Source organism: Gloeobacter kilaueensis JS1 (genome assembly GCF_000484535.1).
Lineage (GTDB): Bacteria > Cyanobacteriota > Cyanobacteriia > Gloeobacterales > Gloeobacteraceae > Gloeobacter > Gloeobacter kilaueensis.
The window spans coordinates 849903-905380 of the sequence record NC_022600.1; the positions used below are offsets into that span (position 1 = coordinate 849903).

Annotated in this window: 52 protein-coding genes, 1 tRNA gene and 1 other RNA gene (2 of these 54 cut by a window edge); 29 read left to right on the top strand and 25 right to left on the bottom strand. The window is 61.4% G+C overall.

Annotation, left to right across the window (positions count from 1 at the left end):
* The 3 genes in view from GKIL_RS03940 to GKIL_RS03950 are tightly spaced (at most 42 nt apart) and all read right to left on the bottom strand, a layout consistent with a single transcriptional unit that may run on beyond the window.
* A protein-coding gene (locus GKIL_RS03940) for a thioredoxin domain-containing protein (RefSeq protein WP_023172111.1) crosses the window boundary here: on the bottom strand, positions 1-858 show its beginning. 1095 nt of this gene lie to the left of the window's left edge; 858 of the gene's 1953 nt are visible here — the first part of the coding sequence; the start codon lies at positions 856-858; its stop codon lies off the left edge, out of view.
* 9 nt (positions 859-867) lie between these two features.
* Positions 868-1761: an ACP S-malonyltransferase gene (gene fabD, locus GKIL_RS03945; protein WP_023172112.1), complete on the bottom strand. Its 894-nt coding sequence runs from the start codon at positions 1759-1761 to the stop codon at positions 868-870.
* Positions 1762-1803: 42 nt separating this feature from the next.
* Positions 1804-3153, bottom strand: a complete 1350-nt coding sequence (locus GKIL_RS03950) for an esterase-like activity of phytase family protein (RefSeq protein ID WP_023172113.1) — start codon at positions 3151-3153, stop codon at positions 1804-1806.
* Between the two features lie 138 nt (positions 3154-3291).
* Here GKIL_RS03950 and GKIL_RS03955 point away from each other — a divergent pair.
* A tRNA-Thr gene (locus GKIL_RS03955) sits at positions 3292-3363 on the top strand.
* 31 nt (positions 3364-3394) lie between these two features.
* On the opposite strand, the gene GKIL_RS03960 is transcribed toward GKIL_RS03955, so the two are convergent.
* On the bottom strand, positions 3395-5938 hold the full coding sequence (locus tag GKIL_RS03960; RefSeq protein WP_023172114.1) for a PDZ domain-containing protein: 2544 nt from the start codon (positions 5936-5938) through the stop codon (positions 3395-3397).
* A 168-nt stretch (positions 5939-6106) separates the two neighbouring features.
* Here GKIL_RS03960 and GKIL_RS03965 point away from each other — a divergent pair, with 168 nt between their 5' ends.
* Genes GKIL_RS03965 through rseP form a run of 3 tightly spaced genes read left to right on the top strand, consistent with a single transcriptional unit; the run spans position 6107 to position 9421 of the window.
* Complete coding sequence (locus GKIL_RS03965; RefSeq protein WP_023172116.1) at positions 6107-7975, top strand: tetratricopeptide repeat-containing sulfotransferase family protein; 1869 nt, start codon at positions 6107-6109, stop codon at positions 7973-7975.
* An 18-nt stretch (positions 7976-7993) separates the two neighbouring features.
* Positions 7994-8290, top strand: coding sequence for a 4a-hydroxytetrahydrobiopterin dehydratase (locus tag GKIL_RS03970; protein WP_023172117.1), 297 nt, complete (start codon positions 7994-7996; stop codon positions 8288-8290).
* Between the two features lie 51 nt (positions 8291-8341).
* On the top strand, positions 8342-9421 hold the full coding sequence (gene rseP, locus GKIL_RS03975; RefSeq protein WP_023172118.1) for an RIP metalloprotease RseP: 1080 nt from the start codon (positions 8342-8344) through the stop codon (positions 9419-9421).
* Here the strand turns inward: rseP and GKIL_RS03980 are convergent.
* The 3 genes from GKIL_RS03980 to GKIL_RS03990 form a co-directional block, all read right to left on the bottom strand.
* Positions 9418-10272: a metallophosphoesterase family protein gene (locus GKIL_RS03980; protein WP_023172119.1), complete on the bottom strand. Its 855-nt coding sequence runs from the start codon at positions 10270-10272 to the stop codon at positions 9418-9420. The genes rseP and GKIL_RS03980 overlap by 4 nt on opposite strands.
* 67 nt (positions 10273-10339) lie before the next feature.
* Positions 10340-11353 (bottom strand): amidohydrolase family protein, encoded by a 1014-nt coding sequence (locus GKIL_RS03985; protein WP_023172120.1) that lies wholly within the window; start codon positions 11351-11353, stop codon positions 10340-10342.
* A gap of 97 nt (positions 11354-11450) precedes the next feature.
* Positions 11451-11735, bottom strand: coding sequence for a TMEM165/GDT1 family protein (locus GKIL_RS03990; RefSeq protein ID WP_023172121.1), 285 nt, complete (start codon positions 11733-11735; stop codon positions 11451-11453).
* 185 nt (positions 11736-11920) lie between these two features.
* Between GKIL_RS03990 and GKIL_RS03995 the strand changes: the two genes are divergently transcribed.
* From GKIL_RS03995 to GKIL_RS04005, 3 genes are all read left to right on the top strand, one after another.
* Positions 11921-13210 (top strand): S41 family peptidase, encoded by a 1290-nt coding sequence (locus GKIL_RS03995; RefSeq protein WP_041244325.1) that lies wholly within the window; start codon positions 11921-11923, stop codon positions 13208-13210.
* Between the two features lie 38 nt (positions 13211-13248).
* Positions 13249-13575: a DUF4342 domain-containing protein gene (locus tag GKIL_RS04000; protein ID WP_023172123.1), complete on the top strand. Its 327-nt coding sequence runs from the start codon at positions 13249-13251 to the stop codon at positions 13573-13575.
* A 96-nt stretch (positions 13576-13671) separates the two neighbouring features.
* Positions 13672-15123, top strand: a complete 1452-nt coding sequence (locus GKIL_RS04005; protein WP_023172124.1) for a cyanophycinase — start codon at positions 13672-13674, stop codon at positions 15121-15123.
* 623 nt (positions 15124-15746) lie between these two features.
* On the opposite strand, the gene GKIL_RS04010 is transcribed toward GKIL_RS04005, so the two are convergent.
* Both GKIL_RS04010 and GKIL_RS04015 read right to left on the bottom strand, forming a co-directional pair.
* Complete coding sequence (locus tag GKIL_RS04010; RefSeq protein ID WP_023172125.1) at positions 15747-16487, bottom strand: hypothetical protein; 741 nt, start codon at positions 16485-16487, stop codon at positions 15747-15749.
* Positions 16488-16515: 28 nt separating this feature from the next.
* Positions 16516-17277 (bottom strand): EcsC family protein, encoded by a 762-nt coding sequence (locus GKIL_RS04015; RefSeq protein WP_023172126.1) that lies wholly within the window; start codon positions 17275-17277, stop codon positions 16516-16518.
* Positions 17278-17430: 153 nt separating this feature from the next.
* On the opposite strand from GKIL_RS04015, the gene GKIL_RS04020 reads away from it, so the two are divergent.
* From GKIL_RS04020 to GKIL_RS04040, 5 genes are all read left to right on the top strand, one after another.
* Positions 17431-18150 carry an SDR family oxidoreductase gene (locus GKIL_RS04020; RefSeq protein ID WP_023172127.1) on the top strand — a complete coding sequence of 240 codons (720 nt, stop codon included), beginning with the start codon at positions 17431-17433 and terminating at the stop codon, positions 18148-18150.
* Positions 18151-18176: 26 nt separating this feature from the next.
* Positions 18177-18734 (top strand): DUF6391 domain-containing protein, encoded by a 558-nt coding sequence (locus GKIL_RS04025; RefSeq protein WP_023172128.1) that lies wholly within the window; start codon positions 18177-18179, stop codon positions 18732-18734.
* Positions 18735-18847: 113 nt separating this feature from the next.
* Complete coding sequence (locus GKIL_RS04030; protein ID WP_023172129.1) at positions 18848-20086, top strand: DUF445 domain-containing protein; 1239 nt, start codon at positions 18848-18850, stop codon at positions 20084-20086.
* A gap of 229 nt (positions 20087-20315) precedes the next feature.
* Entirely contained in the window at positions 20316-20924 is a 609-nt protein-coding gene (locus GKIL_RS04035; RefSeq protein WP_041243709.1) for a hypothetical protein, read from the top strand.
* 100 nt (positions 20925-21024) lie between these two features.
* Positions 21025-21807: a DUF1350 family protein gene (locus GKIL_RS04040; RefSeq protein WP_023172131.1), complete on the top strand. Its 783-nt coding sequence runs from the start codon at positions 21025-21027 to the stop codon at positions 21805-21807.
* Here GKIL_RS04040 and GKIL_RS04045 read toward each other — a convergent pair.
* The 6 genes from GKIL_RS04045 to GKIL_RS04070 all read right to left on the bottom strand — a co-directional run bounded on the left by GKIL_RS04045 (position 21804) and on the right by GKIL_RS04070 (position 27850).
* Positions 21804-22253: a peroxiredoxin gene (locus GKIL_RS04045; protein ID WP_023172132.1), complete on the bottom strand. Its 450-nt coding sequence runs from the start codon at positions 22251-22253 to the stop codon at positions 21804-21806. The genes GKIL_RS04040 and GKIL_RS04045 overlap by 4 nt on opposite strands.
* Entirely contained in the window at positions 22216-23265 is a 1050-nt protein-coding gene (locus GKIL_RS04050; protein WP_023172133.1) for a hypothetical protein, read from the bottom strand. Before GKIL_RS04050 ends, GKIL_RS04045 begins: the two co-directional genes overlap by 38 nt.
* Before the next feature lie 41 nt (positions 23266-23306).
* Positions 23307-24770 (bottom strand): carotenoid oxygenase family protein, encoded by a 1464-nt coding sequence (locus tag GKIL_RS04055; protein ID WP_023172134.1) that lies wholly within the window; start codon positions 24768-24770, stop codon positions 23307-23309.
* 48 nt (positions 24771-24818) lie between these two features.
* The gene (locus GKIL_RS04060; RefSeq protein WP_023172135.1) at positions 24819-25682 is read right to left on the bottom strand and encodes a thermonuclease family protein; all 864 of its coding nucleotides are present in this window, start codon (positions 25680-25682) and stop codon (positions 24819-24821) included.
* 109 nt (positions 25683-25791) lie between these two features.
* Complete coding sequence (locus GKIL_RS04065; RefSeq protein ID WP_023172136.1) at positions 25792-27033, bottom strand: MFS transporter; 1242 nt, start codon at positions 27031-27033, stop codon at positions 25792-25794.
* The gene (locus GKIL_RS04070; protein ID WP_187293881.1) at positions 27005-27850 is read right to left on the bottom strand and encodes a tetratricopeptide repeat protein; all 846 of its coding nucleotides are present in this window, start codon (positions 27848-27850) and stop codon (positions 27005-27007) included. Before GKIL_RS04070 ends, GKIL_RS04065 begins: the two co-directional genes overlap by 29 nt.
* A gap of 141 nt (positions 27851-27991) precedes the next feature.
* Between GKIL_RS04070 and GKIL_RS24515 the strand changes: the two genes are divergently transcribed.
* The 4 genes from GKIL_RS24515 to GKIL_RS04085 are packed head-to-tail and all read left to right on the top strand — an operon-like array spanning position 27992 to position 30294.
* On the top strand, positions 27992-28168 hold the full coding sequence (locus tag GKIL_RS24515) for a hypothetical protein (RefSeq protein ID WP_023172138.1): 177 nt from the start codon (positions 27992-27994) through the stop codon (positions 28166-28168).
* A gap of 6 nt (positions 28169-28174) precedes the next feature.
* Positions 28175-29383, top strand: a complete 1209-nt coding sequence (gene coaBC, locus GKIL_RS04075) for a bifunctional phosphopantothenoylcysteine decarboxylase/phosphopantothenate--cysteine ligase CoaBC (protein ID WP_023172140.1) — start codon at positions 28175-28177, stop codon at positions 29381-29383.
* The gene (locus GKIL_RS04080) at positions 29380-29646 is read left to right on the top strand and encodes a hypothetical protein (RefSeq protein WP_023172141.1); all 267 of its coding nucleotides are present in this window, start codon (positions 29380-29382) and stop codon (positions 29644-29646) included. Before coaBC ends, GKIL_RS04080 begins: the two co-directional genes overlap by 4 nt.
* Positions 29647-29691: 45 nt before the next feature.
* Entirely contained in the window at positions 29692-30294 is a 603-nt protein-coding gene (locus GKIL_RS04085) for a hypothetical protein (RefSeq protein WP_023172143.1), read from the top strand.
* Positions 30295-30421: 127 nt separating this feature from the next.
* Here GKIL_RS04085 and GKIL_RS04090 read toward each other — a convergent pair whose 3' ends face one another.
* Entirely contained in the window at positions 30422-31219 is a 798-nt protein-coding gene (locus tag GKIL_RS04090) for a hypothetical protein (protein ID WP_144080310.1), read from the bottom strand.
* A gap of 338 nt (positions 31220-31557) precedes the next feature.
* On the opposite strand from GKIL_RS04090, the gene GKIL_RS22270 reads away from it, so the two are divergent.
* Positions 31558-33369, top strand: a complete 1812-nt coding sequence (locus GKIL_RS22270) for a serine/threonine-protein kinase (protein ID WP_023172145.1) — start codon at positions 31558-31560, stop codon at positions 33367-33369.
* Positions 33370-33384: 15 nt separating this feature from the next.
* Here the strand turns inward: GKIL_RS22270 and GKIL_RS24090 are convergent, their stop codons facing one another.
* On the bottom strand, positions 33385-34377 hold the full coding sequence (locus GKIL_RS24090; RefSeq protein ID WP_023172146.1) for a tetratricopeptide repeat protein: 993 nt from the start codon (positions 34375-34377) through the stop codon (positions 33385-33387).
* Between the two features lie 170 nt (positions 34378-34547).
* Between GKIL_RS24090 and GKIL_RS04105 the strand changes: the two genes are divergently transcribed.
* Together GKIL_RS04105 and GKIL_RS04110 are read left to right on the top strand one after the other, a co-directional pair.
* Positions 34548-36281, top strand: a complete 1734-nt coding sequence (locus GKIL_RS04105) for a S8 family serine peptidase (protein ID WP_023172148.1) — start codon at positions 34548-34550, stop codon at positions 36279-36281.
* 77 nt (positions 36282-36358) lie between these two features.
* Positions 36359-36577 (top strand): hypothetical protein, encoded by a 219-nt coding sequence (locus GKIL_RS04110; protein WP_023172149.1) that lies wholly within the window; start codon positions 36359-36361, stop codon positions 36575-36577.
* Positions 36578-36595: 18 nt separating this feature from the next.
* Here GKIL_RS04110 and GKIL_RS04115 read toward each other — a convergent pair whose 3' ends face one another.
* The 7 genes from GKIL_RS04115 to GKIL_RS23290 all read right to left on the bottom strand — a co-directional run bounded on the left by GKIL_RS04115 (position 36596) and on the right by GKIL_RS23290 (position 45945).
* Positions 36596-37963, bottom strand: coding sequence for a pyridoxal phosphate-dependent decarboxylase family protein (locus GKIL_RS04115; protein ID WP_023172150.1), 1368 nt, complete (start codon positions 37961-37963; stop codon positions 36596-36598).
* Positions 37964-38016: 53 nt separating this feature from the next.
* Complete coding sequence (locus tag GKIL_RS04120; RefSeq protein ID WP_023172151.1) at positions 38017-38367, bottom strand: phage holin family protein; 351 nt, start codon at positions 38365-38367, stop codon at positions 38017-38019.
* Positions 38368-38515: 148 nt separating this feature from the next.
* On the bottom strand, positions 38516-39442 hold the full coding sequence (locus GKIL_RS22275; RefSeq protein WP_023172152.1) for a YsnF/AvaK domain-containing protein: 927 nt from the start codon (positions 39440-39442) through the stop codon (positions 38516-38518).
* A 357-nt stretch (positions 39443-39799) separates the two neighbouring features.
* Entirely contained in the window at positions 39800-42148 is a 2349-nt protein-coding gene (locus GKIL_RS04130; RefSeq protein WP_023172153.1) for a tetratricopeptide repeat protein, read from the bottom strand.
* 58 nt (positions 42149-42206) lie between these two features.
* Positions 42207-44477, bottom strand: coding sequence for a cation:proton antiporter domain-containing protein (locus GKIL_RS04135; RefSeq protein WP_245595899.1), 2271 nt, complete (start codon positions 44475-44477; stop codon positions 42207-42209).
* Positions 44478-44569: 92 nt separating this feature from the next.
* The gene (locus GKIL_RS04140; RefSeq protein WP_187293882.1) at positions 44570-45634 is read right to left on the bottom strand and encodes a serine hydrolase; all 1065 of its coding nucleotides are present in this window, start codon (positions 45632-45634) and stop codon (positions 44570-44572) included.
* Positions 45635-45774: 140 nt separating this feature from the next.
* On the bottom strand, positions 45775-45945 hold the full coding sequence (locus tag GKIL_RS23290; protein ID WP_023172156.1) for a DUF2949 domain-containing protein: 171 nt from the start codon (positions 45943-45945) through the stop codon (positions 45775-45777).
* 294 nt (positions 45946-46239) lie between these two features.
* On the opposite strand from GKIL_RS23290, the gene GKIL_RS04145 reads away from it, so the two are divergent.
* The 6 genes from GKIL_RS04145 (at position 46240) to GKIL_RS04170 (ending at position 52320) form a co-directional block, all read left to right on the top strand.
* Positions 46240-46824, top strand: a complete 585-nt coding sequence (locus GKIL_RS04145) for a hypothetical protein (protein WP_023172157.1) — start codon at positions 46240-46242, stop codon at positions 46822-46824.
* Positions 46825-46871: 47 nt separating this feature from the next.
* Positions 46872-47309 (top strand): DUF4079 domain-containing protein, encoded by a 438-nt coding sequence (locus tag GKIL_RS04150; protein ID WP_023172158.1) that lies wholly within the window; start codon positions 46872-46874, stop codon positions 47307-47309.
* Between the two features lie 96 nt (positions 47310-47405).
* On the top strand, positions 47406-49892 hold the full coding sequence (locus GKIL_RS04155; protein ID WP_144080312.1) for a hypothetical protein: 2487 nt from the start codon (positions 47406-47408) through the stop codon (positions 49890-49892).
* The gene (locus tag GKIL_RS04160; RefSeq protein ID WP_023172160.1) at positions 49876-50736 is read left to right on the top strand and encodes a type IV pilus modification PilV family protein; all 861 of its coding nucleotides are present in this window, start codon (positions 49876-49878) and stop codon (positions 50734-50736) included. The genes GKIL_RS04155 and GKIL_RS04160 overlap by 17 nt, the downstream gene beginning before the upstream one ends.
* A complete protein-coding gene (locus GKIL_RS24520; RefSeq protein ID WP_023172161.1) occupies positions 50733-51362 on the top strand; it encodes a pilus assembly FimT family protein in 630 nt (209 codons plus the stop codon). The genes GKIL_RS04160 and GKIL_RS24520 overlap by 4 nt, the downstream gene beginning before the upstream one ends.
* A complete protein-coding gene (locus GKIL_RS04170) occupies positions 51346-52320 on the top strand; it encodes a PilW family protein (protein ID WP_023172162.1) in 975 nt (324 codons plus the stop codon). The genes GKIL_RS24520 and GKIL_RS04170 overlap by 17 nt, the downstream gene beginning before the upstream one ends.
* A gap of 2 nt (positions 52321-52322) precedes the next feature.
* On the opposite strand, the gene GKIL_RS04175 is transcribed toward GKIL_RS04170, so the two are convergent.
* Complete coding sequence (locus GKIL_RS04175) at positions 52323-52856, bottom strand: YflT domain-containing protein (RefSeq protein ID WP_023172163.1); 534 nt, start codon at positions 52854-52856, stop codon at positions 52323-52325.
* A 129-nt stretch (positions 52857-52985) separates the two neighbouring features.
* Between GKIL_RS04175 and ssrA the strand changes: the two genes are divergently transcribed.
* The 4 genes from ssrA to GKIL_RS04190 form a co-directional block, all read left to right on the top strand.
* Positions 52986-53353, top strand: a transfer-messenger RNA (tmRNA) gene (gene ssrA, locus GKIL_RS23295).
* A 143-nt stretch (positions 53354-53496) separates the two neighbouring features.
* Complete coding sequence (locus GKIL_RS04180; RefSeq protein ID WP_023172164.1) at positions 53497-54600, top strand: site-specific integrase; 1104 nt, start codon at positions 53497-53499, stop codon at positions 54598-54600.
* 209 nt (positions 54601-54809) lie between these two features.
* Complete coding sequence (locus tag GKIL_RS04185) at positions 54810-55193, top strand: hypothetical protein (protein WP_023172165.1); 384 nt, start codon at positions 54810-54812, stop codon at positions 55191-55193.
* Positions 55190-55478, top strand: partial view of a helix-turn-helix domain-containing protein gene (locus GKIL_RS04190; RefSeq protein WP_023172166.1) — the 5' portion only. Its footprint extends 26 nt past the window's final position; only the first 289 of its 315 coding nucleotides appear in the window; it begins with the start codon at positions 55190-55192; its stop codon lies off the right edge, out of view. The genes GKIL_RS04185 and GKIL_RS04190 overlap by 4 nt, the downstream gene beginning before the upstream one ends.

Here is a 55478-nt window from a genome sequence, read left to right on the forward strand (position 1 = left end):
GAGCCCGCTTGCCCAGAGATCGCTTAAAAATTCGACGATCTGAGCGTTGTCGTAGAGCATCTTCTCAAAGTGCGGCACCGTCCAGGTGCCATCGACCGTGTAGCGGTGAAAGCCGCCGCCGACATGATCGAAGATGCCGCCAGTGGCCAGATCTTCGCCCCGCTCGCAGGCATATTCGGCGAGCGCCACCTCACCAAAGCGTCCGAGCCGCAGGGCAAAACCGGCATAGGGCACCATCGGAAAACTGGGGCCCATGCCGTCGCGCTTCAAGATGCTGCCAATCTGGGGTGCGGCCTCCCGCAGCAGCCCGCCGGGCAACTCCGCCTGCGGCACCAGGCGGTTACTGGCCTGCAGGGCTTCGAGGACGCGCTCCTTGTGCTCGGATAGCCGCTTGCGATCGCTGCGGTAGTAGTTTGCGATCGCCTCAAGGACGCGCAAAAAGCCGGGCCGACCGTAGCGATCCTGCAGTGGAAAGTACGTCCCGCCGTAAAAAGGGACCAGATCGCCCGGACTGAGGAAGATGTTGAGCGGCCAGCCCCCCTGCTGGTTCATCAGTTGCAGCGCCTGCATGTAGATGGCGTCGAGGTCGGGCCGCTCCTCGCGATCTACTTTGATGGCGACAAAGTGGGCATTCATGTAGCGGGCAATCTCCGGATCGGAGAACGCCTCGTTTTCCATCACCGTACACCAGTGACAGCTCGAATAGCCGATCGACACAAACAGGGGCCTGTCCTCGCGCTCGGCCTTTGCCAGAGCCTCCGGCCCCCACGGTAGCCAGTCGATCGGGTTGTAGGCGTGCTTGCGCAGGTAGAGAGACTTTTCCTGCAGCAGGCGATTGGGTGTGCCGGCGGTGCTCATGCCTTCAGGCTACACCGGCAGTGCCACCGCCGGTTCGATGTTGCGCACCCGCAGAGTAGGTGCCGTCCGCCGGGCCAATCCAGTGAGCACCGTCCCCGGCCCGATTTCGACCAACTCCTCGATTCCCCGCTCCGCCATCTGCAAGATCGTCTCCCGCCACCGCACCGGATGGTCGATCTGCAATTTCAGACTGCGCCGGACGGCGGCAGCGTCGGTAAGCGCCCCATTCGGATCGACGTTGGGCAGAATCGGGATCGTCGGCGGCTGCAACACCACCTTGTCGAGCACCGCCGCAAACTCAGCCGCTGCCGGAGCCATCAGGGGCGAGTGAAAGGCACCACTCACCGCTAAGGGGATCACCCGCGCCCGCAGGGCACGCACCGCCGCGCTCACCTCGGCGACTTCAAGAGGATTGCCTGAAATCACCATCTGCACAGGATTGTTGTCGTTGGCGATCACCACGCTCTTTTTCTCGCTGCACAATAGCTGCAGTTTTTCGCGCTCAAGACCGATGATCGCGCTCATCGCTCCGGCACTCTGGGCGTCCATCAACCGCGCCCGCTCCGCCACCAGCTTCAGACCCGTCTCAAAATCAAAGACCCCCGCCGCCCAGAGCGCTGAGTACTCGCCCAGGGAGTGACCGGCGACCAGCAGTGGTTCAGCTTCTGTGCCCGACAATCGTAACTGCCGGGTCAGGGCGACGCAGACAGTAAAAAGGGCCGGTTGCGTGTAGAGGGTGCGGTCCAGACGTTCTCTGGGACCGGAGCACACCTGCTCCACTGACCAGCCCAAAATCTCAGAAGCTTGCTCAAACAATGTTGCGGTCTCTGGGTTGTTCGCCAGTGCCTCGGCCATGCCGACGACCTGCGAGCCCTGTCCTGGAAAGATCCAGGCTGTCGCCATAGTGATCCCTCGTTCGATGTCAAGAGATCATCGTAACAAAGTTTAATGCAGCGTGGATACTAACTTGAGCGGTTTGTCGAGACGGACCAGGATGAACTCGTTGTCGTCCGGCACCCCCGGCGTCCGCCCGACGCTAAACGGATAGTTGTTGTCGTTGATCACCAGCAGCGTCTGACGGTCCACGGGCAGCACAGATTCGATCGTGACGAACGGGAAGGTAAATACGCCGTTGGTCGTGCCATTGCCACCCAGGTTGTTGGGGTCGGGAATGTTGAGCAGATCGACCACCTGTTCTTTCTGGACGAAGCCCTGGCTGTCGAGCTTGGCGATGTCGATCTTATAGATGCGCTTGAATTTGGCCGGGCTGGTAAAGGCCGGGTTGTTCGGATCGCCCTGGTTGCTGTCGCGCTCGATCACCAGAAACTCGTGGTCGTTGATGGCCGTCAGATCGCCGATCGACTGGCCCGATTCGGTCGTGTTCTCCATCTGGTAGAAGAAGACTTTGCCGGTGTAGCTCTTGGTCGCGAGGTCGAACTCGTTGATGAGCAGGCGGCTGCGGTTAGGGTCGCTGGTGAGCGGCCCTTCGAGCAGGGCGTAGAGTTTGGTGCCGCTCGCGTTGAGGGCCAGTCCCTCGAAGCCTTTGGAACTGGGAAGATTGGCGGTGGCCGTTCCTAAAAACGGGTTGTCCGGCGACTGGACAAAGGGGTTGCTGTCGAGGGCCAGGAAATTCGGCAGCGGCACCGGCGCTTCGAGGAGCTGGCCACCGGCTGAGATGTGGAGCAAAAAGGGACCAAATTCGTCGCCGAACCAGTAGCTGCCGTCGCTCACCTTGCGGAACGACTCAATGTCGAAGTCGGCTCCGGTGAGCAGGCGGTTGTTCTTGATGCCCGGATCGACTGGAATAGTGAGCGGCGGGTTGAGGGTATTCGGATAGTTCGTCTGGGTCGCCACCGTCGAGAAGCCCGCCTGGTTGTTGCTGTCACTCAGCTGCACGAGGGCAGAAAGATCGAAGCTCGCCTTCACCTTGCCAGTCACCGCATCGGCGGCAAACACCTTACCGCTTCCACCGCTGACGGTCTTGAAATCGGGCCGCACCGCGTCGTAGCGCAGCAAAAAGTCCGCCGAATTGCCCTTCGCACCGTAGCCGTTGTCGGACATTGCGTAGTACGTGCCGCGCTTCGGGCCAGGCAGCACCGCCGAGACGCCCTGTACCGGCTGGCGAAATAAAAACGGCACCGTCACACCGTTGGAACTGGTGATGAACTGGCCGGAGGTCGGACCAAAGCTGAAGCTGGCCGAAGGCAGAACTGCCCGTCCCACCAGTTCCGTCGCCTGGGCTGGAGCCAAAGAAGCCGCACCTGCCAGGCAACCCGTCGTCAGCAATTTGACCATCGTACTTTTGAACATGCACGCCACCCAAAATTCGTCCGACCTACTGTACGGCGCGTAGAGGTGGCTGGTCGTTAAGCGACGGTTAACGATTGGTTATGGCCGACACTTTCTTTGCGGACAGTACAATAGAGCAGAGTTGCTGGTGTGGCGCAACGGTAGCGCAACTGATTTGTAATCAGTCGGCTGCAGGTTCAAATCCTGTCACCAGCCTGAAGAACTTGCAATTTCCCCAGGTGGTGCGCTACTCGGGTTGCAGACCTGTCGCTTGCGGTGCGCCCTGGGACTGGTCGCTCCATATGGGCCGGGAGATATCGGGCCGCCGTTCAAAGACCATTTTCAAAGTAGTCTTGTCGCGCTCGGAGAGGGCAGTCGTGCCGTTGAACTCGGTGTACATCGCATCTTGCGCGTCGTCGCTCGCCCCGCGCAGGCCCAGGGCGTAGCCTAACTGTTTGAGGGCGACCATCTCGATGAGGCGGGGGCGATCGGCGTCTTGAAAAGCGCGCAGGGAGCTGACGTTGATCTCGACCAGGGGAAGCTGGAGAAAGTTGTTGAAATCGCGGGGCCGCAAACTGAGCGTGCTGGCGGTGACGGCACCGAGGGTATCGAGGTTGGGCCGATTGGTGAGGTACACCACCAGATCCGCTTCCTCGGGTGTAGCCGCAGGCAGGATGTGCAGCAGACCCTCGCCCGCCTGCTGCCACTGCCCGGCAGCCCGCCAGACCGCTTCTGCCTCCTTGGGATCGGCGGTACCGGCGACAAAGAGCCGCACCGGATCCCGTAGCCGGACGACGACCGCTCTTTTGCCAGAACCAGACGCACCGTAGGCGGTCACAGTGCGGCCTTTTATCTGATCGCGACCGACGATGGGCGAGGTGTAGTTCAAGATGAGCAGCGAATCGAACAACGAAGGGCCGCCCAGATTGAGGTTGGCAGCGTAGCTGGCGGTGTAGTAGTCGTAGACGACCGACGGAAAATAGTTACCGGCTACGGTCGGAGCGGCTGGAGGCCAGTAAGCGCCGATGCCGCTGGGGCAGTCCTGCAGGCGCAGGTCGAGTTGCTGGACCCGGCGGCGCAGGTACTGGAGCTGTTCGTCCGATAAGAGCGCGTCGTTTTGATCGACCAGGGCGGCGTAGGCGCAGCCCAGGGCCGGTTGGCGGCTTCCTAATCTCTGGGCGGCCTCAAGATAACGAAGCGCAAGGGGCGGATCGTTCAGGCGCAGCCACTGCTCGCCCTGCTGCTCGTAGAGCCAGGTGAGGGCAGCGCGGGCCTGCTCGGATGGGCTACTGGCCAGAGAAGTCTCCAGGCTCGTCTGGGCTTTTTTCCAGTCACCGGCGGCGATCTGGGCGCGGGCGGCGGCGTAGGCGGTGCGGGCGAGTTTGGGATCGGGCTTTTGCGCGGGCAGGCTGGCGACGGGCAAACTGGTATCGAGCAGCCAGGGTTTGACGCTCTCGACCGGCGGGAGTGTCACATCCGCCTTGAGCGGCACACCCAACAGCTCACCAGTGCGGATAAACGGGCGCAGCTGGGTGGAAAAATCGAGGGTGGCCTTCTGCCTGGTGACCAGTTGCTCGTAGGCGGGCAGCGGGCTGGAACTGCCGCTTACCGGTACGTTGGCGAGGGAGGTCAGCTCAAGGCGGCGGTTCTGTCGAGCCAGGAGCGTGAGCCTGCCCCCTACTGGCGAACTGGCGCGGACGATCGGCACACCGCGCTCGTCGTCGATGGCAGAGATGAGGCGGCCAGTCACCTCCGGCTCCTCGCCATCTTCGAGCAGCCGATCTTCGGGAACCTGCAACTCTACAGGGATCAGCGTACCGGCGGGCAATTTGCTCGCCTGTTGGGCCGGAATGGCCACGATCTGGGTCGGCAGGGAGTTACCAACCGTGAGTTGCCAGCGCTGAAAGCCGTCCCAGCCCTCGGTGCGGATGAGAAGCTGGCCGATACCCAGAGGCCGCAGCCGGGCCAGCAGAGCGGAGGCGTTTTCTGCGAGGCGGCGGCGGTCACTCACCGGCCCCAGGGCAATTGCAAGCTGGCTCCCCTGGCGCTCGGCGGCGGTCACGTTGCCCCAGCCCAGGTACGCTTCGCTGAGGGTCCGAAAAGTCGGCTCCAGCGGTGTGAGAGCACTCTCCTCGCTCGGCAGGGCAAGGGAATTGGCTGCAAAATTGCGGCTTTCGCTGCTGCTGAGCGTCACCGGCACCGTCAGCGGCTTTTTGTCGCGCAGGATGCCCAGAGACACCGTCTCGCCGGGCCGATGGTCCTGTAGAACGGCGAAGACGTCGTCGTAGCGACTCACAGGCTTGGCAGCGATCTCTGTAATCGCGTCGTTGAAGCGCAGATCGGTTGTGCGCAACTGGGGATTAAACCAACCCCGTAGCCGCAGGGTGCTCTTGTCGTCGCGCACGGAGTCTCCGAAAGCCAGCCCGAGAAATGTTGTCTGCGGCCTGACACTCGTCTGGAGAATTTTGCCCCGATCGAGCTGCAGCTGCACAACGGCGCGAGCGGCGATCAGGTCCTCCGGCAACGGTTCAAAGGGCTTGAGCCGGGCCAGGTAATCGGCGGTGAGCACCTGATTGTCGAGGGGCCGCGCCGGATCTTCGATACTGAAGCGCTCGATCCGCCCACCGTGACTCACCTCAAGTCGGATCTGCTTTGCATCTTCTAACAGCAACCCCCGTTCCTGCAGAGCCACCTGCAGGCGCGTCAGCCAACCGGAAAGATCCGTCTCAGCCCGAGCAGCGGGCACAAAAAGCAGCGAAGCGAGTAATGGAAGAACGGCTTTGCGCAACATGCGTTTTCCCCAGCTGGAAGAATGCTAGCGGTGTGGACGATTCACTTTTAACAATAGTCTCTCACTTCAGCATGACGATCAGGTGACCTTCGCGTGAAATGGTCTGTGGCTGCAGGCCACCGATTGCTAATCTGAAGCTGGTAAAGAAGCTCCATATCGGAAGTGAACGTGGCATCCAAGCCAAAACGCAGCCGGGAGCGATCCCTGACGCCTCCCGAAACGGCCCAGACGCTCTACGAACGCGCCGAAGCTGCCCGCCGGCACCATCAATTGGGCGAGGCAAGCCGCTATTACCGGCAGGCTCTCGTCCGCGACGCGCACTTTGCTCTGGCCCACTATGGGTTGGGCGCAACCCTCGCCCTGCAGCAGCAGTGGCAGGCCGCCGCCGCCAGCTTTGAAGCGGCCCTGCAACTGCATCCGGATCTGGCCGAAGCCAGTTTTGATCTGGCAGGGGTCTATCGCCGGTTAGGAGCACCGGGCCGGGCCGTCGATGCCTATTACCGGACGCTCGCTATCCGCCAGGATTATCCGGGGGCGCTGCAGGCACTGGCGGATCTGCTGTTGCAACTGGGAGACTGGCGGCGGGCTCTGGGCTGCTACCGTCAGTTGCTGGAACGCGAGCCGGGCCATGCCGGGGCGCACCTGGGCCTGGGGGTGATCCACCAGCAGCAGGGGCAACTGGCGCAGGCCCGGACGCACTACCTGCAGGCGGTCGAGCAGCAGCCGGATCTGGCGGCGGCCCTCGCCAATCTCGGGTTGCTCTGCAAGATCGAGGATCGTCCGGCAGAGGCGATCGACTGGTACCGCCGGGCGCTCGTCCACGAACCGGACAATCCGACGATCTTGAGTAATCTGGCAGCAGTCCTGGAAGAAGTGGGGGATCTCCAGCAGGCCGAACGGCTTTACGAACGGGCGCTGAGCGTTCAGCCGGAGGATATCGAGGCGCTGGCCGGACGCGCCTCGGTGCGCGAGAAGCGGCGCGACTACCAGGGAGCTTACGATCTGCTTGCTCCCCTGGCCCGAGTACGAAGTGACAGTGTGCGGCTGGCCATCGCTTTTGCCACCGCCTGCGAGCGCCAGTCGCGACCGGCGGAGGCGCTGGAGGTGCTCATCCGCACTCTGGAGCGCTCCCAGGTGCCCCAGGACCGGGTGTTGCTGCTTTTTAAGCTGGCGGGCGTCCAGGACACCCTCGGGCACTACGACGAAGCATTCGGCTGTCTAGAAGAGGCCCACGCCCTGCAGCCTTTTTTCTTTGACCCGGTAGCCTGGACAGGCCAGATCGACGCGCTCATCGCGACTTTTAGCGCTGAAAATCTTGCCAACCTTCCCCGTTCCAGCAACCGCTCCTCGGTACCGGTCTTTATCGTCGGGATGCCCCGCTCCGGCACCAGCCTCATCGAGCAGATCCTCTCGCGCCACAGCGCAATCTTTGCCGCCGGGGAGCGCGGAGCCCTCTTCGAGCTGGCAGGTACGATCGATGGCTATCCGGCCCGCCTGGAGTCTCTGAAAACAGAACACCTGGACGCGCTGGCCGAGCCTTACCTCGCTCAGTTACAACAACTGGCTCCCGCAGCTTCCCGCATCACCGACAAACTGCCCCAGAACTACCTCCACCTCGGGCTGATTGCTCGTCTGTTTCCTGCCGCCCGCATCATCCACTGCCGCCGCGACCCCCTCGATACCTGTCTGTCGTGCTACTTCCAGAACTTCGCTGCCCGCCATCCTTATACCAGCCGCCTCGAACATCTGGGACAGTACTACCGCCAGTACGAGCGGCTGATGGCCCACTGGAGGGAAGTCTTAGCGTTACCGATGCTGGAGGTCTGGTACGAAGAGCTGGTTGCCCAGCAGGAGCGGGTGAGCCGCCGGTTGGTGGAGTTTCTGGAGCTGCAATGGGAGGAGGAGTGCTTGAGTTTCTGGCGCTCGGAGCGGCTGGTGAACACGGCGAGTTACGACCAGGTGCGGCGGCCCCTCTACGACCGCTCGGTGGGACGCGCCCGCCACTACCCTGCATTCGTCGAGAAGTTGAAACTTTGAATATAAGGAGGACAGAAGATGACTACGAAATTGAGTACTGAGCAGATCGAGGCGGCTCTGGCTGGGCTGGAGGGCTGGCAGGTGGTCGAAGCGGACGGCACCAGGGCGATCGAGCGCACTTACCGCTTTGCAGATTTTGCCCAGGCGATGGTCTTCGTCAATCAGGTGGCGCAGGAGGCCGAAGCTGCCGCTCACCATCCAGACATCCAGATTAGCTACAACCGCGTCAAACTCACCCTCACCACCCACGACGCGGGGGGGCTAACGACAAAGGACTTCGAGCTGGCCGCTGTGCTCCAGGGATCCGTAGCGTGATTTTTTGGGCCACAATGGGAAAAATACGGTCCCTTTGAATAAGGAGCGCGAATGTTTGTACTGGCAGCGATCGCGGTTCTGGGCGTGCTGATTGTCGTCCACGAACTCGGACACTTCCTGGCCGCCCGTCTGCAAGGTATACACGTCAACCGCTTCTCGATCGGCTTTGGGCCAGTGCTTTTGCGTTACCAGGGACCAAAGACCGAGTACGCCCTGCGGGCGCTGCCCCTGGGCGGTTACGTCGGCTTCCCCGACGACGACCCGGACAGCACCATTCCCCCCAACGATCCAGATCTGCTCAAAAATCGCCCCGTCCTCGACCGGGCGATCGTGATCAGCGCCGGGGTGATCGCCAACATCGTCTTTGCCTACTTGATCCTGGTGGCGCTGCCGCTGTTTGCCGGTATTCCCGAGGCCAGAGAACAGCCGGGCATTCTCGTGCAACAGGTCATGAACCAGACCAGTTCCGCCGCAAAAGCCGGAATCAAGGCGGGCGACGTCGTGCTCGCAGCCGACGGCCAGTCCCTTTCAGGCAACAGGGCCGGGGTTGAAAAGTTGCGCCAGATTATCCAGGGCCACCCCGGCAGGCCCGTTCGCTTTACCCTGCAGCGCGACAGGCAACAGCGCCAGGTAGAGATCACCCCCGACAGCGAAGGCAAAATTGGCGTAAGCCTCACCCCCAACCAGGCGATCGAGCGCCGTCCCGCCCGCGATATCGGCGAAGTTTTCCAGACCGGTTCTGAGAGTTTTGGCCGCGTCTTCAGCATGACCTTCGAGAGCTTCCAGATGCTCTTCAGCGGCAAGGCGGGCCTCGGAGAAGTAGCAGGGCCCGTGGGCATTGTCGCCATGACCGCCAACCTCGCCCAGAGCGACATCACCAACCTCTTCTTCGTCGCCGCCTTGATCTCAGTCAACCTGGCGATCATCAACATCCTGCCGCTGCCTGCCCTCGACGGCGGCCACCTCGCCTTTTTGTTCATCGAGGCGGTGCGCGGCGGCAAGCCCCTGCCCTCCAATATTCAAGAAAAGGTGATGCAGACGGGCCTGGTCGTGCTCCTGGGGCTGGCGCTGTTGCTGATTTTTAAGGATTCGCTGACCTTGCTGCGCAACGGCGGCTCGATGCTGCCCTAGCGGACCGCACCGGCGGCGGCAACCACCCGGCTCGTCTCCCCCGGCGAATGATGCCGCAGCAACAGTCCCCGGCCTTCGAGATTCAGTAGCTGCAGGCCGCGCTCCGTCGAGGCCAGGGGCTGTTTCCAGTGGACGTGGCCGCTCATCACCAGCGGCTTGCTGCTGCGCTCCATCGCCCGCCGTATGGCCTCGTGACCGGCCAGGTTCCAGGGCGGCGCGTCCGGTCCCTGGTGCAGCAGCAGCAGGTCCGGATCGGCTTTGAGCAGGCGCTTGAGTGCCCGGATAAAATCTTTTTCGCGGCGGCGCTGCTGCTTTTGGGGATCGCCAATAATGCCACCCAGACCAGCGATCTTGAGGCCACCCAGATCGACCACCTCGCCGTCGAGCAGGTGAATGCCCGGTTCGCTGGCAAAAGCGGCCCGCTCGCTGGGCGCACCAAAATCGTCGTGGTTGCCCGCTACCCCCGCTACCCAGCGAAAGCGGCGGGCAAAGGCCCGCCAGACCTCGCGCACATCGCCGATGCCGCCGCGCCGGTCCAGTTCTGGCCGCACCCACAGATCGCCGCAGAGCAACACCCCGATCTGTGCGGGATCGGGTAGATCGCTGCCGGCAGCGAGCCGGGCCAGTTCCCCCGCAATTGCCTCGCCCAACAGTCGGGGAGTCTGACTGCCGGAACGCGAAAATACTCCCTGCAGGTCCGAGCAGGCGAAGATCGCCGCACATCCTGCCGGTAAAACATCGACCGTGGCGTGGGAAATTAAAAAAGCGCGGCGGCGCACCGCTCCATCGGCGGCCACAGCGCGGTAAGGAATGGCATGAAAAGGCTGCGCATGGATCGTCTGGATACGCATGGCGGCACAGAAAGCGACCGCGCACAGTCTAGCACTACCGGTAGCGTTTTAACCCGGAGGCTCGTGCCTACGAAACGCCCTGGGTGGCAAGAATGGCCTGGGGCGGCCTGGAGTGGGGCCAGGCGAAGGCGTGGCGGAAGCTCGCTTCCTGACAGGCTTTGAGTTGCCTGAAGTCGATGACGTCGTTGGTGAGCAGGTTCTCGTACTCGAAGGGCAGGCGGACATCGTGCAGTCCGGCGTTGTCGGTGCAGATGGCAATATCGACGCCGGCCTCGAAGCAGCGCTCGAAGACGGGGCGCAACTGGGCGATGTCGCTCAGGGTGCCGGTCTTGATATAGGTAGTCGGACAGACTTCGAGGCACTGCTGGCGGGCGGCCAGTTGCGGTAGCAGTTCAGGATAAAGGAGCGGTATCTGGATGCCGTGGCCGATCCGGCAGACGTAGGGCAGCATCTGGGGGTAGATGCCGTCTCTGGTCTCAAACAGGTGGGCGGTGGTCTTGAGGCCGCAGGCGAGGGCGTACTTATATAGATCGATAAACGTATCGAGGCGGGCAGCGTAGCGGGCGTCGCCGCCAGCCACGTCGATGCCGCAGACGTACTCGGGCAGACTCGCCGCCAGCTCGACGATGGCGCGGTTGACCCTGTCGCTCAGGCGGCTGTGCAGGCAGAGGATCTGGCTGGTGACGATCGGGTACTCCGCCGATCGCGAGGCGTCGCCGATCGTGCGGACGACCTCGGCCATCTGGGCGATGCGGTCCTCTTCGCTCAGATGCCTGTCGGTGCGCAGGTAGGGCGTGTAGCGAATTTCGAGGTAGGCCAGGTTCTCGAAGATATACGCGCCTCGAATCAGGCGGGTGACGAAGTAGGGCAGGGCGTCGAGGGTCTGGACGTGCTCGACGAGGGTGTGCAGTTCGAGATATTCTTCGAGGCTGCGGCGGGGACGGGTAAAGAACGCTTCAAAGTCCTTGTACTCGGGATACTGTTCGGCGAGCGGGTGATCCTGGCGCACCAGGTAGCGCCAGAGGATCCGGGGAACCACCGACCCGCCAAGGTGTCGATGGAGTTCTGCGTGCAACGACATAGGTTCCTGCGGGGAGGTAAATTTTTCCCATTATCACCCATTGCCTCCACCGCTGTTGCACGGGCAGGCACCGTTTTTAATAACCAAAGCACAAGTTCTAGCTGCCGCCTCTAAACACCTGCCAGAACATCAGGCAGCCAATCACGACAAAACCCGTCGCCGCTCCCAGTTGCAGGTACTGGGGCGGAATCATCTTGCTCAGCCACTCCCCGGCCAGCACGCCCAGCAGGCTCGCGAGCACCAGAGCGAGGGAGGAGCCGAGAAACACCGCCCAGGGTGAGCCGGATTTGGCAGTCATCAAAAACGTCGCCAGTTGCGTCTTGTCGCCCAACTCCGCCAGAAAGATCGCCCCAAAGGTGACGCCGACCAGTTTCCAATCCATCGCGCGACTGTCGCACCGTTGCAAAGCTTCACTGTCACGATAGCAGGTTTGTCCAGGGTGGCAGGCCCACACCCCGGCTCAGGGTCGGATAGACTATCCCTATCAAGTCGGGCACCCCAGGCATCTACGGGGCGTCTGCAGAAAGAACCGTCACGGATATCGTTCTCCACATGACCCAAAACACGATGCAAAGTTTCTTCCGCAGGAGCGCACCGCTCACCGGGCTTTTGATCTTTTGTGCTGCCACCGCCGTCATCGCTGCTCCCAGGCAGCCGCTGCAGGTGCGCGCAGAGTACAACAGCAAGCTCGAAGATTCGCCCAAGGCGATCGTCGATGAAGTGTGGCAGACGGTCGATCGCGAGTTCGTCGATCCGACGTTTAACAAACAGAACTGGCTGGAAGCGCGTTCCCAGCTGCTCAACCGCGATTACAAGAACAAAGAAGAAGCTTATGCAGCGATTCGCACCTCGCTGAAGATTCTGGGCGATCCGTACACGCGCTTTCTCGATCCGCGCGAATTTCAGGCACTGCGCGATCAGACCAGCGGAGAGCTGGTCGGCGTCGGCATTCAGCTGGGTCTGTCGCCTGTCAACAAACAGCCGATGGTTCTGCGTACCCTCGAAGATAGCCCTGCCAGCCGCTCAGGCATCCAGGCCAAAGACGAACTGGTGGCTGTAGACGGCAAGCCGACCGCCAAGCTCGAACTGGCCGATGTCTCGCGGATGATCCGGGGCGATCGGGACACCCAGGTGACGCTATCGGTGCTGCGGGACGGGCAAAAGCTCAACTTCACGATCACCCGCGCTCCGATCGAGCTAAAGGTCGTCACCAGCAGCCTCAAAGAAGAAAATGGCCGCAAGGTGGGCTATATCCGCCTGCAGGAATTTTCTGAAAAAGCTCCCGGTGAGATGCGCAAGGCGATCAGCGATCTGAGCGACAAGGGTGCCCAGGGTCTGGTGCTCGACCTGCGGGGCAACCCCGGTGGCCTCTTAGATGCGGCGGCCAACATCGCCGATCTGCTGCTCGCTCGCGGCACGATCGTCTCGACGGTCGATCGGGCCGGTACCCAGGACAAGTTGCTCTCCGACCAGCATCCGATCACCGCCCTGCCGCTGGTGGTGCTGGTCGATCAAAATTCTGCTTCCGCGAGCGAGATCCTGGCGGGTGCCTTAAAAGACAACCGCCGCGCCACCCTGGTCGGCACCAAGACCTTCGGTAAGGGCGTGATCCAGCAGGTCAACTCCCTCTCCGACGGCTCGGGCGTAAACGTCACCATCGCCCACTACCTCACCCCAGCCGGCAACGACATCCACAAGAAGGGCATCGTCCCGGATGTGCTCTCGATGTTTCCCGAAGAAGCGCGCAAGAACCCGGTAGATCCGGCCTCCAGCGGCGATGTGCAGTATCAAAAGGCCATAACGGTGCTTGCCAGGGTGATCGATGGCAAGCCGGCGGTCGAGACAGCGAGCAAATAAGCGGCGAGAATAAAGGTGGCCTGCAGGATGCGTTTGCCATGTCAAACAACCGCAATTTCACCGAGGAAGCCTACGTTCTCGGCAACCAGCTCGTAGACAAGGTCAAAGAAGTAATCGAGGAGGGAAATGTCCGGCGCATCTTGATTCAAGATCAGCAGGGCAAGACGCTCCTCGAAGTACCCCTCAACCTCGGTGTCGCCGCCGGAGCGGGGCTGGTCTTCTTTGCGCCGCTGCTGGCGGGAGTGGGGGCGATCGCCGCCGTCGTCAGTCGTGCCCGCCTGGTGATCGAGCGCTACGAAGACCCGGCAGCCAAGCCGCCCAAGAGCAACGAGCCCCAGCCGATCGAGATCGAAGACGACGAATAGACCCCAATTCAGGCTAGAAAAATTTACATTTTCGATCGCTCCTGCCGGGTCTGGACGTGCGATACTGCCGTTTGGCTCAAAAACAAGGGAGCGCCCATGAAAAAGATCTGGAGCCTGGTGAGTGGTCTGTTGCTCATAGCGACGCCCTGCTACGCCCAGGCGGTGGTGATGGTGGCCGGTGGCGGCTCAGAAGGTGACATCGGAGACACCACAAGCTGGTCCTACCGCCTGTATCCACATCTTCTCGACGGGGGCGACGTAAACGGTGACGGGCGGATCACCGTCGCCGTCCTCGCCAACTCGCCCCAGAGCAGCTTCATTCCCCAGTACTTCAAGTGGCTGGGAGCGGACGACGCCTTCAACGTGATCATCGCCTCCCGCGATCAGGCCAACAACGCCGGCACGGTCGATGCGGTGCGCGGCGTCGATGCCATCTTTATCAAAGGCGGCGATCAGGGCGTCTACTACGACCTGTGGAACGGCACCCGTTTAGAAGACAACATCCGCTACGTCGTCCAGACCCTCAATGGCGGCATCGGCGGCACCAGCGCCGGGGCGATGAGCCAGTCGCAGTATGCCTTTGCCGGTGGCAAGGATCTGATCTCGCTCGACATTCTCACCAACGCCCAGACTCCCTACCTCAACGACACCGACGGCGGCAGCGGCATCCACAACGACTTTCTGGGCTTTGTCACCGGCAGCGTGATCGACTCGCACTTTAACGACCGGGGCCGCCTTGCCCGCCTGTTGGGGATCATGGCCAAAGCCCAGAGCGACTACCAGCTTTCTACCCTCTTAGGCATCGGCCTGGGTGACCAGACGGGACTGGCGATCCACGGCAATAGCGCCCAGGTAATCGGCGTAGGCTCCGTCACCTTTGCCCAACCCACGCCTCAAACCGTCGTTCACCGGCCCGCCGGAGCGCCCCTTTACCTCACCAACATCCGGGCCGACGTGCTCACCGAGGGCTGGTCCTTCGATCTCACCAGCCGCGTTGTCACGAACCGTCCCGCCGACGCCCTGCCAGTGAGCTACGCGGGCGACAGCGCCGCCAACAAAAACGCCCTCACGATCGACGGCAGCAAAAAGCCCCAGGAGCGCTCCTACGCCCTCAAGGCGAGCTACTACCCCCAGGGCTATTCCCTTACGCCAACGCCTTCCAGCACCGACATCCTCAACAGCATTGGCCTCAACGACAGCCAGAACTCCAACAATCGCGGCTATATCCAGGAGACAATCCTGCGCGCCCTCTACGACCACCCCGACTACAGCGGTATCCTGCTCTCAGTGGGTGGCAAGATTACCCGCGCCCAAAATAGCCCCGATCTCTTGAGCTTCGGTCCCGGTTCCGGCGGTCCCGAATCGGCAGCCGTCATCTTCGACGGCGAACAGGTGTCAGCCAAAAGCCTTTCTCCCTACGTTTCCACCTCCGACTCCGGCAACGGCTCGCTGCACTCCGCCGCCCTCGAAAACCTGCGCGTCCACGTCCTGGGGCAGACCAGCATCTGGGGCACCAAGTACGACTCCCGCGATCACGATTTGCAATAGCCTCCCCGTGAAAACTTGGTCGGACTATCATCTACCCATAGTCAGAGTAAGTAGATGAAGCTAAATAAGCGTCAGGCTTTGGGTTGGAGTGTTGAAAGCAGGTTTTTGAGTACTTCTAAAACCGTCCCCCACCTCCCCATACCCCCCTGCCCCCCTCTCCCCTCCTTCCCCCGCCGGGGAAGGAGAGGAGAAGGGGGTTCACTGTAACTGGGCTCTCTAGCAGCTTAGTGAAGGGGTCTCAAATTTACCTTGCTTTTCTCATAAAAGAATGAGTCGATGAGCATCCTGGCAAGTAGCCAAAGGTAATTAAACGTTAGATCAAAGCAGTCATGAGTCCCTTGAAGCAGAGGAAAAATAAGACGAGTCTGAAACTGACTTCACCTGGCCACTCTGCAGCCCAGTTACAGTGAACCCCCGCTCTCCTCCCCTGCCCCGGCGGGGCAGCCCCCCATTCGGGGGGCAGGGGGGGGGTGGAGGGGTGGGGGATATTTCTAAAAAGACAATCAAAGCAACAAAGAGAACGGTCAGCTCCAAAGAGTCTACTACCCATACTCCAGCCCAAAACCTTATGCTTATTTAGCTCTGTCTACTTAAAGGCTGCATTTGTAGAAGGTGACAGTGTTTTATATTCCAAAAAATAGTGAAAAATACAAGAGAGCAGCAAGAAAGCTGACGACAGCAATGATCCAGCCCAACGGACGCCAATTTCTCGCTTCCCTACGAGGATCGAACGCCGAAAACATTCCCAGAAAACCCAATCCGATTGCAGTAAATGCGAAGCTGGCACCATTCGGAGTGAGAGCGAGAGCACCGGACACGCCGAAGGAAAAAAGAGAGGTCGCTTGCAAAAGCCAACGAAAGCCAGAGCCATTTTCAGCAAACTTCTCCACGTTGTTCTTTGCCAGAGTAATCGAAAGCCCTACGAACAAGATTCCGATCAGTACGCCCAGCAGAGCGATTTCAATTCTAAGGCGTTCGTTCAGCAAGAACCAGGTACCAACAAAGCCCGCTGTATAAGCAAAACCAATAATTAGAAATCGAGCAAGCAGAGTAGCCGGAAATCGATCGAGTAGAGAAGAAGGCTTCTGGTACAAGCTCGCTTGCGTGGGAAAAAGATTGAGTAAAACATCCAGCTGTGACTGACCGCCTTCGCAATAAAACTGTTCAACTGGCTGCCAGGTACGTGCGACTGGAAATCGAGCATCTAATTGCTTTCCAGGCAGTGGTTGACGCTCACGAAAGTAAAGCAAATATTCTATTCTGCCCTCGACTTCACGAAAACGGATCATCGGCTCAAAGCCGGGGTAGCGCTTCTCGACCTCGCGCCTCCATGCACGGATCTGTTCCTCGGACGGTACTTGCAAGGGAACCTCCTCGGATCACGGAAGAAGGTCAGGCAGCTTCCTTACTTGCCTCTGCCTGAACGGTGATCTGAGACTCGTAGAAGTGGGCAGCGGCGTTGCCGATCAAGTTGATAGCGGCGAGGTTGGTGCCACCGCCGACGACGGCACCGACGACCATCGGCACGCCCTTGAGGACAAGGCGCTCCGCTAGTTGTTTGCCGATGATTCGGGCGAGTTGTTCGAGGTTGACTCGGGCAATCTGGGTGGCGACGACGCGCTTGAGAGCCTGGGTACCGGCACCCGCCAGGCGATCGGCTCCGGTGCCGAGGGCAAGGACCAGGGCTGCTTCACCCTTGCGGTCGGGACTGTCGAGGTCGAGGCCGTGGGCGCAGGCGATCTCATAAATGAGTTCGATCTCAAGGACCAGGGTACCGACCACATCGGCGGCAATTGCAGGCAGGTTGATGCCGGGGGGCAGAAGGCCGCTTGCCACACCGATGCCACCGGCAAAGAAAGCTTTGCGGCTGATAAGCCGTGCTGAAAGTTGGGCCGGAGATTCGTCGGGATGCTCGCGCTGCAGCGCTTCGACCGTCTCGCGCACCTTGCGCAGATTCACCTGATCGAGCAGTTGGAGAAGCCAGTTTGCCCCGAGGGAGCGGCCTATCTGCTTCATCCAGTCGCTATCGCGGGCAGCCTGAAGGGAGTCACCCACCCAGGAACGGGTGGAGGCAACCCAGCCGGTGAGCCGGGGGAGAAACTGGGCGGCCTGCAGGTTCAGGTTCTCGCTGCTTGCGATCGAAGATTCGGACATGACGGTTATCACGTATCTTTGCTTCGATCTTATCGAGAGAGAAAGAAGCCCGCCTTAACCTGGGGATGGAAATTGTGCTGCCAGGGCTACACAGCGGCCCTACCGGCTGAGCGGGGGCATACATAATGGACGAAGTACATCGGCAGGACACCCATGCAGGACAGAGTTGTTCTCATCACAGGAGCAAGTGGGGGGATTGGATCGGCGGTGGCGCGGCGGCTTGCCCGCGAGGGCGCTTCACTCGTGCTGGCGGGGCGCACCCAGCAAAAGCTCGATGAACTGGCCGCCGAGTGCGAGGGAGCAGGTAGCCCAAAAGCGGTTGCAGTTGCCACCGATGTCACCCTCAAAGCCCAGGTAGAAGCGCTATTTGCCAGAGCCAGTGCCACCTTCGCTCAGATCGATGTCGTCCTCAACGCCGCCGGACTCGGCATTCTCAAGGCGATCCAGCACCTGAGCGAGGAAGACCTCGACCGGCAACTGGCAGTCAACCTCAAGGGCACCTTCCTCAGCTGTCAGGCAGCGGTGCCGATCATGAGTCAACAACCGGCGGGCGGGCACATCTTCAACATTCCGGGCATCCTTGGACAGTATCCGATGGCGACGGCGGCGGCCTACTGCGCCTCGAAGTACGCCGTGGTCGGTCTTACAAAGTCGATGGCCCTCGATCTCAAGCGCGCCAACGTCCGCTTCACCCTTCTGTATCTCGGCGGATTGAACACGCCTTTTTGGGACAACGCCGGGATGCGCGTCCAGCGCGACAAGATGCTCAGTGCCGAGACTGCCGCCGACGCCGTTGCCTTCGCCCTCGCTGTTCCCGCTCCCGGTGTGCCCAACGAGATTGTCATCCAGCCTGATAGCCACCAGTTTCTTTAGTACTCCGTATCTTTCAGGTAACGCTCATGACCGATTCCAGCCAGCTTCCGCGCCGAGTGACCGTCGAGCGCGACGAGTCGCCCCTCAGCACCGTTCAAAACCTGATCGAGCGCATTCGCCAGGTTCACGCCCTCGAACACGCGACGATCTGGGTGCTCTCCGAACAACTGCCGGAGGTGCAACTGAGCGGTTTTTCAACCGACCGGGGCTTTTTTATCTACGGCCCGCTCGATACGGGATTGCTCCTGCGCGCTTCCCACCAGGCGCTGGAGCGGATCAACCGGGGCGAAGAAAATCTGGCGATTCATCCGCGCTGCGGCACCAACCTCTCGGTCGGAATGCTGATTACGGCCACGGTTGGACTCGGAGCGAGTTTGCTGTTGCCGCGCAAGCCCCTGCCGCAACTGCTCGCGATCGGCGCGGCGGCAGCGACGGCTTCCCAACTGGCGACGGGTGTCGGAGCCCTCGCCCAGCGCCACCTCACCACTTCGATTCCCCGCAACCTCGAGATCGTCAACGCCCGTACCCTGAGCGACTGGGCCGGTCGCCACAGCCACTTCGTCGAGACCCGCTACGTCGGCTAGCCGACTGCCCTCCCGAACAGCGCCTGCTGCCCAATCTAGGATCCAGACAAAGTTAGGATAGAAAGGCGAGCAGTACCGGTGGGGCCAGATTGGGCCGGGCTGGAGGATAGAAGTTGGCGCTTACGATCTTGCATTACATTTTGCCGCCCATCGTTGGCGCTGCAATTGGCTTTACCTCCGACACCCTCGCGATAAAGATGCTCTTTCGGCCTTATAAGCCGAAGTATATTTTTGGCCGCAAGATTCCGCTGACGCCGGGGCTTTTTCCAAAGGGGCAGGAGCGCTTTGCCCGCAAGGTGGCCCAGATGCTCACCGACAAGCTGCTCACCCCCGAGGAGGTGCAGCGCATCGCCCAGCGCCTGCTCACCCCGGAGCGGCTCGAAGAAGGGGTGCGCTTTGCCCTGCTCTACGCCCTGGGCGAATACAGCGATGGCCGCAAGCGGGCGCGGCTCGCGGTGGCACTGGGCAACGTGCTCAAAGAGGTCTTCAGCGAATCGCTGCCGCGCTGGATCGACACCCTCAGCCGCTCGCCGGCTTCTACCCGCCTTTTTGAGCAACTATTCGATCAGGTGGCCCTGTCGCTGCGGATCAACGAAGAACAGGCCGCCCGGCTCGCCCTCTGGATCGAGCAGAACGTCTTTACCCCCGATCGCCTGCGCCTGGCCCTTGTCAACCTGCTCACCAACCAGACGATCGACGCCCTCGACAAGGAGGCGCGCGAGCGCAGCCAGGGCGGACTGTGGATCGTCGCAAACGTCGTTGGCATCAAAGGACCGCTCTCGCGCTTCAAGGCGTTTTTAGTCGAGCAGCCCCAGGCCGCCGACGAGTTGCTCACCCGCTTTCTGGCCGAAGCTGGGGTGCGCGGGCGACTTACCGGAGCACTGACGGGCCTCAGCGTCCAGACGCTTTCGCTCGCTACCGTTCAGGATCTGAGACGTCAGTTCGTCGAGAGTTTGACCAGTGGCCTCAGCGCCCAGGGACCGCTGCTCAGCCAGCGGCTGGGCGAATCGATCGACTGGAACCGCTCCGCTGCCGAAGTGCTCGATCGAATCGTCACCTCCGAGAAGACCCTCGTCTGGATCGACAAGCTGGCTGAGGGCAGCAGCCGGATGCTCGATCGCTACTTGAGCCGCGAACTGGAACCGCTGGTGATGAAATTTTTGCCTGCCCTCGGCCTGGAGCAGATGGTGATCACAAAGATCTGCAATACCTCCGCCCAGGAGCTGGAGGCGGCGATCCAGCAGGTGGCCAAAAACGAGTTGAAGGCCATCCCCTACGTCGGCATGTTTCTGGGCTTTTGCGTCGGCATGTTCGAGGTGTTTCTCATCACCTTCGTCATTCCCATCGGCTGAGCTGCATGGACTCGTGCATATTTTGCGAGAACACTGCCTAAGCTTTTTATAGAGCGATTTTCATCAGGGTTTTCTATCAGCCCAGGTCATTCTGGGCTCATCTCAGTCTGTCTATTCGCTGCTTATTTTTGGCAGTGAAGCTGGCCGATCGGTGGTTGTTTGACTGCCGATTCAGACTGCTATGGCCCGATGCGTGAAAAGCGGCTCGTTCCCCATTCAGGTGACCAACATGCTCGTTTCAACCTTTGAAATCCTGCTCAAGCCCCAGTTTCCGAAGAAGCTTCCCCCCGTCATTCCTCCTGCTCCTACCGGTGTCGAAGCCCTCAGCCGGACGGTAATCCAGGCGTATTTTCTGACGATCGCCAACGTCAACTTCTTCGATGTCACCGTCTCGCTGGTCTTTACGATCCGCTTCCCGGTCGATACGCCGCCGACGGAAGAACCCACCTCGTTCAAGGACTTCATCGATGCGATCGATATTACCGGAGTGAATCTCACCAACACCCAACTGATTCCTGAAGCAGTGCCCGCCAACAACAAAGCCCGCCTCACCTTCACGATCCCGGCGAACACGACCAGCCAGCTCATCTTACAGCCCGATTTCATCACCAGGCCCGAACGGCTGAAGTCGGCCAATTTCGAGGCTCGCGGCTACGTCGAGATTTTCCTCTCTTCGCTTTCTGGTTCCAATACGGCGACGCTGCTGCTCACCCCCGAACAGCGCGGCACCTTCTTCAAAGATCTCGATGCAAAGCTGGAGGCGAATATCGGCCTCGATCAAATTGCCTACGGTCTGCCGATCAGCAACGGCGGCGTCTTCAACCTGGACAACCTGTAGGTATCTGAACCCCTCACCCCCTGCCCCCTCTCCCAGATGGGGAGAGGGGTGAGGAGGGCAAGTTCAAAACCGACCTGCCACCCAATCCCCCCAAATCGTCATGCGCAAACTATTTGAACCGATCGCCCATAGCTGGATTGCCCGCCATCCCGAACCGCTCGGGGTGATCGAATTTATCGGCGGTGCCCTCTTTGGCACCCTGCCCTGGCTGAATTACGACGCTTTTTTGCAGAGCATCTACGATGCAGGCTACACGGTGATCGCCGTGCCTTTTCGATTCGGCTTCGATCACGAGGCGATTGCGAAGATTTTACTTGACGAGCGCACCAGCATCCGCGCCCTGCTCGATTACCCGGCGGATCTGCCCCACATCTGGGTGGGCCACAGTCTCGGCTGCAAGTACATTATTTTGCTCGAAGCCCACGGCCAGATCTACAACCAGCCCTCGCTGTTGATTGCACCGGATATCGCCGACACCCGCAACGCCGTCCCGGTGCCCATCCCCGGCCTGGTCGAATTTCTCGATGCCCACGGGCTCGGTGCCATTCCTACCCGCGCCCAGACCCAGCAGCTGGTGCGCGAGAGTGCCCTGTTCAACCTGACAGGATTGATCTCGTTTGCCAGTGACGATATCGCCGGAAACCAGGCCGGTCTGCCTCCCGAGAGCGATGTGGGCTGGTTTGTTTCTACCCTCGCCGATCGCAGGTTGCTCAAGGCGGAACTGCCGGGCCGCCACAACGACATCATCGGCGTGAGCATGGGTGAGGACGTCTTTGACCTCGATCCCCACGATGGGCTGGTGCAACGCGGGCCGCGCGCCCTCGAATTGCTCGCGGTCGAGCTGCTGGAGAAGTTGCGCGGCAAGGCGGAGAAGCTGGTCTAGCTCAAGGCGGCGAGCGCACCCAAAAGTTCTTCGTCCTCGCGCTTGAAGATCGGGATCGATTCGACGTGCTTGTAGCGGACGATCCCCTGCTTATCGACGATAAAGTAGGCCCGCGCCACCCCGAGAAAGCCGCTCACGCCGTAGAGGGCGGCGACGCGCTTGTCGCTGTCGCTTAGAAGCGGAAACTGGGCTCCAAGCGAAGCGGCGAATTTATTCTTGTTATCGACCGAGCCGGTACTGATGCCCAGGATCACCGTGTCCTTGTTGTCGAACTTCGACCAGTCCTCGACGAAGCAGGTGAGTTCTTTGGTGCAGACAGGAGTAAAGTCTCCCGGATAAAAGGCGAGCAGGACGTTTTTTTGCCCCCGGTACTGCGAGAGGGCCACCGTTCCCTGCGAACCGTCGAGGCTAAAGTCCGGAGCCTGCTGACCGACTTCGACGCTCATCCTTTTCTCCCAACGCTGATTCCAGGATAACTGGCAGGGCAGCGCGCAGGCCCGCCCCACAGCGGCGGTGCTTGATAAGCTCTCCCGCATCTTCGAGTTGAAAGTTCGTCAGGGTGCGGTCGCCGCCGCCCTGGTCGTTGACCAGATCGCCGAACTGGGCAATCCGAATGTCGTAGCTACCCAGGCCGACGCCCCGCTGGGGACCGGTGACGATGTACAGCGACTGGCCCGCGAAGAGCACGTTGCTCGGCTGGTCCGATAGATCGAGGCCGAGGGCGCGGCCCATCTGGAACATCGTCTGCTGGAGCACCTGCTCGGGGTGCCACCACTGAAAGTTCCCCTGCAACAGCCCCGGTTTGAAGCGCTTGAGGGGCACGCGCACGATCATCCGGCCCGTCTGCTCGTCGATAAAGTAGCCGCTGTAATCCGGATAGTCCTGGTAAGCCTCGATGCGCACGTCGGCTTCCTCGGGCCTGCTGGTGAGGATAAAAGGCTCCATGACGCTGCCTTTATGAAAGCTGCTGATGGCGGCGTTCCACTTGGTCACCCCCAGGTGCATCGCCCGAATCGCCACCTCCGGCACCGCTTCGCTGCTGTCCTCCATCTGGTCTGAAACATAGACTTTGAGCGGAAAGCAGGCGGGAATGCGGGCGTTGGCGCGGGCGCGCAGACTGAATTCGACCGCCCCGGCAGCGATCGGTAGCTGCAGATTGGCAAGGGCCGCCTGGGCGCTCTGGCGCACCGCCGACTGTTGCTCGGATGGTGGGCCATCCACCTCCATTTCGATCCCGCTTAGATGACCATCGGGCTGTACCTGGGCGCGCACATGCACGAGGGCGTCGCTCTTCAAGCTGGGCAGCTTCCACTTTTGAGCGAACGCCTGGCGGGCTGTCAGGGGCCGCTCGATGTCGCTGCTCAGGCGCAGATCGCCCGTCACCGGTGCTTCGGCTGCCAGCAACGGTCTGGAGATCAAGGCGACGAGCGCGCAGCAAAAAAAGAATCGACCGTCCATGGCAGTACTGTATCAATTACAGAAAAGTCCGTGCTGGACATTTAGAAATCGACAAAGACTTCCGGGACGAAGCTGCCGTGCAGGCCGTAGGGAACGTGGTGCGGCAGCAGGAGGCGGGCGATGCGATCGAGACTGCGGGCGTCGAGGATGACAATATCCGACGCCTGACGCTGGGCATCGTAGACGATCGCGATCACCCAGCCGTCGTCTTCGCTGTTACTTTCGGGGCGCGGCACAAAGACCGGCTCGCTGATAAAGCCCTCGGGGGCAAAGTTCGCAAAGATCGCCTCGCCCGCCTGGATGTCGAATTTGCCGATCGCCTGGAGTGGTCCGTTGCGATCGGCGCTCGCCGTTGCCCCCAGGTAGACGAAGCGGTAGGAGCGGCCCATGCGGTCGGGGTGGATCTGGGGAAATTCGACGGCGCGACGGAGCAAGGGCCGGGTGCGCACCTCACCTGTAGCCACGTCGATCTCGCTGCGCCAGAGCCAGCCTTGAGGGACGCGATCGAAGTCGATCTGCCGGAAGTCGCCGTTGCCGAGGGTTGTCAGGTACTCCTCGTAGCGGACGCTGTCGAGGACGATCGTGCCCTCCTGCTCGAAGGCGTTGACGTGGTGAAAGGCAAAGAAAGGCTCGGTCTCGATCGTGCGCACCTGCCCGCCGCTTCGGGGAATGAGCAGCATCCGTCCCGGCTGGTCGGCGGCGAGGCGCAGGCACTCGCCCGCCGCCTTCATGCCAAAGACGAAGGGCAGCGGATCGAGGGCGAGGGGACTCTGAAAAAAGATCCAGTAATTGTCGCTGAAGGCAAAGTCGTGCAGGAAGGCAAAGCCCGGCAGGGTGTAGGTGGCCTCGACCTGCACCTGGCCGGAGGGGGTGAGCCGGTAAAGCGCCAGATCGCTCACCAGCCCGGCGCGCACCCCAAAAGCGAGCAAGTCGCCTGTCTGGGGCTCCAGGCGCGGATGGGCAGTAAAGGGTTTGCCGCCCGCCAGCACGCCCCCCAGATCGTCCGTACCAAAGGTTTCGAGGCTTGCCGGATCGAGGCGATGGGGCGGGGCGGCTTCCCAGAGGGCGAATAGCCGCCCGTTCCAGTAGATGACGTTGGTGTTGGCGACGTTTTTGAAAGAAAAGTCAAAAGCGTTGAGCCAGAAACCACCGGGCCTGAGCGTGCCAAAGACGTTCTTGAGCAGGATGCGCCCGGCCTGGGATTCTTTGATGAAACCCTCGGTGCGCACGTAGCGGTTCTGAAAGTGCGCCCGCCCCGCTTTGAAGCTCACCGCCGCGATCATCCCGTCGCCGTCGAAGGGATGGCCGTAGGCGACACCGCCCCGGTCGAAGCGCCCCGGCCCATTGCGAAAAAGGGTTCCCGTCAGCTCCGGCGGGATGGTGCCCTCGATGTCGGTGATCCCGTAGGCGTGCTCGGCTTCGAGGGTGCGGTAGCCCGTCGCCCAGCCGGACTGCAAAAAGGACGACGGTGAAACGGAACTCTGGGAGCGCGAGGAGGCAGACATCGTGACTTAGATAAACTCGACAGCGCTCCCAAATCTTAACAAACGGTTCTAGCCTTCGCGGAAGACCAGATTTTCCGGCGGTTCGTCCAGCTGTAACTGCTGGCCTGAGACGGTGATCAAACTGTCGAAGTGGGTAAAGCGCCCCTCCGGCAACACCGTCACCTCGTCCGCCTGGGCTTCGAGAAAGCTTTTGAACCCTTCGAGGCCCGGCTCGCCATTGTTGAGTTCGATATATTCGACCAGACGGCGAAAGAGCTTGGGCAGAATTACAACCTCGTCGGTGATCGTCGCCAGGCTGTCGAGGCTGAACCCGGAATTGGTCCGGTCGGAGGGCCAGAGCCCCAATCCGTCGTTGCGGGCGGCCTGGGCGGCCTGGGTCAGTTCCCGGCGCAGATCGGCGTAGAGCTTGGAGTAAAAGGTCGGATAGACCAATCCAGCGGCGAGGAGCTGGTAGTTGGCACTCTCGCCCAGGAGATTGGTGTCAAGAAAAACACCGTCGCCGTCCTGCTCGTCGCTCTCGCCTGCAAAGGCAAAGGCTACGGCCCGGCCATACTTGTCGGCAAAGCGAGAAAGAATATAGCCGCGCACGCTCTCGGGGGTGGCCGAAGCGATCGTCTCGTCGCTGCTGCGGCTGAACTCGGTGAAGCCGAGAGACTTGAGCAGAGCGTCGGAAGCCGCCTCGGCGTACTGGAGAGGCTGGCGCTCTTCACCCCCCCGACTGACGGGTGGCCGGTAGTGGGTCTCCAGCGCATCGATCGCATCGAGCCGCAGCTGGGCACCGCCGCTGCGGTTGCGCTTGACCCGGCCCAGCTTATCCCACAGATCTGGATTGTCCGGGTAGAACTTGATCGAGTCGCCGTCGGGCCGTGCGCCGACGATCCGGTACTCGCCCTTGATCAAAAAAAGTGGCATCGGCAAAACTCCAGCGTGTTCGTTCCCTGCTTTGGCAGCCAGGGGAGAGCCATTTACCTATAGCAGGGCTTTGCGGTTTTATGCGGTCGCCTGCCATGCATCGGGCCGTTCACTTTTGCTGGTTGACGGCGCGGGGCAGGCGCTTTTCGAGGACAACGAGCGGCAGGCAGTTAAGAAGCGCGATCGCGGCCAGCCCCGGCCACAGCCAGTCGCTGAGCGGCCTTCCCAGATCGAGAATGCGCCCGCCCAGGGCTGGCCCGACAATGTAGCCCACCGCCCAGCACTGGGAGTTGATCGATAGATACGCGCCGCGCAGATCCTCGGGGGCAAGGGCCGCGACCAGAGCCGAGGCTGCCGGGTGCATGAAGGCGAGGGCCACCGCCGCCGCCAGCAGCGCGGCGATGCCGGTGAATCCCGCTAGAGCCGGATTTTCTACCAGATAAAGAAGCACCAGCGCCACCGCCCAGAAAACTGCACTCACAGCCAGGGAGCGCGTCCGCCGCCAGCTGCTGCTGAGGCGGGCGACCGGAAACTGGATGAGCCCCAATAGCGCGACGTGGGCGATAAAACCCACTCCCAGTACCTTCTGCTCCAGCCCACCAAAGTCGCGCAGGTAGACGGGCACGGTGCTCTCCAGTTGCGCGGTGAGGGAGGTGAAGACCAGATTGATCGCCGCGTACAGCAGCAGGTTACTGTCGCGAAAGGCAACGCTGTAACCGCCCAGGAGGGACGCTCTTGGATCAGAAGCGGGCCGGGTTTCTTTGATCGCCCGCAGCGCCACCAGCCAGAAACCCAAAAAGGCGAGGGCGTCGAGCCAGAAGAGCAGGCGGTAATTGCCCGTAAGGGCGATGAGCCCCTGGCCCACGACCACACCCAGCCCGAGGCCCAGACTGTCACCGGCGCGGGTGAGGCCGTAGGCTTCGGCGCGCTGAGCACCCGTAGTCAGATCAGCGACCGCCGCCTCGTTCGCCGGCCAGTACAGCCCGAAGCCCCAGCCGACGATCGCGTAGGCGCTCGCGTAGAGCACAAAGTCGTGGGTGATTGCGAATAGAGCATACCCGGCGCTGAGGGTAGCGAGCGCCACCAGCAACGTCCGCCGCCGGCCCCAGTCGGGCCGGTCGCTCAGCACACCGCCCACGAGGCGGCCCACGATGCCGCTCGCTCCGGAGGCGGCGATGCCCAGACCGAGCTGGGTATAGCTCAGTCCCAACTCACGGGTAAAGAAAATCGAGGCGTAAAAAAGAACGAACCCCAGCCCGAGGGAGGCGAGCAACCGGCCACCGAATAAAATCCAGATCGCCGCCGGTAGCTCTGGTAAAAAATCAGGGCGTGCTGCTGCGGGCCGTTTCATCGTCGCCCGTGGGTTCCGGCAGTCGTTCGAGGGCGGCCTGGATCCGGGGGGTCTGGAGCACCAGGGCGGCATCGGCCAATAGCTTGCTGCCCCAGAGATTTTCTTTGAGGTAGTCGAGCTTGCTGTAGCGCTTGTCAAGACCGAGGGCTTCCTCGCTCAGCGCCAGTCCTTTGTCGCGCTCGCCGTGGCTGAATAGAGCAATGCCCAAAGCAAGCTTCGGTTCGGCGGCCTTGGCGTTGATCGTGACGGCCTGCTGCCACTGGGCCTTGGCCTCATCGATGCGGCCCTGCTCGTAGCGGATAAGACCGACGTTGTTGATCGCCTCCCAAAAATCACTCTTGATCGCTACGGCTTTTTGAAAGGCGGCGAGGGCGTCGTCCTGGCGATCGAGCAGAACGTAGTCGTTGCCCAGGTTGAAGTACTCGTCGGCATTTTTAGGATCGATCTTGAGGCCGCGCTCGATCGCCTGGGCCGCCTGGGAGTAGTTTTTGAGGCGGCTGTAGGCGAGGCCAAGGTTGAACTGAAAGCGCGCCGTATCCGGAGACAGCTCGCTCGCCCGCTTCAATTGAACAAGCGCCTCCTCGGGCTTGTTGTTCTGCAGGAGAATGCCGCCTAAAACCGTGCGCGTCTGGGCACTGTTGGCGTAGAGCTGCACAGCCAGCTGGGCCATCGACTCCGCCTCGTCGAGCCGCGAGACCTGCACCAGCCGGATGGCATCTTCGGCCAGTTGCAGTGCCCGCTTCTGCACCTGCTCGGGGGCGAGGGTCGGTACCGTCACCAGGGGGGCCTGGGCCCGCACCGCAGGCGCGACCAGCACGCTTCCAACTAGAACCAGAGCCAAGAAACGGTTGCCCATGTCGATGTATAGTGCCCAAGAAGATCCTTTCCAGTGTAACGGCTTCCCCCGGCTGGACCGTGCCACAATGGCAGCACCGACGCACCCCTGATAGAGACGACGATGACCGAGCAGGAGATTCGCGCAGGTGTCGAGAAGGTCCGCCTCGAACGGGCCAACCTGCTGCAACTGTTAGAAAGACCGGACCTGAGCACCGACACCCGCCAGGATGTCAACCAGGCGCTCGAAGAGATCGATGAACTGCTGCTCGAATTTGAGCGCACCTTCCCGGCTGGCTAGGGTGCCATGCTGAGTGGCCGCCGCATCCTGGTGGGTGTGACCGGCGGCATCGCCGCCTACAAAGTCTGTGAAGTGGTCTCAACCCTCGCCCAGGCGGGTGCCCAGGTGCGGGTCGTCCTCACCGATGCGGCCCAGCGCTTTGTCAGCGCTTTGAGCTTTGCCACCCTGGCGCGCGCCCGCGCCTACACCGACGCCGATTTCTGGTCCGCCGAACACAGTTCGCCCCTGCACATCGAACTGGGGCAGTGGGCGGAGGCGATCTTGCTCGCTCCCCTGAGCGCCAATACCCTCGCCAGGCTCAGCCTTGGTCTGGCGGACAATCTGCTCACCAACGTCGTGCTGGCCTCCGAGGCACCGATCTTGCTGGCCCCGGCGATGAACACGCAGATGTGGGAGCAGCCGGTGGTGGCCGGTCACTGGCAACAGTTGAGCGGTTTGCCCCGCTACCACACCAGCGGCCCCGGCTGCGGGCGGCTCGCCTGCGATGCGGTCGGGGCAGGCCGGATGAGCGAACCGTCCGTCATCGTCGATCACCTCGCTTCGCTTTTATGGACGGGGGGCAGGCGCGATCTGGCGGGCAAGACGGTGCTCGTCACCGGCGGCGGGACCCGCGAATTTCTCGACCCGGTGCGCTTTATCGGCAACCCCAGCACGGGCCGCATGGGCATCGCCCTCGCCACTGCCTGTGCCCATCGCGGGGCGCTGGTCCACCTCGTCCTCGGACCCAGTGAACTGCCGGTCCCCCCGGAGGTACAACTGTGGCCGGTCACTTCGGCCCGCCAGATGGAACAGCGGGCGGTTGAACTTTTTGCTGGGGCACACTTGATCTTTATGGCCGCCGCCGTCGCCGATGTCCGGCCCAGGACAAAAAGCCCCGACAAGATCCCCAAAGCGAGCCTCGGCACCCAACTGGAGCTTGTGGCGGTCGATGATATCCTGCTCCATCTGGCTCACTCCAAACAGGACTGGCAGACGCTGGTGGGCTTCGCTGCCCAGACCGGCGAGGATTGGCTCACAGCCGCCCGCCACAAGCTTGAGCGCAAGCACCTCGACTGGCTGGTGGCCAACCGGGTAGACGAGCCTGGCCAGGGCTTCGGCAGCCGCGATAATCAGGCTATGCTCTTAAGCAATTGCGGGCACAGCGATGCGATTCCCCTGGTCAGCAAACTGGAGATGGCCCATCGCCTGCTGGATCGATTGGAGAAGCCTTCGTGATACGCAGACCCTGGTTTGACGAACAGACCGGTGAACTGGCCTTCCAGGTAATCAGCAGCGCCGATTCCTGGCAGACGGCCCTCGCCGACGGCATCGTCACCCAGGAAGAGCTGCAGACGCAGACGCAGAGCGTCACCCGACTGCTCAGAACCATCGACGAACGGGTGGACGACGACGTACACAACTTGATTACCGAACTCCTCCAGGAGTTGTCGGTGCTGCACGCGATGCAACTTTTCTATGCTGCAGAGGAGGCAGGCTGATTCTCGGGGCGCTATTCTTTTTGGCAATACCGTGCGGAGTCGATTATGGACCCTGAGTCCCCGTTGCCCGAATCGTCCGAGGAGCTGACAAAACTGGTGGTCCACTGGCGGCGGGCAGCCGAGGACGCCGAGCAACTCTGCCTTGAGCAGATGGAGGCTGTCCGTCAGGCCCAACTCGAGCGGCAGGACGTCGAGCACAATCTCGTCGTGCTGCGCCAGACCGTCGCCAGTCAGCAGTCGGAGCTGAGCGATCTGCGCCGCAACCTCGAGCGCTCCACCGGCATCATCCGCACGCTCGAGCAGCGCCTGAGTACCCTGCAGGAGAACCTGGCCCAGCGCGAGAGCCAACCCCACGAGGCCCAACTCGAAGCACAATTGGGCGAAGCCCAGGCACTGCTGCGCGAGCGCGAGCGCGAAGCCGGGCAAAAACAGGCCCAACTTTCGCGGGCCAACGAACGGCTCATTGCCCTCGAAAGGCAACTGATGCAATTAAAGGGCGTGATGGACCGCGCTGTTTTTGGCCGGTCCCAACCGCTTCTGCCCGTGCCCGAAACGGCTCCTGCCGACCGTCCAGGTACACCCCAGCCCACCCGCTACGGCCACGTCCAGTTGCCTGCCTTTTTACAGAGTGCGCGCAGCGGCGAATAATTTTGGCACAAATACAGGCAAATGAGCCAAAGTATGTCATTATGCAGTCAGACTAACCTAACTGTCAGGCCCATTCTCTGGACTCCCGGATTCCCCCTGGAGGAGAGGGGCTTTTTTCTGACTGTTTTCAGGTCGATTTGCTGAGCAGGTACTGCACTTCGTTGAGCGAGAGACCAGAACGACCGGCGGCCTGCTCAAGACTTTGGGTCTCAAGGAGCACATTGATAAAGCTGGCGAGCCGGCGACGAACAGCGCCGCCCTTCCAGTACCAGATGCGCTGCTGTACCTGCAGTAGACGCTCAGCGCCAACGCTGCTGCCGTCTTTAAGAGGAATCGACAATTGTGCCAGTTGGGTTGTGGTCGCGGTGGGCTGGAGGACAGGAGCGCTGCTGTGCGGTGCAATCGCGACGGCGGTCGCGGACCGCTTCGTCGATGGAGCATTTTCGCTCAGCGGTGCAGGCGCAATCTTCATCCAGGAGGGCGCACCGACCCTTGGCCGCCGTACAGGAGTTGCCTGGGCCATCTCAAGGTCGTGAGCCGGTTTGAGCACCGGGGGAAGTTCTTCTATCTGCTCAGGAGCGGTCGGACCGATGGGAGCGGCGGCGGCGAGCAACGGCAGGGGCTCGGCACTGAGAGGAGCCGACTCACTGATTAAAACAACCGGCATATCGTCGCTCAGGGGTGCCTCAGCGCCGATAAGTTGAATCGGCTCGCTGATGGGCTGGGCTGCCGCCTTAAATTGAATCTCGCTTTTTTTGGCCGTCGGGCCACTGCGGACCGGTGGCGCAGGCGATTTGCCCTCGGTCGCTTTGGAGGCCGGGGGGCGACCGGCAACCCAGCGGGATAGATCGGGATTGGCGTAGACAAAGCTGCCACAGACAGCCACCAGCACACCCGCCATCAACAACGAATTGAAATGCCTCACCGCTTGAACTCCCATCCAGATACCCATTCAGGCTGACGCACAGCCAGTTGCCTTGATCTGGTGCCGCTCACCAAGTTATAGAACGGATCGCCACCAGAAAACAATCGCTGCACAAGATTACAAAAGCGCCTTTTGCCCCTAGGGAAGAATATTCATACGCTAAAGTGAAGCTGGCTGCCATCGCTTCGCCACTCGCATTACAGGCCCGTCCTGTCTGCAATATAGCTTCACATAGTGTCTAAGCAAAATTTGATAGAACATTAGTGCTCCCTCAGCACCATGTGGTGCCGGATCGCGGAAGTTTCGACAAAATATCAGTACATGCTGGACGCAAAATAATGATCGGTAGACTGCTCGATGGCCGTTATAAAATCCTTCAGATCCTCGGTGCGGGCGGCTTCAGTCAAACGTACCTGGCCCTCGACACGCGCAGACCGAGCAGTCCGACCTGTGTTGTCAAGCACCTTAAGCCGACCAGCGACAACCCTGGTTCTTTAGAGATTGCCAGGCGGCTTTTTCGCAGCGAGGCCGAGACCCTCGAGCGCATCGGACATCATGACCAGATTCCGAGACTGCTTGCCTATTTTGAAGAAGACGAAGAATTTTATCTGGTCCAGGAATTTATCGAGGGGCACGTTCTCACCACCGAACTGCAGCCGGGGCGGCTGATGAGCGAAGCCGAGGTGGTCGCCCTGTTGCAGGACGGGCTTTCGACCCTGGCCTTTGTCCACAGCCAGGGAGTCATCCACCGCGATGTCAAGCCCGACAACCTGATTCGCCGCAGCAGCGACGGCAAGCTGGTGCTCGTCGATTTTGGCGCGGTCAAGACGGTCTGGTCGCGGCCCGCCGCGCTGCAGCGCGGCGGCACGATCGCCGGGACGATCATCGGCACCCCCGGTTACATGTCCACCGAGCAGGGCCGGGGCAAACCGCGCCCAAGCAGCGACATCTACGCCCTCGGCATGATCGGTATTCAGGCTCTGACCGGCCTCGCTCCGATGGAACTGCAAGAAGACAGCGGCACCGGCGAGCCGATGTGGCAGCAGCACACCCAGGTGAGCGCCGCCTTTGCGGCGATCATCGACAAGATGGTGGCTTACCACTTCAAAGACCGCTACCAGAGTGCCGGAGAAGCCCTTGAGGCTCTGCAAAAAGTTTATGGCCTGAGCAGCTCCTACACTGCTCCGCCTCCACCGCCCAATTTTCAGCCCGCTCCGCCTCCGCCGGTGAGCAGCGAGCGCCCCTCCGAACCCGCACCGATCGAATCGACGACGACGGCCCGCGAGGAAACCTATTATGGGCAACCAGTACCCTTTGAGATGCCCCGCACCCAGCCTCCGCAGGTCGCCGAAGCACCGGCCACCCGCGAGGAGACGTACTACGGTCAGCCGCTTCCCTTTGAGGTGCCCCGGACCCAACCCCCGCAGGTCGCCGAAGTGCCCGCTGCCTCTCAAGAAGAACCGTACTACAACCAGGCGGCAGCTGTATCCAATACTGCCACCCGTCAGACCCCGCCACCGGTGCGCACCTCCCCACCGGTAGCTGCACCTGCTCCAGGCAAGGGCAACAACCGGACCCTCGTCTTTGCCGGAGCGGGAGTAGCAGCGGTGCTCGTTGCAGCGGGTGTCTGGCTATTCGGTTCCTCCGCTACCAAAGCGCCCCCGCCGCCGGTTGTCTCAGCACCGGCAGCGGTTCAACCGTCATCACCCAAGGGGCAGCCTGAAACAGCTCCAGAACCCGCGCCGATCAAAAAGGCAGCCGTCCTGCCGGTCAAGCCACCGGCCAGGCCGGTCAAGCCGGTCACCAAAGCCCCCGCCCCCGCGCCAAAAGTGACAAAGCCTGCTGTCATCCAACCACCGCCGATCAAAAAGACTGCGCCGGCACCGCAAAAACCAAAACCGGCAGTACCTGCTCCAGTCAAGGCGAAGCCGACTCCAAAAGTTGCCCCGCCGCTGCTTGCAAAGCCGACTGTCACAAAACCCAAAGTGCAAAAGGCTCCTGCTGCCCCCTCGATCTTCCGGCCCGCCACTGCGCCGGTGAGCAGCGGTGGCGCGCCTTTTCGGCCTGCCGCTGCCCCCTTGAGCGGTCCCCAGGACGCCCCGGCATTGCTCAAACCGGCGGACAAGCCGATCGACAATCAGAGCAAGTAGTCGGCCCGCCGGAGACTACTTGATGTAGATCTTGTAGGTCCGCCAAGCCGCTCCCCGCCAGGCCAGGCGCAAAAAGGACTGGCGGTCGAGGCCAGTCGCTTCGAGAGCCTGATCGACCGTCGCTCCCCGCTTCATCCGGACGACGAAGTTCTGCGCCTGTTTGTAGACACTGGCATCCCTGCTCAGGACGTTGCGCTCGACGCCCAGCCTGAGACCGAGCAGAATATCGTCGGTGGTGGCGTCGTAGCCACTGACCCGGCCAACGGAGACGGCACTGCCCCCGGCTCGGGACTTAGAAGACGGCAGGCTGGCTACCGGCGGTGGAGCGGTGCGCAGCACCGGGGCAGGTGGAGAAGGGTCCGTCGTACTTGCGGGGGTGGAGGGACTGACCAGCGGCGGTGCGGCGTCGGGGCCTGGAGCGGGAGCGGCGGTGGAGGCCGTCTCGGGGGCGGGCTGCCTGTCAGGTGGTGGGGCCGAAGGTGCGGCGGGTCTGCTCACCGGGGCAACCGGGCTTGGACGCGACTGGACAGGCGGGGGCGCAGGCCGAGAAGAAGCTGTACGGATGCCGGGGCGCTTGCGCAGGGCGCTCAGCAGCTCGCGGGCCTGATCGGCGTCGGGGGCATTTGGTGCAAGCTGAAGATAGCGCTGGTAGTCGGCGATGGCCAGGTCGTATTCTTTGAGATCGCGGTAGATCGCTGCCCGGTCGAAGTAGGCATCGGCGTAATCATCTTTAAAAGAAATCGCCTGGCTAAAATCATCGGCAGCACCGCGCAGATCGCGCATCAGGTAGCGGGTGATGCCACGGTTGACGTAGGCGGCGGGTTCGGTCGGATTGCGCCGGACCACTTCGTTCCAGATGCGCAACGCCTTGGTGTAGTTGCCTTTGTTTTGCTGGGTGTAGGCGTCTTTGAAGAGCTGTTTCACATTTGTCTCGGCTCTTAGAGAACCGATAGGTACCGTCCACGCCAGCGCAGCGAGACTCAAACTGAGGGGCCACAGATGCTTCATTGCGGATCTTTTGATGCGACAGAGGGAGTGCCCGGCTGCTGGAAACCACTGCAGCCGTCCGGCGGCTCCTCAAGAGTAGCGCGATCCGTCGGGTTTTGCCGCCGCAAACACCCACCTGGACTATGTTCTGCCCCTGCATGTTAAGCTCGTGACAATTCTCAGGTCCGACGATGCCGACAAAAGCAGGTGTGTTCTGGAAAGTCCTCCTCGGCTGGGTAGCGCTCGCCCTCGGCGGCCCGGCGGTGCTGGCGGCTCCCGCGCCGATCGAGGAGGCAGTCGTTGCCTTCAATCATCCCGCCGCGCAAACGCTGATCGCCGATCTCGAAAAAAGCTACGGCATCGACTTCGAGGCCAATAGCCGCTACTCAGACGATCGGCGGCTATTTCGGTTGCGCTTCGATGCCAATCGCCACGGCGAAATCTACCGGCTGCTGGCGGGCCTGCAGGGCGGCAAGGTTCTCGACTACGTTGAACCGAACTACCTGTATCACGCCACCGGCTTTCCCAACGACCCGCTCTACTCGCGCCAGTGGAACCTGCGCGCCATCGGCGTCGAGCACGCCTGGCAGAAGGCAAACGGTGAGGGGGCAGTGGTGGCGGTGATCGACACAGGCGTTGCCCACAACCTGCCGGATCTGGACCAGACCGACTTTGTGGGCGGCTACGACTTTGTCAACGACCGCAGCGACGCCACCGACGACCAGGGCCACGGTTCCCACGTCGCAGGCACGATCGCCCAATCGACCGACAACGGCGAAGGGGTGGCGGGTATCGCCTACCGCGCCCGGATCATGCCCGTCAAAGTCCTCGATCGCTACGGCTCCGGCACCGCCCTCGATGTCGCCGACGGCATCCGCTTCGCCGCAGACCAGGGGGCGAACGTGATCAACCTCAGCCTCGGCGGGCCCGCCGACAGCTCGGCCATCCGCGAGGCAGTCGAATACGCCCGGCATAAAGGGGTGGTCGTCGTCTGCGCCGCCGGCAACGAAAGTTCGCCCCAGGCGTCTTATCCGGCCCTCTACCCGGCCTGCTTGAGCGTGTCGGCGACTGGCCCCGACGGTGCGCTTGCCTTTTACTCCAACTATGGCCGGGGCGTAGACCTGAGCGCCCCCGGCGGCGACAAGAGCACCGGCGGCGACGAGGGCGGTATTCTTCAAAACACGATCGATAGTAGCGGCAATTCGACCTATGCCAGCTACCAGGGCACCTCGATGGCCGCTCCCCACGTCGCGGGGGTAGCCGCCCTGCTCTACAGCGCCGGTATCCACGACGCTGGGGCGATCCGCAAGATTCTGCTCAGCTCGACGCGGCCCGTCGGCCACGACTATCTCAATCAGCACGGAGCGGGCCAGTTGAACGCCGCCCTCGCCCTCGACGCTGTCGATCAGCCGTACTTTTTCTTCCGGGGCGGCATCTGGTGGCTGGTACCGCTCAGCACACTGCTGGTGGGCGTCGTCTTCACGGCCCTGGTAATGATTGCTCGTCCCAGTGGCGGTGGCATCAACGACTTCACCTACGCCGTCGGTTTTATCGTCGCCGGGCTTGGCCTGTTTCCGCTCTCCGCCTTCGGCACCACCTGGGGACCGGAGGGGCTGCTGGCACTGCTTGCCACCCCGCTGCCCAACTGGGACCGGATCTTCTTCGGCAGCCTCCTCAATCCGGTTCTACACAGCATTCTCGTGCCGGGAATCCTCGCTGCCCTGCTTGCCGGTTTTAACTGGGGCCGCTCGCTGGCCATCGGCAGTTGTGTCGGCACCGCCGCCCTGCTCGCCCTGCAGGCGAGTGTGTTTTATACGCCCTTGATGTGGTTTAGCGAAGAGTCCTACGCCCGTGGCTTTTTGGGCGTCAACACCGCTCTTTGCCTGCTTGTGGGCTTCGTCCTGGCGCGAGTAAGCGATCGTTGAGGCGGCGGATTGTCCTGATTCTGGCAGCCCTGTTATCTATGCAGGCTTGCCGCACCCCCGTACCGGAGAAACCCACGATGTACACCGGAACGCTGCGCTTCATCGATATCGAGACGGGCTCCTGGCAACTGGTCACGCCCCAGGGCAAGTACCAGTTGCGCTTCTCAGGACCACCCGCCGACCTTAAAAGCCTCGACGGAAAAACCGTCCAGGTCAAAGGCACCGTCCGCGCCGACCTGCTCACGAGCGCCATGACGGGCAAGGTGCTTGAAGTCGAGACAATCAGCGCCCAGTAGATGCTTGAGGGCAGCGAATCACCGATCGAGCCGCCCGGAGAGCGTGAAAACTTGAATGGTTGCCCGGTCGAGAGCCTGCCAGATTCTCTCCAGCCAGTCTAAGTGCTCCGGTTTCATCAAGCAGGAGCGCAGACAGAGCACGTGGTCGTCGTCGGCTTCCAGGTGAGGCAGGAGCGGCTGCAGCCTTTTTGTCGGCACACGAGCGAGTGCCAGGTGCAGTTGCTCAGTCGCTGCTGCTCGAAAAATCTCTTTACTCAGATAGGAGGTGCGGCTCGCCCACTCCGAATGGTAAACCCAAAGAACGATATCCAGCTCCGGAGCCAGCAGGGGAACAAATCGCCCGTCCTGCTGCAATTTTTCGTAGAGGCCCAGGGCAGCCTGACGCGATTTACCCAGTTGAGCGGCAAAGGCTCCGCCCCTTGTAAGAGGCAGCAGCCTCTGGGTTGCCCAGAGAGCCACCGCTGCCGCCCCCGGACGGGAACATTCGAGGCTGATTTCCCCCAGGTGCAGTGCAGGGGAGGTGAAGTAGGTGTAGGGGCTCTCGTGGGCGTAGAGCCGGCCAACCGCCGGGTCGGCAAAAAGAATGCAGCCGCAACCGTAGGGTTGCAGGCCGTGCTTGTGGGGGTCGATGGCGATCGAATCTACCCGTGACAGGCCATCGTAGGCCGCTCTGGTCGAAGGTTCCAGCCCGTCGATAAGAGTAAAGTAGCCGCCGTAGGCCGCATCGGCGTGCAGCCGGAAGCCGTAGCGAGTCTGCAGTTCGAGGATCTGGTCCACCGGATCGACCGATCCGGCAATCGTGGTGCCGACGGTTGCCACCACCGTGCCGACATCGCCCCGCTGCAACCGCTGCTCCAGCACTTCGATGTCCATGCGCAGCTGCGAGTCGCTTGCGATCGTCTCGAAGGGCAGTCCCAGCACCCCGCAGAGCCGGGCGTGGGTGTAGTGCGCCTGCTCGGAGGCGAGGATTGTCTTACCAGGATGCAGACTGCCTGCTACCCAGAGCGCTTCGAGGTTGGCCATCGTGCCGCCGCTGCACAGGTGACCAAGGTGGGTCTGCCAGCCGAACATTCCGGCAAGGGCCGCTACCGCTTCTTTTTCCATCTGGGAGCTGGCGCGGCCACCGTCGAGGGCGTGGTTATTCGGGTTGATCGCAAGGGCCAGGCTGTAGGCGAGGCGAGCTACCGGATGCGGCGGCTTGATCATCTGCCCGGCGTACAGGGGATGGGCATAGGGGTAATTGTCCTGCAGGCGCAGGGCCACTTCTTCCAGGACAGCACCCACAGCGTCAAAATCTTGTTCGGCTGTGAATTCTGGCAGATCCTTGAACCCTGCTTCCAGTTGGACGAGCGCTGCTTCCAGCAAGGCCAGTTTGCCTTCCAGCATCGATTCGATTCTTTTTGCGGGCAACCGTTCCAGGGTATCAGGACCGTTGCAGCCTAGGCGAAGCTGCGGCCTCCCAATAGCCCAACACCGGCGTTTGCCAGGGCAATGACGATAGCGGCAAGCAGGGCACTACCGAAACCGGCGATGACAAAGCCCTTGACCAGGGCGGCAGCCAATAGCAAACCCAGGGCACTGATCACGAAGGAGAACAGGCCAAGGGTAAGAAAGTTGATCGGCAGGGCGATCAAATTAAGTACCGGCACAACGACTGCATTGATGATCCCAACTACGAGAGCGGCGATCAGAGCGGCTCCGAAACTGGCGACCGTAAAGCCAGGCACGACGTAGGAGACAAGAATCAACACAGCGGCTGAAACCAGCCAACTCAGCAAGAAGTTGATCATAGATTCCTCCTGGGGCGGACAGGTCTATCCTCCCCTATCTCACAAATTTCTCCCTCTATCAGCAGAGGTGCCGAATCTCCGTCGAACGAAACAGCCAGCCAGAATAAAAAAGCCCCCTGACGGGGGCCTGGAGAGGACGAACGACAGACTAATCGATGCGCCGATCGCGGGGCAGATCGCCCTGGGCCGGCTTCTTATCAAGCAGATCCACCTGGCCTTCGTTGTCTACGGTCACCTCCTCGCGGCGGACCGTTTCGGAGACCTCCTGGTTCTGTTGAATCTTGCGCTTATCGATCAGCACCTCCTCGACAACCTCCGGCTGCTTCTCGACGATGACGCGCTCTTCAGTAAGCGGAACATGAATCTCTTCGCTCTTGCTGAAGTTCGGATCGCTGGCCGGGCGATGGGGTTCGACAGCGTGGCGCTCGATCACCAGTTCCTCGCGGGTAGTGGGTACCTGGACCGTCTGGTTTTCGGTGATGACTTCCTTGCGGATATTTACCTCACCGATATTGACCCGCTCCTTGTCTACCCGAAGCTTTTCTTCGCGCAACTCGATGCGCTGGGGAACATCGCCCGTCACAGGTGCGGTAGTTTGGGGTACAGCAGGCGGCGTGACACCGGTAGCGGCCACATTGGTTTCAGCAACTGTCCCGGCAGCGGTGGAGCTGATCGGTGGCTTGATGTTGACGCCGGTATCAGCGCCGTGGCGCTCAAGGATCGCGATTGCATCCGCCCAGCGACCGTCGGCATGGACGGTTACCAATTCGACATCCTCGCCCAGACGACTTCCAAAATAGCGCGCCTGTTCTTCAGTGATTCCCATGTCGATCAGCGTCGAGTACAACTGATCGCTATTGCTGCGGTCTTCAGTGCCAAACAACCGCCCCAGGGTTTCTAAAAAGCCACCTTGATTGCGGCCTGTAACATCCTCGCCTTCTGTCGTGTCGATCTGCCGGTCCTGGAAGCCAGCGGCGCGGAGATCATCGATCGCCAGTTCGGCTTGATCTCGATTGCGAAACAAACCGGCAATCACGTTTCCACGGGCCGGAATTTGATCACTCACAGAATCCATTTTTACCTCCTTTTCGCATGTTAGACAACCGACAAAAGCCTGCCAGGGAAGCTTTTGCCTGTCGGGAATGCGTGTAAACGATTGACTGGAAACAAACCCATCCTGGCACTCGACATCAAGGCAGGTCTCTGCCCAAAGTTGCATCGCAGGGGATGATTTACGGAACTTTACCGTTAAAAGACAACGCTCAAATAACGCTGATTTTCATCAACAACGGATAAGTGTTTGCATGTTCAGCCCAATAAATTTAGAGGACGCTATAAGATCTCGGCTTTTGTTCTACAAGTCCACGTTCAATCGAGTCCGGTAATTCGACTGCATGGCTGCTCAAAAGTGGGCAAACAGTACGCTGTGTAGCTACGCTTTCGCTTGCAACTTCGCCAGCAGGGCCTTCGCTTCTTTAAGGCGTTTGTCGGATCCGTCCGCCGGTTGGAGAATTTGTAGAGCGATCTGCACTTCTTTGAGGGCAGTAGCCGAATCTTGCCGGGCCTGGGCTACCTCCGCCAGTTCGTAGTGGATCTCAGGATCGGCGGGAGCCACCTGCAGGGCTTTCTGGAGAGCATCCTGCGCTTCGGAAAGCTGGCCTGAAAGGCGATAGCAGCGGCCAATGTCGAGGTTGGTGCCGATTTCGGTCGGATTGTTTTTAAGAAACTGCTGGTAATAGCCCAGAGCCTGCCGGTAGTCCCTGCGCAACTCGGCCACCTTGCCGCGAGCAGCCACCAGTCCCAGATCGTCGATCAGGTGGGCCTGGCCGTAGCGCCGGAAAAGCTGCTCCAGCTTTCCAATCAAGGGTTCGGCTCGGTCAGGATCTTCAAGGGCGAGGTACACCTTAAGATAGCCGCTCTCAAGCAAACCCTTAAGCAGAAAGTTCGAGCGGGTCTGGCCCTGCAGACGGGCGAGGGTGGCAAAGGCAACCTCCGGCTGGCCTGCTTCGACGAAGCTATCGATGCGGATGGCCTGATTGAAGAAACTATTGATCGGGCCGCTGGTTTTGCTTATCTGTTCAGAGAGCACCGGCAACTCGGCGATCGCTTGCTTCCACTGGCCCCGCAGGCTGTAGTACTGCTGCAGCCGGGAGTAGATCTGCCGTTTTTCATCGGTCCGCCGGGCACGAGCCAGCAGGGCACGATATTGTTTGTAGGCGGCGTCGAGCTGCCCGCTCAGCATGTCGGTCGTTGCCAGCTCGATCAGCGGTGAGAGGTCGTCTGTATTGATAGCCGCCGCCTGCCGGTAGTAGGAGCGCGCCCGGTCGAACTGGCCGATGGTCCGGTAGATGTCGGCGATCTCTTCGTAGGCCCCTGGCCGGTCGTTGCTCTGCTCGCCGTACTGCTGGAAGGTGGCAATCGCGTCGCTGGTGCGCCCGAGCCGCAGCTGAGCCTCAGCGATTTTAGACAGATAGTGGGCTTCCCCCGGATCCAGTTCAATCATCCGTCGGAAGGCGTCGATCGCCTTTGGCCACTGATTGTTATCCAGGTAGTGCTTCGCAAGCGTCAGTTGGGCTTTGAGATCGTCCGGATAGAGAGCTGCCCACTGCTGTGCAGCCCGGTCCGCTTCTTCTGACCGGCCATTGACCCAGTTGCCGCTTTTGAGAATGAACTGCGAGCGCTCAGTGAGCTTGAAGGCATAATGTTCTGCCTGCTGGTAGGCGCGTTCGGACTTTTCGGGGTGGCCGGCGAGCAGGGCGCTTTCGACCTGTTCGAGGTGGGCCATTGCAAAGGACGGATCGGCGGCGATGGCCTGATCGAGTTGCGTCATTGCTCCTGAATAATCTCCGTCGAACTCGCGAAGATTTTTGGCCCGCGTGTAGTGTTCAAAAGCGGGCAGTGAACGGGTCAGCACTTCGGTCACTGGAAAATCGGTGATGTCTTGAATATGCTGTTCGGGCACCTCGACGTCGCGCTTGAGTTGAACCGATAGATCGTCGAGCAGATCGAACAGGTCCGGTCCTTTGTAAGTTCGGCGGGTGAGGCGCTTGACTCGCGCCGCGTCGTAGAGGTCTACGCGGACGATGTATTCTTCGGCTTTTTTGCTGAAGGTGCCTGTAACGATGTAGTTGAGCCCGTAATAGTTGGCAATCCGCCGCTCCAGGCCCAGGGGAAGCGGGTCTTTGTACGAAAAACCGACTTCTTTGAGTTTTTCGGAATAGTCGTAGCTGTCCTGGACGCTCAAGTAGAGATCTTGCGAAAGATCGGTCTGCAGCGCAATCGCAATCCCCTGCCGCAGCCAGTCGAGATTCTTATCGGAGCTGGCATTCTCGAAGTAGGCGAGGGCCAGGCGCTTGCGGAAAGCGCTCTTGGGCACCTCGCGCTGGACGGTACGGCCACTGCTGTCTTGAATGGTGACGGTCTGGTTGATGCTGCCCAGCTCCTTGCCCTGAAAGTTGGCCCAGAGGACGACCGCCGCGACAAGCAGGTTGACGGGCACGCCAATTTTCTCCCACCACGTCCAGTGCTCCTCTTCGCCGCCCCGGCAGTAAGCGAGGATGAGCATCGTCGGAACGAAGAGCACGACCAGATAGGCGACAAAATCGGTGAGGGACGAAGAAAGCGCGTAGCGGTTGGTCAGCCAATCGACGAACTGGACCAGCCCCCAGCCGACACCAGCGTAGGCCACCGCCACCTGGGGCACCTGGCGGCGCACCAGGGCGCTGAAAACTGGCAGTTGTTTTCCCTGGCCAACCTCGAAGGCCGGTAGCAGCTTCGCCATACACCGCCGGGACGCGAGATCTCCCCAAGCTTAGTCGATGTCTTATCTGGGCAATAGTCTAGGAGGAACTGACGACAGCCACCGGGCAACTGGCCTGACGCAAAAGTGTATCGACGCGGTGGCCAAAAAAGGCACGGCCTGTGATCGGTCGGATGTTGCTGCCCAAGACGATCAGATCGACGCCTTCGGCGCGGGCAAAGTTGAGGATTTCTTTTTCGGGGCTGGTCCCCTTGAGCACGGCGGTGTTGACTTGAGCACCGAAGCCGCGACCGATGTCGGCCTGCTGATCGACGATCTGCTGGGCAATGTCGATAGCTGAAAGCAGATTGTCCTGATCGACGTAAAAATCGTCGAACTGCGGCAGGTTGACGACGTGGACGAGCGTAACCAGCGCCCCGATCTGGGCGGCGATTGTGCTTGCCACCTCGACGGCGTGCTTGCTGTACTCGGTACCGATCGTGGGTACTAAGATGTGGCGGATTTGTTGCTGCTCGATCGGGCAGTACTCGCCCTCGGGCACCGGCAGGTGCGACTTGACCACCAGTGTCGGGCAGGGTGCTTCCTGGACGATGCGATCGACAAGGGAGTTGAACAGGCTGCCGTCGCCGCGACTGGTGCGCTGTTCGGTAGCACCGAGCACCAGCAGGTTGTAACCCTTGGCCGCCTCCCGCAGGATCACCTCCGCCGGATCGCGCCCCGATTCGACCCGCGTCTGGAGGTCCGCAGGCAGATGCATCTCGTCGGCGACGGCTGCAAAAGCTGTCTCTGCACTCGAATTGTTCGGCGGGGTCTTTTTTTTGCCGGGGCGGTCGCTGCACTCGGCGTAGAGGGCGGTCACCTCCAGTTCGTTCTGCTGAGCCATGTGGCTTACCAGTTGGGCGGCGAGCTGGACGTTGGTGCCGCCACGGGTGGGCACCAGCACCCGGCGGACGCTCTTGATGAAGCTGCGGCTGGCCAATTCTTCCATCTGCAGCCGCTTTACCTCTTCGTCGCCCATCTTTACCTTCGAGAGCGCCCAGCGCAGCAGGGGCGGGGCCATCAGCGAGGTGATGATCGCCACCATGACGATGATCGTGTACATCTGCAGGGTGAGAACACCCAGAGACAGGCCGATCGTGGCGACGATGATCTCCATCGCCCCGCGTGCGTTCATCCCGGAACCCAGGGCAATCGCCTCCCAGTGGCTGAGCCTGCCGCCCAGGCGCGAGCCGAGATAGACGCCCACAAACTTGCCGAGGCAGGCGATGGCGAGCACGATAAGCCCGATCGTGAGCGTCTCCGGCTCGAAAAGCTTGATCAAATCGACTTTTAGACCGGCGACGGCAAAAAAGATTGGAGCTAGAAAACTGGCAGTGATCACTTCGAGGGTATGGCCCGCCTCGCGGCTGAAGCGCGGAGCCTGACCGACCAGGATGCCTGTGACAAAAGCGCCGAGGGCCGCCTCGATGCCCAGTTGATGGGTGAGGGCGGCTGCTAAAAGAGCAACGATAATCACCGTCGAGAGCGACGCGCTCACCCCGCCCAGCTTGTCGTCTACCCAGCGCAAAATCCAGGCAATCGCCGGCCTGCCGACGGTAAAGGCAATCGCCAGAAACACCAGCGCCCCGCCTACCGAAGTTGCCACCGAGACGAAGTTGATCGTGCCGCTACTGGCCAGACCGGCCACGACCGAGAGCAAGATCCAGCCGATCGTGTCGTCGGTCATCCCCGAGGCGAGGGTGATCTGACCGATGTCGCGGCGGATGAGCTTGAGATCGATGAGCACCTTGGCGATGACCGGAATGGCGGTGATGCTCATCGCCGTCGCCATAAACAGGCTAAAGACCAGTCGGTGCTCCGGGTTGGCGAGCACGCTCGCAGGCAGGAGCATCCCGAGACCAAAGCCGCTTGCAAACGGCAGCAAGATGCCCCCGAGGGAGGTAAATAGCGCCGTCTTGCCCTTGCTGATGATCAAGTTGAGGTCGGTCTCAAGGCCCGTCGCGACGAGCAAGAACAGCACCCCCAGCCAGGAGACCACCGAGATCAGATCCGCTTGAATCTGGCTTTTTGGAAAAATGGTTGCTTGAAGCTGGGGTAAAAACAAACCAAAAACCGAGGGACCGAGGACGACGCCCGCCAGCAGTTCGCCGACGACGGGAGGCAGATCCAACCGGCGCATCAACTCTCCGAGCCCCCGCGCTGCAAAAAGCAATACCGCCAGTTGCAAAAGAAGCAGCAACAGCTCGTGGTGCCCGAGGGGCTTGAGTGGGCCATTTTGAACCGTCGTAGCGGCAAAGAAGGCGAGCGACTGCAGGGCTGCTTCCACGGTGTCGGCCTCCGGTAATGGCAAAAAGAAACCCCCTTGCGCCGGGCAGGCGGACAGGGGCTCCTGCACATGTTATCAAGCCCACGCCAGGGACGATATCAGCGTCGAGACAGATCTCAAGTCTTCCTGGGCACTGTACCGAGCCGGTGGGTATTGGCAAAGACGTGATAAAAAGCCTGGGAGAGTTTGGCGATGAGCTGGTTGGCGCGGCGGTCATTGTGGGGACGCTCCACCAGGGCTGTTGCCAGATAGCGCCGTCCGTCCGGCGTGGTGACAACCCCGACATCGCCCACCATCTTGCCAATGTCGCCGGTCTTGTGCAGAATCCGCGCCCCCGGCCCGAGGCCCATCGGCAACAGCGAGCCGATGCGGGTGCGGCCCATCAGACCGTAGGCGACGGTGCGGCCCTGGGGGCTCGTAAGCTCGCCTCGGTCCAGTTCGCTCATCAGCAAAGCGAGGTCGCCGGGGCTGGTGGTGTTGGTGCCCTCCAGATCCGGCAGCGGGGCGTTGATGACGGTGCGACGCAGACCCCAGCGCCGGAACTGCTCGTTGAGGTAAGCGGCCCCGCCCAGCCGGTCGATGATCATGTTGGTGGCAGTGTTGTCGCTGCGGATGATCATCAAGGTGGCGACCGCCAGCACACTCATGCGCGTGCCGTTGGGCCGGTACTGCAGCCAGCCGGAGCCGCCGCCTTTGTGGGCAGCTTTGAGGGTGAGAACCTCGTCGAGGCGCACACTGCCGCCATCGACCTGGCGCATCAGCTCGACCAGGACCGGCACCTTGATCACACTCGCCGCACTGAAGCTCTCGTCCGCCGCCATCTGGGCATAGGCTCCAGTGGCCGGGTCAAAAAACAGAAAACCCGAGCGCAGGCGCGGCTGCTGGGTAAGCTTGTGCATCGCCGCTTCGAGGGCGACCAGTTGCTCACCCCGCGCCAGTTCAGGCCGGGGGAGGTACTGGCTATCGACGATTGCCTCGGGGAGCACCTGCAGATCGAGGGGAACGGTCGCACCGGCAAACAGACCCAGGTTCTGCAGGGTGTGGCTGAGCTGGAATAGCAGCACAGCGCAGCCGCCACTTAGAACAAGCAACACCGCTCCCCGGCGCAACCAGCGCTCGGTGGGCGATTGTCGGCGACGACGGGGACGAGGAATTTGAAGATCGCTGGCAACTTCTTGCAAGGTGGCGGTCCCGAACAGTTAGTAAATAATCTAAGGGATAGTGCCCCATTTTTTGCCAGCAATCTCCAGATATTGGGTGAAACAATAGCCCCGGCGTCATTACAACACCGGGGCTACCGTGGATCGGGTGGAGGGTCGGACTAAAGCTCGATCAGGAGGGCGAACGTGTCGAGGTCGATCAGCCCCAACTTCCAGAGCACGATAGGCAGGGTACCCTGCCAGAGCTGAGCCAGCTCGCGCACCCGCGCCAGTTGCGCCTCGGTGATGAGCTTGCTGGCGAGCAGATAGTTTTCGGCGGCGGAAGTTTCCATGACAGTCGGGGTGGAGAGGGTTAGCGGCGACAGCCCGTGCGGGGGCGGTCGAGGATCGTCAGAGCGACAAGAGCGATACCGATGAGCAGCAGTTCCATGATCGTGTGGGTTAGCGTGCGCTACCTAGGCATGATGCCCGAAGCGGTTAAACGACAAGAGGGCGATCGGCGAACGGATGGCTGCGCTTGAGCGCAGTTGAGAGAGTCCACTGGCTATGTCCTTGTGAGGATGAGGCGTACCTGCATTCTTCCTAGGATGAATCCCAGTGGGAGTATGCAGCGACCTGGAGGTATCATGCTGTATTTGTTCGGCTATCAATTTAAAGATTCAGTAAAGGCCAATCCGGAGCTGGTGCGCTTCATCGACGAATGCAAGCCCCAGGCCCATGTGATGGAAAATGTCTGGCTCCTCGACAGCAGCGACCTGCCCTTCAATCTGCAGCGCCAGCTCAAGGAATACGTCGGGGTGGACGATGAGTTCTATCTGGTCGATGTTTCCAAATCCATCGTCGCCTGGTCTGGGCTCGAAGGCGAAATTGCCGATTTCATCGAGCGCTTTACCGAGCCGGTCGAACAGGATGTGAGTAGACGCTTGCTGACGATCGCCAGCGATGGCCCGGTTGATCTTGAGCAACTTGGCAACCTGGCGGATTCTAAGCCCCGGCCTCTGCTGGCCAACCTCTGGCAGGTCGAAACCACGACTACGCCCGAGCAGGTCGTCACCGCATTGCGCGGCAGCCTTGCCGAAGGGGGACGGTTGCTGGTAGCGGATGTGTCCCTCGCTCCAGCGGCCTGGTCCCACCTGCCGGAGGACTCGGCCTACGCCGCTGTCGCCTATACGCGCACCGAGCAGGGCTCCGATCAGGTGCAGGAATTCTAGGTCACGGGTGCTAATCTCCTGGCAGATGCCGGGATCACCCAGACTCGATGAATCTACCTTCTTTTTTGTGGCTCTGGCGCGCCGCTGCCTGGTCGATGGGACTGTCGCTGGCGGTCTATGGGTTATTGGCCCTGAGCGGCGGCACTCTATTCTGGGGCAAGTTGCCCGGTTCTAAGCGCCGTCCCCTGCGCACCCTGCATCTGGCACTCGGCAGCAGCCTGGTCAGCCTCACCCTGTTTTTGCTGGCGATCGGGATCGTCGGTACTCTCGGCCACTTCGGTTCCCTCGGCCACTCCGCCCACCTGGGAGCTGGGCTGGTGGTCGTTGCTCTGGTCACGACGAGCGCCTTCAGCGCCCTGGGGATGGTGCGCGCCCGCCCCTGGGCCAAGCAAGTCCACCTGACAGCCGCTCTCCTGTTGCTGGCAGGCTACGGGGCGGTACTCGTCACCGGTTGGCAGGTCGTCCAAAAATATCTGCCCCACTGATGTCCGGTGCTGTGCGGTTCGCCCCCGCTGTGCGCTGAACTAACGTTCTCGCTTTCGACTGAGCTGAAATAAGACGAAGCCCATGTTGTTGCTGTCATGCTTCGATCGTCGCGCCGGGGAGCAGTCCTGGTGCTCGCACTGCTGTTGGGACTGGTCGTTAGCGTCGTTGCTGTAGCAGCGCTGCTGCTTTCAAGCCAGCTTGCGACCGCCACCAGTACCAGCCGCGATCAGGCGGAGGCTTTGCGCCTGGCGGAAGGAGCGAGCGAACTGGTGCGCAACAAACTCCTCGAAGATTTTCAGCGCGCCGGTCTGACGCGCAGCGAGTGGCTGCGCCGCCTGCTTCTGCCCCCAGGCGATCCCCAATCGCGCTACAGCGCCAACCGCGACCGGCCCCAACTGCAAGCTTTTTTGCTGGTGAGCGCCGAGCGCGTTGCCGGACAACCGGGCACCTATTACGCTGATCCGGGAGCCATCTATCTCGACTCTCCGGCTCCGGCTGTGGTCGTTGCCCGGCTTTTTGCCGTTTCTTCGTCTACGACGCAGGATCTGGAAGTACGGGCCACTGCCTACCTGCGCGCTGCAAGCCAGACGGTGGCCCGCTCGCTGCAGGGCCGCTCAGCGGAAACCTTTGACTTTGCCCTGCTTGCCCGCGAGCCGAACTGTCAGTTCTGTCACCTGCAACTGCAGGGCAATGTCGGAGCACTGCTCCACTTTCGTCCCGGTTTTGAACACGTAGCGGCGGACAAATCTGCCCACGCCGATGCTGGTTTTGACGAAAATAGCGGCACCCTCGCCAGCGGTCCCTCCTCACTCTGGGGCGACGGGGACCGCGAGGGAATTCTCGAAGACAGTGGCAGCACCAGCAGCGAGAACGCCCTCGCCTCGCAGATCCGGGGAGACATCTACGCCAATCAGCTCGTCACCAACGACAAGACGGACCTCGATTTTGCCACCGGGCGGGCCAGCCGCCTCAACGGCGTCACCCTCGAAGCGGACAGGCCCGGCCAGCAGGCTCGGATTAACCTGCGCTACCCCGGTCCGGCTTTTTATCTTCTGCGGGGCAGGGATGTCGATCAAAACGGACGCAGCGATGACTTTCCGCCCTTCGACAGCGAGGCGCTGCGGCGAGAAGCGAGCGGGTCGGTGCGCGGCCAAGTGCAGGCGGTGCCCTTCGGAAGCCTCTATTCCAGCCGCTTCATCGATCGCTTAGGTCCGGTGGTGAGCGGACAGGCGGTGCTCCTGGGTGAAGCGCCGAGTGCAGCCAATCACTACTGCGAGACGGCAAGTGCGCCGCTGTTGATCGAAGGCGATCTTTTCGTCGAAGGCGATGTCGTGTTGCGCGGCTGTGTGAGCGGCCAGGGCCAGATCTACGCGGGCCGCAACCTCTACATCGCCGGGAACGTCGTCTACCAGCACCCGCCCGGTAGTTTCGGAAACTACACAGCGAGCAGCGATCCCGATGCTGCCGCCCGCGCCGATATCGCTGCCGGTCGTGACAGCCTGCTTCTGGCCGCCAACGGCAGCATTGTCCTGGGGGACTATACAGACCAGGAAGCAGACAGCTCCCAGCGGCTCTACCGGGAGCGGGCCGGTGAGCGCCACATCCGCTCGCGGTTTCATCTGGACACCGGGCAAAAAGCCGATATCCAGCTGGTAGAAAACCGGGTGGAGGAACTGGTGCGCACTGCGGGCGGTCAGCACTTCACCCTGGCAGGCGAGGCGGTTGGTGAGTCACAGATTCGCCCCCTGGAAGCCTATGAGGCGCTGATCCGCCCGGTCTTCTGGAACCATGCCCAGGGGAAGTTGCAGCCCTGGCTCTCCGACGGCGACTACCGTGCCCTGCTCGGGCAGGCGGTTCCGGGCGGAGTGGGTTCGGTAAGCAGCTGGCGCATCGATGCGAGTACCTACCAGCTGCAACCTGCCTCCGGTCCCCCCGACAGCCTGCTCAACCTCGTGCGCAGCGGCGATCCGGCGAAGATCGACCTCTGCCGCCGGTTCTTCGAGAACAATCTGCGCTTCACGAACGCCGATGCGAGCGCTGCCAGCCGCGCCCAGGCCGTGATTGCGCAGTTGCAGAGCGCCCAGGCAGGCTGGAACGAGGCGGCCAAAAGCTTTCTTGATACCGCCGGCGGCTACGACCGGCAGCGGTGGATGCTCGATTTGATCAACTTTCAGTCCGGAGCCGCTGACCCCTATGCCGTCGTCCGCCCCGTCCAGATCGAGCGGGTCGATGCCCTGCTCTACAGTGCGCGCCGGATCGCAGGCCACGTTGGCGCTACGAATCTCACCGTAAACGGCGGACTGGTTGCCCCAGAAGTAGCGATCACCGCGCCGGGAGCAGGTTGGCTCGCTTCGGAAGTAGCGGACCCTGAAATCAAAGCCCGGATCCAGGCGAAAGCCGGTGAAGAAAATCCGCTTTCGGGAACAAGTTATAACAGAACTGCTTTCAACTACGACTATCGGCTGCGCAACCAGGGGGCTTCCCTGCGCTACGTTCTCCGCCTCGCCACCGCCGAATCCATCCGCTTTGCAGGCGGAGGTTCGATCACCCGCAAAGTCTGCCGCAATGCTCAGTGCAACTAAAAGACGGCGCAACCGCCGGGGCTTTACGCTCACCGAGGTGCTGGTGGCGATGGTGGTACTGGCGCTATTTCTTGCTGGTCTGGCACCGATGCTCTCCGCCTCGGCGCTGCTCAGGCGGCAGCAGGAACTGATCGCCGAAGCCACCAACCTCGGCCAGATCGAGATCGAAGAGATTCGCCGCAGCTGGTCGGTGATCGAAAATCGCGGCCTCGGTTCCTCTCAAAATCAGGGAGGACTGGTACCCACCAACATGCGCGATCGGCTCATCCCCCTGCCGCGCCCCTGCGTGCTGAGCGAAGTCAACTACGAAGGTTGCAGCCAGGATCCGCCCGTCCCGCCCGGATCATTGCCGCTATCCGCCTCCAGCGTCTATCCGTTCGCCTCCGACAGCTTCGAGGTGGTGAGCCCCGCTCCCGGCGGCGAGGGACCGGACGATCTGTACCTCTACGATGCGAGCCTTGAACCCCCCGACTCCGAGCGCTCGGCGAGCTTCACGATGAGCGGTGCGCGTGGAACCCAGACCTACCGCGTGCAGGTCTTCTGGGGCTACGCGCCAGGTTCGGCTACCCCGGCCCAGGCCCTCGAAGATCCCGAGTGGTACCGCCGCGAGGTGGTGCGGGTCGTCGTGCGCCTCTACCTGGCGGGCAAGGACGGCGAGCTGCCCCGCGACAATTCTGGCCGGATCACCCGCCTCACCCGACCGGTCAAACCCCTGATCTCGACCCGCGTCGAAGGGCTTACCGACAAGAGCGAAGCGGCCAACGATCCGAATGCCCCCTCCGCCTTCAGCCCCCTGGCACCGCTGGTGGTGCTGAGTGCCGACATCGCGAGAAGCTACCAGTGAGCAGGCGTTCCGGGTTCACGCTGCTGGAACTGGTGGTCGTGATGGCGATCGTCTTTTTGCTGGCCGGTTTCGGAGCCGTCTCAGGCGTTGGTCTGTTGCAGTCGCGCCGCTTCGACAGCGGCCTGCAGGATCTGGCCATCGCTGCGCGCAAGGCCCGATCGCGCGCCCTCGAACAATCCCAGAACTACACGTTCGAGTTCACCCTGCACGATCCGACCCGCAACCTGAGCCCCGACGATCCGCCGGACCACTACGCAATCTATGGCGGCAGCGAGCGTCCGGCTGCCCCGGACTGGCAGCCGCTGCCGGACCACATCTGGATCGATCGCACGACCATCCAGGGGCCGCCCTACCGCTGGCAGTTCGACGAGCGGGGCACCGTTCAGCCTTCCCAGATCGGCACGATCTTGCTGCAGGACGGCAACAACCCTGACCCCGGCCTCGCGAGCCTCGATCCCCACGCCCCGGACCTGCTCTATTACCTGCGCAGCAAACAGAGCAACGGCAAAGGTCTGAGCCGGGGAATCGTGATGAATACCTACCTGGGCAAGATCAGCGCCATCAGCGTCGGCACCCAGGAAGAAGCGCCACCCTCAACCGGTGAGGACGATGCGGCGCAACCGTAGAGGCGTCACCTTGATCGAACTCCTGGTCACAGCCGTGATCAGCTTGATCTTGCTCATCGCCGTCACCTTCGCCTTTACGACCTTCGGCAAGAACGCCCTGGTCGAAAACGCCGTCACCGACGTCCAGACCGACCTGCACAGTGCCCTCGGCCTGATGACCGACGAATTGCGCCAGGCCCGCTACATCTACAACACCGATCCAGCCAGCACCGCTAGCGATCGCCTCCGCCTTGACCCGGTTGCCCCAACTACCGAGACCGACCCGGCCAACTTCGGCAGCGCCAACTTCGACAAGAGCCGCCTGGTGCAGGACAACTCCCCCGGTTTTCGCATCCTGCTCGCCTTCTGGGTACCGACGATCGCAGGCGTCGCCCGCCTCGGAGACGAGAACCAGCAGGCGAGTGCCCCAAAGGGCACGCCGCTCGCCGTCGATCTGGCCAAGGGCAATCTGGTGCCCTGGGGCAGTCCCCAGTCGATCCCCGCCTACAACCTGATCGTCTATTACGTCACCGACCCCCCTCCCGGCTCGGCCTGGAGCGGCCCGCGCATCCTCGAGCGCTGGGAATCGAAACCGGTGCCCATCCGCTTTGCAGAATTCGCCGAAGCCGAGGATTCTAAAAAATTTCTCGATCCCGCCAGCTACGATGCCACGACCGCCCCCCCGGTGGACGGCATCTTTTTGCGCACGCTGCCCGCCTCCGACGGCAACAGTTTCGCCCTCGCCGACTTTCTCGATGGCAAAGAAGGGATCGCCGTGCAGTACCTGAGTCCCCAGACGATGGCGATCAGTCTGCGCGGCAGTCTCGAAGGCAGCCAGGCCGACCGCTACTTTGCAAGCACCGACTCCACCGCCCAGACCTACCTGCGCAGCAACGCCGGTGACGCCCTCGCATACAGCACCACCGTCGTCGCCCGCAACGTCTGTACTGCCAACGCCGTCTGCGTCAAAGATCCGTGAAGTTAGCCCCCAGCCAGGTCCAGGCCCGTATCGTCGGCGGGATTGCCCGGATCGAGCGGCAGTTGCCCGTCCGGTCCCGGCAGAGCCAGATCCGCGCCGTGCCTGCGCAGAATTGAGATGGCTTCGCTGGTGCGCAGCCCCCGCGCCTGAACCGTGACCAGGATCGCTCCGCGCTCGACGCCCTGCTCAAAGTGTCTCGCTTCTTCTTCTGTCAGGCCCATGCCGATGAGCACCGCCACCAGGTCGTTTCCGCTGAGCGGTTCGCGGGGCCGGACAAGGTTGACGAGCGTGCCGAGCAGCCCTGTGCCGCCCTGGGCTACCTCCTCGACGCTCTGGGTGCCGGTAGCGTTGATCAAGTCGCGCTGCTGCTGTCGGTCAGCGACGGCGATCCCCAGATTGTCGAGATTGAAGCCGTTCGCATCGAGATCGACCACCGCCTGCTCGGCCTGCTGGCGGTCCTCGAACAATCCGGCGACGATTCCCCGCTGGAAAATCTCCGGCGTCCACTGCGCACTTCCGTAGGACTGCTGCTCCATGTCTTACTCCCAAACTCTCAGTGGTTCTATCCTCCTGATCCCCTCGAACGGCAGGTTCATCCCTGAGAGAGAATGACCGCCCGCGCCTTGCTCCTTCCCTTCATAAAAAGCTAGAATGTCTGGATACATGGGGCTGCACTGGCTTCGACATTCCAGAGAAAGCCGTCCATGCAGGCCGGGAGTGAGTCCGACCCCCGTTAAATCAGGCTCAAAAACAATAAGTGCGAACAACATCGTTCCCTTTTCCCGCGCTCGCGTAGCAATCGCTGCGTAGAACGGGTCTCGCAGGACGGACCCACGACGGTCTGTGAGATACGGCTAGTGGGTGCTCCGGTAAACGTCCTTCGTCGCGTCACCGGCTAAGCTTAGACGATGAATCCCGTTATCCGGAATAAGCGATAGCCCCCGCTCCTTGGGTCAATCGAGCTAAGCCTGTGAACGAATGGTAGGTGAATAACTGCGGATGGACAGGGGTTCGATTCCCCTCAGCTCCACTTCTTAAAAACCGCTCAGCAAGCCATAGACAGCTTTTGAGCGGTTTTTGCTTTGTGCCCTTTTAGTCAAAAATAATGGCTGAAATGACGTTTTTGGATTAAATAGACGCTAAATTTAGTCCAGAAATAGTCCAGGACTACTGTGAATGGATGACCTCATCAGGGCGGCTAACGGACGCCTGAAAGCGGCAAGGGCGGGCGTCACGATCGAGCAGCGCGGCAACCGGCTATCTTTGCGGGCCACGCTGCCAGCGCCGCCGGGTGAGCCAGTGGACTACAGGCAGCGCCGCATACCGTTAGGCATCCTGGCAAGCCTCGACGGCTGCCGTCACGCTGAGCGACTGGCGAATGAATTGGCGGGCCAATTGGCGACAGGCCGCTTCGACTGGACGCTGTGGCGGCCTGAAGAACCGCCAGAGGCCGCCCCAACCGTGGCCGACTGGCTTGAGCGATTCCGGCGCGACTATTTCGAGCGTCGGGGCACAGAGCCAAAAGTGTTGAGCACATGGGAAAGCGAGTACTCGCGGCCCCTCCGTCGGGCGGGCAGCCTTGATGTGCCTCTCACCGCTGCCTGGGTGCGAGCGGCGATCCTCTCCATTCCCGCGCAGGAAAAGACGAGGCAGCGCGCCGCAACTTGCCTGGGCGCGCTCAGCAAGTTTGCTGGACTGCAGTTGCCCTTTGATACCGCCGATCTTCGTGGAACCTACACCGGCCTGAAGGCCGCGCCGCGCAACTTGCCTACCGATGAAGTGATCGAGCAGGTACGCCTCACTGTGCCGGACAACGGTTGGAGGTGGGTCTATGGAATGCTCGCCGCCTTTGGGCTGCGGCCCCACGAGGTCTTTCGGATGGTGTCGGTGGAGTCGATGGCGGACGGCGGGGCAATCCTCCAGCTCAGCGAAGATACGAAGACCGGCGCGCGCTACTGCTGGGCGCTGCATCCTCGCTGGGTAGATAAGTGGGGGCTTCTCGAAGCTAAGAGGCCGGATCTAGATCTGAGCAAGCCAAACGAGAACCTCGGCCATCAGGTGAGCCAGGCATTCGTGCGCTACCGACTGCCCTTCCCTGCCTACAATCTCCGGCACGCCTGGTGCGTTCGGGCACTCACCTACAACCTCGACACGGGGCTGGCCGCTCAGATGGCCGGGCACAGCCTTGCGGTCCACCAGCGGCAATATTGGCGGTGGATCCGGGCAGATCACCACCGCCGGGCCTACGAGCAACTGATGCTCCGGCCCAACCGACCCTGACCGCCGGAAAATTAAAAATCTCAAGCGAATCAAAAAGCCATTAAATCCGCTAAGCTTCTCACTGTGCGGATTTCAGCGTTTCAGCAGCCCAAATTTGGGCAGCGAGTCAAAACCCGACCAAATCTTTCAAAAATTACTATTGACTTTTAATCCTTTAGCAAGTTACTATCAAGGTATCAAAAGGATTGAAATAGCAAAGGAGAAAGCAAATGACCGTGATCAAGCAAGCAGACGGCAGCATCAGGATTTCCGAAATCGTCACCAAACCAAACGGTTCAGATAGCAGCTATCTTGCTGTTGGAATATTCCAGACAAAAACCGATGAGTTTGGCGACATTAGCACTGAATTTAAGCGGCTGGGGTATCCCGACAAAATGGAATCGCAAGGTATCCGTGCAAAGAAAATCGTAGACGGAAAGTACGGATCGGCGCAACAGTCGATCCAATGGACAATTCTGATGAGTCCCGCCGCCGCTCAAAAGTATTCCATCGCTCTTGTCCGCACTGGTAGCGGATATGGCGGACGTCGTCCAGGGGGTACGGAAATCGTTTGGGAGCCCGGGCAGACCCAAAACGTCATAAATTTGGCATGAACGATCGCACTTTTGCGACGATGAGGGCCGTGGCGCAAGCCATCCGCGCCAACCCCGGCAATCCGGGCTTTGAGGATCTGGGCAGGCGTAACAGCAAAGTGCCTAGGCGGGTTCTGGCGGCCCTCAAGCTCTGCCAAGATAAACCGCAAACCGCCCTCACCCTGGCTTTGGAGTTGGGGGTGAGCGAAGATTATGCCCGCGCCATTCTCCGGGCACTTCGAGAAGCCGGGCTGGTTGATACCGCCGACGCGCCGCCGGATCTGCGAGGCAAGATCGGCAGACCAC

Bases quoted from the DNA above. Each gene is read 5' to 3' on its own strand.
- GKIL_RS04035 (WP_041243709.1), top strand. From the start codon at position 20,316: ATGCTCGTTTCAACCTTTGAAATCCTGCTCAAGCCCCAGTTTCCGAAG.
- GKIL_RS04170 (WP_023172162.1), top strand. From the start codon at position 51,346: ATGCGGCGCAACCGTAGAGGCGTCACCTTGATCGAACTCCTGGTCACA.
- GKIL_RS03960 (WP_023172114.1), bottom strand. From the start codon at position 5,938: ATGTTGCGCAAAGCCGTTCTTCCATTACTCGCTTCGCTGCTTTTTGTG.
- GKIL_RS04160 (WP_023172160.1), top strand. From the start codon at position 49,876: ATGCTCAGTGCAACTAAAAGACGGCGCAACCGCCGGGGCTTTACGCTC.
- GKIL_RS22275 (WP_023172152.1), bottom strand. From the start codon at position 39,442: ATGGATTCTGTGAGTGATCAAATTCCGGCCCGTGGAAACGTGATTGCC.
- GKIL_RS23290 (WP_023172156.1), bottom strand. From the start codon at position 45,945: ATGGAAACTTCCGCCGCCGAAAACTATCTGCTCGCCAGCAAGCTCATC.
- GKIL_RS24090 (WP_023172146.1), bottom strand. From the start codon at position 34,377: ATGAAGCATCTGTGGCCCCTCAGTTTGAGTCTCGCTGCGCTGGCGTGG.
- GKIL_RS04180 (WP_023172164.1), top strand. From the start codon at position 53,497: ATGGATGACCTCATCAGGGCGGCTAACGGACGCCTGAAAGCGGCAAGG.
- GKIL_RS04085 (WP_023172143.1), top strand. From the start codon at position 29,692: ATGGACCCTGAGTCCCCGTTGCCCGAATCGTCCGAGGAGCTGACAAAA.
- GKIL_RS04065 (WP_023172136.1), bottom strand. From the start codon at position 27,033: ATGAAACGGCCCGCAGCAGCACGCCCTGATTTTTTACCAGAGCTACCG.
- GKIL_RS03985 (WP_023172120.1), bottom strand. From the start codon at position 11,353: ATGTCGTTGCACGCAGAACTCCATCGACACCTTGGCGGGTCGGTGGTT.
- GKIL_RS04145 (WP_023172157.1), top strand. From the start codon at position 46,240: ATGCTGTATTTGTTCGGCTATCAATTTAAAGATTCAGTAAAGGCCAAT.
- GKIL_RS22270 (WP_023172145.1), top strand. From the start codon at position 31,558: ATGATCGGTAGACTGCTCGATGGCCGTTATAAAATCCTTCAGATCCTC.
- GKIL_RS04025 (WP_023172128.1), top strand. From the start codon at position 18,177: ATGACCGATTCCAGCCAGCTTCCGCGCCGAGTGACCGTCGAGCGCGAC.
- GKIL_RS04115 (WP_023172150.1), bottom strand. From the start codon at position 37,963: ATGCTGGAAGGCAAACTGGCCTTGCTGGAAGCAGCGCTCGTCCAACTG.
- GKIL_RS04185 (WP_023172165.1), top strand. From the start codon at position 54,810: ATGACCGTGATCAAGCAAGCAGACGGCAGCATCAGGATTTCCGAAATC.
- GKIL_RS24515 (WP_023172138.1), top strand. From the start codon at position 27,992: ATGACCGAGCAGGAGATTCGCGCAGGTGTCGAGAAGGTCCGCCTCGAA.
- fabD (WP_023172112.1), bottom strand. From the start codon at position 1,761: ATGGCGACAGCCTGGATCTTTCCAGGACAGGGCTCGCAGGTCGTCGGC.
- GKIL_RS04000 (WP_023172123.1), top strand. From the start codon at position 13,249: ATGTCAAACAACCGCAATTTCACCGAGGAAGCCTACGTTCTCGGCAAC.
- GKIL_RS04155 (WP_144080312.1), top strand. From the start codon at position 47,406: ATGCTTCGATCGTCGCGCCGGGGAGCAGTCCTGGTGCTCGCACTGCTG.
- GKIL_RS04050 (WP_023172133.1), bottom strand. From the start codon at position 23,265: ATGGACGGTCGATTCTTTTTTTGCTGCGCGCTCGTCGCCTTGATCTCC.
- GKIL_RS03970 (WP_023172117.1), top strand. From the start codon at position 7,994: ATGACTACGAAATTGAGTACTGAGCAGATCGAGGCGGCTCTGGCTGGG.
- GKIL_RS04015 (WP_023172126.1), bottom strand. From the start codon at position 17,277: ATGTCCGAATCTTCGATCGCAAGCAGCGAGAACCTGAACCTGCAGGCC.
- GKIL_RS04175 (WP_023172163.1), bottom strand. From the start codon at position 52,856: ATGGAGCAGCAGTCCTACGGAAGTGCGCAGTGGACGCCGGAGATTTTC.
- GKIL_RS03995 (WP_041244325.1), top strand. From the start codon at position 11,921: ATGCAAAGTTTCTTCCGCAGGAGCGCACCGCTCACCGGGCTTTTGATC.
- GKIL_RS04040 (WP_023172131.1), top strand. From the start codon at position 21,025: ATGCGCAAACTATTTGAACCGATCGCCCATAGCTGGATTGCCCGCCAT.
- GKIL_RS04060 (WP_023172135.1), bottom strand. From the start codon at position 25,682: ATGCCACTTTTTTTGATCAAGGGCGAGTACCGGATCGTCGGCGCACGG.
- GKIL_RS04055 (WP_023172134.1), bottom strand. From the start codon at position 24,770: ATGTCTGCCTCCTCGCGCTCCCAGAGTTCCGTTTCACCGTCGTCCTTT.
- GKIL_RS03950 (WP_023172113.1), bottom strand. From the start codon at position 3,153: ATGGTCAAATTGCTGACGACGGGTTGCCTGGCAGGTGCGGCTTCTTTG.
- GKIL_RS03980 (WP_023172119.1), bottom strand. From the start codon at position 10,272: ATGCGTATCCAGACGATCCATGCGCAGCCTTTTCATGCCATTCCTTAC.
- GKIL_RS04020 (WP_023172127.1), top strand. From the start codon at position 17,431: ATGCAGGACAGAGTTGTTCTCATCACAGGAGCAAGTGGGGGGATTGGA.
- GKIL_RS04130 (WP_023172153.1), bottom strand. From the start codon at position 42,148: ATGGCGAAGCTGCTACCGGCCTTCGAGGTTGGCCAGGGAAAACAACTG.
- GKIL_RS04105 (WP_023172148.1), top strand. From the start codon at position 34,548: ATGCCGACAAAAGCAGGTGTGTTCTGGAAAGTCCTCCTCGGCTGGGTA.
- GKIL_RS04120 (WP_023172151.1), bottom strand. From the start codon at position 38,367: ATGATCAACTTCTTGCTGAGTTGGCTGGTTTCAGCCGCTGTGTTGATT.
- GKIL_RS04110 (WP_023172149.1), top strand. From the start codon at position 36,359: ATGTACACCGGAACGCTGCGCTTCATCGATATCGAGACGGGCTCCTGG.
- GKIL_RS03990 (WP_023172121.1), bottom strand. From the start codon at position 11,735: ATGGATTGGAAACTGGTCGGCGTCACCTTTGGGGCGATCTTTCTGGCG.
- GKIL_RS04150 (WP_023172158.1), top strand. From the start codon at position 46,872: ATGAATCTACCTTCTTTTTTGTGGCTCTGGCGCGCCGCTGCCTGGTCG.
- GKIL_RS04045 (WP_023172132.1), bottom strand. From the start codon at position 22,253: ATGAGCGTCGAAGTCGGTCAGCAGGCTCCGGACTTTAGCCTCGACGGT.
- GKIL_RS04005 (WP_023172124.1), top strand. From the start codon at position 13,672: ATGAAAAAGATCTGGAGCCTGGTGAGTGGTCTGTTGCTCATAGCGACG.
- rseP (WP_023172118.1), top strand. From the start codon at position 8,342: ATGTTTGTACTGGCAGCGATCGCGGTTCTGGGCGTGCTGATTGTCGTC.
- coaBC (WP_023172140.1), top strand. From the start codon at position 28,175: ATGCTGAGTGGCCGCCGCATCCTGGTGGGTGTGACCGGCGGCATCGCC.